Origin of the sequence: Nocardia araoensis NBRC 100135 (genome assembly GCF_000308435.1) — a bacterium.
Lineage (GTDB): Bacteria > Actinomycetota > Actinomycetes > Mycobacteriales > Mycobacteriaceae > Nocardia > Nocardia araoensis.
Genome location: NZ_BAFR01000123.1, coordinates 1 through 42,588 on the forward strand (window position 1 = coordinate 1; position 42,588 = coordinate 42,588).

General features: G+C 67.0%; 43 protein-coding genes and 2 pseudogenes. 20 read left to right on the forward strand and 25 right to left on the reverse strand.

The features are described from left to right. Positions 1-183: pseudogene (locus ON21_RS15865) on the forward strand (hemerythrin domain-containing protein); the annotation flags it as partial. 37 nt (positions 184-220) lie between these two features. On the opposite strand, the gene ON21_RS15870 reads toward ON21_RS15865, so the two are convergent. Beyond that, positions 221-1,087 (reverse strand): MetQ/NlpA family ABC transporter substrate-binding protein, encoded by an 867-nt coding sequence (locus ON21_RS15870; protein ID WP_039798760.1) that lies wholly within the window; start codon positions 1,085-1,087, stop codon positions 221-223. Positions 1,088-1,232: 145 nt separating this feature from the next. Here ON21_RS15870 and ON21_RS15875 point away from each other — a divergent pair, with 145 nt between their 5' ends. The 3 genes from ON21_RS15875 to ON21_RS15885 are packed head-to-tail and all read left to right on the forward strand — an operon-like array spanning position 1,233 to position 3,777. Then, positions 1,233-2,090, forward strand: a complete 858-nt coding sequence (locus ON21_RS15875; RefSeq protein ID WP_373281132.1) for a MetQ/NlpA family ABC transporter substrate-binding protein — start codon at positions 1,233-1,235, stop codon at positions 2,088-2,090. Continuing rightward, positions 2,087-3,103: a methionine ABC transporter ATP-binding protein gene (locus tag ON21_RS15880; RefSeq protein WP_039798764.1), complete on the forward strand. Its 1,017-nt coding sequence runs from the start codon at positions 2,087-2,089 to the stop codon at positions 3,101-3,103. Before ON21_RS15875 ends, ON21_RS15880 begins: the two co-directional genes overlap by 4 nt. 11 nt (positions 3,104-3,114) lie before the next feature. Next, positions 3,115-3,777, forward strand: a complete 663-nt coding sequence (locus ON21_RS15885) for a methionine ABC transporter permease (protein WP_039798766.1) — start codon at positions 3,115-3,117, stop codon at positions 3,775-3,777. A gap of 1 nt (position 3,778) precedes the next feature. On the opposite strand, the gene ON21_RS15890 is transcribed toward ON21_RS15885, so the two are convergent. The 11 genes from ON21_RS15890 to ON21_RS15940 form a co-directional block, all read right to left on the reverse strand. After that, positions 3,779-4,207 carry a DUF4189 domain-containing protein gene (locus ON21_RS15890; protein WP_039798767.1) on the reverse strand — a complete coding sequence of 143 codons (429 nt, stop codon included), beginning with the start codon at positions 4,205-4,207 and terminating at the stop codon, positions 3,779-3,781. 180 nt (positions 4,208-4,387) lie between these two features. Next, positions 4,388-4,771 (reverse strand): metal-sulfur cluster assembly factor, encoded by a 384-nt coding sequence (locus ON21_RS15895; RefSeq protein WP_039798768.1) that lies wholly within the window; start codon positions 4,769-4,771, stop codon positions 4,388-4,390. Between the two features lie 29 nt (positions 4,772-4,800). Then, a complete protein-coding gene (gene sufU, locus ON21_RS15900; protein WP_039798770.1) occupies positions 4,801-5,268 on the reverse strand; it encodes a Fe-S cluster assembly sulfur transfer protein SufU in 468 nt (155 codons plus the stop codon). A gap of 3 nt (positions 5,269-5,271) precedes the next feature. Continuing rightward, complete coding sequence (locus ON21_RS15905; RefSeq protein WP_039798772.1) at positions 5,272-6,525, reverse strand: cysteine desulfurase; 1,254 nt, start codon at positions 6,523-6,525, stop codon at positions 5,272-5,274. Position 6,526: 1 nt separating this feature from the next. Next, on the reverse strand, positions 6,527-7,303 hold the full coding sequence (gene sufC, locus ON21_RS15910; protein ID WP_039798774.1) for a Fe-S cluster assembly ATPase SufC: 777 nt from the start codon (positions 7,301-7,303) through the stop codon (positions 6,527-6,529). A 37-nt stretch (positions 7,304-7,340) separates the two neighbouring features. Continuing rightward, positions 7,341-8,519, reverse strand: a complete 1,179-nt coding sequence (sufD, locus tag ON21_RS15915) for a Fe-S cluster assembly protein SufD (RefSeq protein ID WP_039798775.1) — start codon at positions 8,517-8,519, stop codon at positions 7,341-7,343. Further along, positions 8,519-9,955 (reverse strand): Fe-S cluster assembly protein SufB, encoded by a 1,437-nt coding sequence (gene sufB / locus ON21_RS15920; RefSeq protein WP_039798777.1) that lies wholly within the window; start codon positions 9,953-9,955, stop codon positions 8,519-8,521. Before sufB ends, sufD begins: the two co-directional genes overlap by 1 nt. Continuing rightward, positions 9,952-10,761, reverse strand: coding sequence for a helix-turn-helix transcriptional regulator (locus tag ON21_RS15925; RefSeq protein WP_039798778.1), 810 nt, complete (start codon positions 10,759-10,761; stop codon positions 9,952-9,954). Before ON21_RS15925 ends, sufB begins: the two co-directional genes overlap by 4 nt. A 296-nt stretch (positions 10,762-11,057) precedes the next feature. Further along, the gene (locus ON21_RS15930; RefSeq protein ID WP_039798780.1) at positions 11,058-12,077 is read right to left on the reverse strand and encodes a zinc-dependent alcohol dehydrogenase; all 1,020 of its coding nucleotides are present in this window, start codon (positions 12,075-12,077) and stop codon (positions 11,058-11,060) included. A gap of 42 nt (positions 12,078-12,119) precedes the next feature. After that, positions 12,120-12,782: a TetR/AcrR family transcriptional regulator gene (locus ON21_RS15935; protein WP_083880653.1), complete on the reverse strand. Its 663-nt coding sequence runs from the start codon at positions 12,780-12,782 to the stop codon at positions 12,120-12,122. Between the two features lie 45 nt (positions 12,783-12,827). Continuing rightward, positions 12,828-13,442, reverse strand: a complete 615-nt coding sequence (locus ON21_RS15940) for a hypothetical protein (RefSeq protein WP_157170849.1) — start codon at positions 13,440-13,442, stop codon at positions 12,828-12,830. A gap of 546 nt (positions 13,443-13,988) precedes the next feature. On the opposite strand from ON21_RS15940, the gene ON21_RS15945 reads away from it, so the two are divergent. Next, entirely contained in the window at positions 13,989-14,246 is a 258-nt protein-coding gene (locus ON21_RS15945; RefSeq protein ID WP_039798785.1) for a Clp protease N-terminal domain-containing protein, read from the forward strand. Positions 14,247-14,332: 86 nt separating this feature from the next. On the opposite strand, the gene ON21_RS15950 is transcribed toward ON21_RS15945, so the two are convergent. From ON21_RS15950 to ON21_RS37160, 4 genes are all read right to left on the reverse strand, one after another. After that, complete coding sequence (locus tag ON21_RS15950; protein ID WP_157170851.1) at positions 14,333-14,596, reverse strand: hypothetical protein; 264 nt, start codon at positions 14,594-14,596, stop codon at positions 14,333-14,335. Between the two features lie 92 nt (positions 14,597-14,688). Next, positions 14,689-16,632: an ABC transporter ATP-binding protein gene (locus tag ON21_RS15955; protein ID WP_083880654.1), complete on the reverse strand. Its 1,944-nt coding sequence runs from the start codon at positions 16,630-16,632 to the stop codon at positions 14,689-14,691. A 116-nt stretch (positions 16,633-16,748) separates the two neighbouring features. Then, positions 16,749-16,955: a hypothetical protein gene (locus ON21_RS38435; RefSeq protein WP_157170852.1), complete on the reverse strand. Its 207-nt coding sequence runs from the start codon at positions 16,953-16,955 to the stop codon at positions 16,749-16,751. 2 nt (positions 16,956-16,957) lie between these two features. Next, complete coding sequence (locus tag ON21_RS37160) at positions 16,958-19,489, reverse strand: class III lanthionine synthetase LanKC N-terminal domain-containing protein (RefSeq protein ID WP_083880655.1); 2,532 nt, start codon at positions 19,487-19,489, stop codon at positions 16,958-16,960. Between the two features lie 230 nt (positions 19,490-19,719). On the opposite strand from ON21_RS37160, the gene ON21_RS38440 reads away from it, so the two are divergent. The 9 genes and pseudogenes from ON21_RS38440 to tsaA all read left to right on the forward strand — a co-directional run bounded on the left by ON21_RS38440 (position 19,720) and on the right by tsaA (position 27,254). Next, entirely contained in the window at positions 19,720-19,935 is a 216-nt protein-coding gene (locus tag ON21_RS38440; protein ID WP_157170853.1) for a hypothetical protein, read from the forward strand. Between the two features lie 65 nt (positions 19,936-20,000). Then, a complete protein-coding gene (gene mptB, locus ON21_RS15970; protein WP_245562619.1) occupies positions 20,001-21,728 on the forward strand; it encodes a polyprenol phosphomannose-dependent alpha 1,6 mannosyltransferase MptB in 1,728 nt (575 codons plus the stop codon). Between the two features lie 73 nt (positions 21,729-21,801). Next, positions 21,802-22,734: an ABC transporter ATP-binding protein gene (locus ON21_RS15975; RefSeq protein WP_039798795.1), complete on the forward strand. Its 933-nt coding sequence runs from the start codon at positions 21,802-21,804 to the stop codon at positions 22,732-22,734. Continuing rightward, positions 22,731-23,522: an ABC transporter permease gene (locus ON21_RS15980; RefSeq protein WP_039798796.1), complete on the forward strand. Its 792-nt coding sequence runs from the start codon at positions 22,731-22,733 to the stop codon at positions 23,520-23,522. Before ON21_RS15975 ends, ON21_RS15980 begins: the two co-directional genes overlap by 4 nt. 66 nt (positions 23,523-23,588) lie before the next feature. After that, positions 23,589-24,563, forward strand: coding sequence for a COX15/CtaA family protein (locus tag ON21_RS15985; RefSeq protein WP_039798797.1), 975 nt, complete (start codon positions 23,589-23,591; stop codon positions 24,561-24,563). 145 nt (positions 24,564-24,708) lie between these two features. Beyond that, a complete protein-coding gene (locus ON21_RS15990; RefSeq protein WP_039798798.1) occupies positions 24,709-25,893 on the forward strand; it encodes an NAD(P)/FAD-dependent oxidoreductase in 1,185 nt (394 codons plus the stop codon). After that, positions 25,890-26,054: pseudogene (locus ON21_RS15995) on the forward strand (RNA polymerase subunit sigma-24); the annotation flags it as partial. The gene ON21_RS15990 and the pseudogene ON21_RS15995, both read left to right, overlap by 4 nt. A 129-nt stretch (positions 26,055-26,183) precedes the next feature. Beyond that, positions 26,184-26,726: a YceI family protein gene (locus ON21_RS16000; protein WP_039798800.1), complete on the forward strand. Its 543-nt coding sequence runs from the start codon at positions 26,184-26,186 to the stop codon at positions 26,724-26,726. Positions 26,727-26,849: 123 nt separating this feature from the next. Then, positions 26,850-27,254, forward strand: a complete 405-nt coding sequence (gene tsaA, locus ON21_RS16005; protein WP_039798801.1) for a tRNA (N6-threonylcarbamoyladenosine(37)-N6)-methyltransferase TrmO — start codon at positions 26,850-26,852, stop codon at positions 27,252-27,254. 51 nt (positions 27,255-27,305) lie between these two features. Here tsaA and ON21_RS16010 read toward each other — a convergent pair whose 3' ends face one another. Together ON21_RS16010 and ON21_RS16015 are read right to left on the reverse strand one after the other, a co-directional pair. Beyond that, the gene (locus tag ON21_RS16010) at positions 27,306-28,256 is read right to left on the reverse strand and encodes an alpha/beta fold hydrolase (RefSeq protein WP_157170854.1); all 951 of its coding nucleotides are present in this window, start codon (positions 28,254-28,256) and stop codon (positions 27,306-27,308) included. 231 nt (positions 28,257-28,487) lie between these two features. After that, complete coding sequence (locus tag ON21_RS16015; RefSeq protein ID WP_218004095.1) at positions 28,488-29,318, reverse strand: SDR family NAD(P)-dependent oxidoreductase; 831 nt, start codon at positions 29,316-29,318, stop codon at positions 28,488-28,490. 207 nt (positions 29,319-29,525) lie between these two features. On the opposite strand from ON21_RS16015, the gene pip reads away from it, so the two are divergent. Next, positions 29,526-30,503, forward strand: a complete 978-nt coding sequence (gene pip / locus ON21_RS16020) for a prolyl aminopeptidase (RefSeq protein ID WP_039798823.1) — start codon at positions 29,526-29,528, stop codon at positions 30,501-30,503. 10 nt (positions 30,504-30,513) lie between these two features. On the opposite strand, the gene ON21_RS16025 is transcribed toward pip, so the two are convergent. Beyond that, entirely contained in the window at positions 30,514-32,745 is a 2,232-nt protein-coding gene (locus ON21_RS16025; protein WP_039798825.1) for a serine/threonine-protein kinase, read from the reverse strand. A gap of 248 nt (positions 32,746-32,993) precedes the next feature. On the opposite strand from ON21_RS16025, the gene ON21_RS16030 reads away from it, so the two are divergent. Beyond that, complete coding sequence (locus ON21_RS16030; protein WP_039798805.1) at positions 32,994-33,875, forward strand: universal stress protein; 882 nt, start codon at positions 32,994-32,996, stop codon at positions 33,873-33,875. A 97-nt stretch (positions 33,876-33,972) separates the two neighbouring features. Here the strand turns inward: ON21_RS16030 and ON21_RS38445 are convergent, their stop codons facing one another. Together ON21_RS38445 and ON21_RS16035 are read right to left on the reverse strand one after the other, a co-directional pair. Next, positions 33,973-34,119 carry a hypothetical protein gene (locus ON21_RS38445; protein ID WP_157170855.1) on the reverse strand — a complete coding sequence of 49 codons (147 nt, stop codon included), beginning with the start codon at positions 34,117-34,119 and terminating at the stop codon, positions 33,973-33,975. A 71-nt stretch (positions 34,120-34,190) separates the two neighbouring features. Continuing rightward, on the reverse strand, positions 34,191-34,649 hold the full coding sequence (locus ON21_RS16035; RefSeq protein ID WP_039798806.1) for a hypothetical protein: 459 nt from the start codon (positions 34,647-34,649) through the stop codon (positions 34,191-34,193). 453 nt (positions 34,650-35,102) lie between these two features. On the opposite strand from ON21_RS16035, the gene ON21_RS16040 reads away from it, so the two are divergent. Then, positions 35,103-36,335: a helix-turn-helix domain-containing protein gene (locus ON21_RS16040; RefSeq protein WP_039798808.1), complete on the forward strand. Its 1,233-nt coding sequence runs from the start codon at positions 35,103-35,105 to the stop codon at positions 36,333-36,335. Positions 36,336-36,429: 94 nt separating this feature from the next. Here ON21_RS16040 and ON21_RS16045 read toward each other — a convergent pair whose 3' ends face one another. Continuing rightward, on the reverse strand, positions 36,430-37,269 hold the full coding sequence (locus tag ON21_RS16045) for an alpha/beta fold hydrolase (protein WP_039798810.1): 840 nt from the start codon (positions 37,267-37,269) through the stop codon (positions 36,430-36,432). Between the two features lie 158 nt (positions 37,270-37,427). Between ON21_RS16045 and ON21_RS16050 the strand changes: the two genes are divergently transcribed. Then, on the forward strand, positions 37,428-37,994 hold the full coding sequence (locus ON21_RS16050) for a flavoprotein (protein ID WP_039798812.1): 567 nt from the start codon (positions 37,428-37,430) through the stop codon (positions 37,992-37,994). A 185-nt stretch (positions 37,995-38,179) separates the two neighbouring features. Here the strand turns inward: ON21_RS16050 and ON21_RS16055 are convergent, their stop codons facing one another. Continuing rightward, on the reverse strand, positions 38,180-38,980 hold the full coding sequence (locus tag ON21_RS16055; protein ID WP_157170856.1) for a transporter substrate-binding domain-containing protein: 801 nt from the start codon (positions 38,978-38,980) through the stop codon (positions 38,180-38,182). A gap of 3 nt (positions 38,981-38,983) precedes the next feature. Further along, on the reverse strand, positions 38,984-39,334 hold the full coding sequence (locus ON21_RS16060; protein WP_039798814.1) for a hypothetical protein: 351 nt from the start codon (positions 39,332-39,334) through the stop codon (positions 38,984-38,986). A 61-nt stretch (positions 39,335-39,395) separates the two neighbouring features. Between ON21_RS16060 and ON21_RS16065 the strand changes: the two genes are divergently transcribed. Next, positions 39,396-40,361: a quinone oxidoreductase family protein gene (locus ON21_RS16065; RefSeq protein WP_039798817.1), complete on the forward strand. Its 966-nt coding sequence runs from the start codon at positions 39,396-39,398 to the stop codon at positions 40,359-40,361. Between the two features lie 42 nt (positions 40,362-40,403). Here the strand turns inward: ON21_RS16065 and ON21_RS16070 are convergent, their stop codons facing one another. After that, the gene (locus ON21_RS16070) at positions 40,404-41,006 is read right to left on the reverse strand and encodes a TetR/AcrR family transcriptional regulator (RefSeq protein WP_083880658.1); all 603 of its coding nucleotides are present in this window, start codon (positions 41,004-41,006) and stop codon (positions 40,404-40,406) included. An 84-nt stretch (positions 41,007-41,090) separates the two neighbouring features. On the opposite strand from ON21_RS16070, the gene ON21_RS16075 reads away from it, so the two are divergent. Further along, on the forward strand, positions 41,091-42,506 hold the full coding sequence (locus tag ON21_RS16075; protein ID WP_039798818.1) for an FAD-dependent monooxygenase: 1,416 nt from the start codon (positions 41,091-41,093) through the stop codon (positions 42,504-42,506). Positions 42,507-42,588: the final 82 nt, after the last annotated feature.

Sequence of the window (42,588 nt, forward strand, 5' to 3'; positions counted from 1 at the left end):
AACGAACTAGGGCGGAAGATGGCCACGGCCAAGGCCATGGCGCCGACGAGGCCGCATCCCGGCACGCCGTCGACCCCCGGTTTCCTGAAGACCGTGGGCATGGTGTCCGCGGTCGTGGACAAGATTCGCGACATGCTCACCGGCAGGCGCTCCCACTACCCCCCGACCGCTCCACCGGCCTGACCGTCTTGCGGCGCCCCGGTAGCGAAGCTCCCCGGCGCTATTTCCGGAACCCGGCCTCCAGTTCGGCGAGCGTCGCCTGGAGGTCGGCCGGACTGTTGGTCTTGAAGATACCCTGGTAGCCGGTTTCCGCGCGGACCGCGGCCTCGACCTCCGGATCGTGGTAGAGCTGCGCGAGTTTCAGCAACGTGGGGTTGTCCTTGTCGGCCGCGCGGGCGGCGAAGACGTTGATGTACTGCTTCAGTTCCGGACGCTCGGGGTCGTCGGTGTAGATCACGTCGCCGGAGGTGAGTCCGGCGGGCCGGGCGAAGGTGTCGTCGACGAAGGCGGCGTCGACGCTGCCGAGTGACTGGGCGGTCAGCGTCGGGTCGATCGGCGTGAGCTTCACCCGGGACGCGACCGGGTCGACGTCCTCGATCTTGGAGTCCCAGCTCGCGCCGCCCTTCAGCACGATGAGCCCGGCCGCGGCGAGGCCGAGCAGGGGCCGCACCTGGTTGGCCGGGTTGTTGCTCAGAGTGATCTCGCCGCCCTTCGGGATGTCGGCCACCGAGTTGTGCTTACGCGAGTACAGCGTCAGCGGGAAGATCTCGGTCGCGCCGATCGGCACCAGCGTGTCGCTGTTGCGCACGTTGTAATTGGCCAGGTACCGCACGTGCTGGAACTTGTTGAGATCGATTCGCCCCTGCGCCAGTGCCGGATTCGGCTGGTTGTAGTCGGTGAAATTGGTGAACTCAACCGTGATGCCCAGCTGGGCCGCCCTCTTGCGGTAGACCTCCCAGTGCGGCAGCGACAGATCGTTGACCCCGATGCGGACCGCGTCGGATCGGTCTTCGCCACCGCAGCCGACCGCGGCGACGGCCAACACGGACACGAGCGGGATCAGCAACAGCCGGAGACGCGAGCGCATTATCAGCAAATTAGACGCTCGTTCAGTTCGTGCGGAGGGTTTCGCTCACCACAATCGAAACCGTTGTCGCTCGTTCCGCCTCGTCGCTTGGATTACCGGGTCATATCGCGACGAGCAATCGGGAGCACGAGTGAGATTCCATCGGATACTGGCGATCCCGGTCCTGGTAGCGACCGCGGCCTTGACCCTGACCGGCTGCGGCGGTGACGACGCTTCCTCGGACAAGGTGGTGCGAATCGGCACCACCGACAAGGATCATTCCTGGGACGTCTTCGAGCAGCGCGCCAAAGACAAGGGCATCACGCTGCGGATCACCAACTTCTCCGACTACAAGCAACCGAATCTGGCGCTGTCGCAGAAACAGATCGACATCAATCTCTTCCAGCATCTGCAATTCCTGGGCGCCTACAACGTCGCGAACAACGACACGCTGACGCCGATCGGTTCCACCTACATCGTCCCGCTGGGTCTCTACTCCAAGAAGCACAAGTCGGTGGCCGACATTCCGCAGGGCGCGGAGATCGCGATCCCGAACGACCCCACCAATCAGGCGCGGGCGTTGTTCGTGCTGCGAGCCGCCGGGCTGCTGAAGCTGGCGTCCGACACCAAGGCGCCGACCCCGGCCGACATCGACAAGGGCGCGTCCAAGGTACGGGTGACCCCCGTCGACGCCGCGCAGACCGCGCTGTCGCTGGCCTCGGTCGACGGATCGATCATCAACAACACCTTCTTGGAGCGTTCCGGTATAGACCCGCATTCGGCGCTGTACAAGGACGATCCGAAGGATCCCGCCGCGGAGCCGTACATCAACGCGCTGGTCACTCGCGCCGAGGACAAGGACAACCCGGTCTATCTGGAGCTCGCCGAGCTGTGGCACGACCCGCAGGTGCAGAAGGCGCACGACGAGGTGACCAAGGGCACCGCCGTCGAGGTACGGCGCAGCGGCCGGGAACTCGAACAGATCCTGCAGCGGGTGCAGCAGACCATCCGCGACGGCAAGTGAGCGGCGCGGCCGTACCCGCCGTCGAGTTCCATTCCGTCACCAAGGTTTTCGGCAAAGGCGCGCAGCGCAACGTGGCGCTCGACGATATCGATCTGCGTATCGAGCAGGGGGAGATCTTCGGCGTCATCGGATATTCCGGCGCGGGCAAGAGCACGCTGGTGCGGCTGATCAACGCGCTGGAGAAGCCGACGAGCGGCACGATCGAGATCTCCGGCGCACCCATCACCGGCGTGCCGGAGCGCCAGGTGCGGCGCCTGCGGCGCGATATCGGAATGGTGTTCCAGCAGTTCAATCTCTTTCGCTCGCGCACGGCGGCTGGGAACGTCGAATACCCGCTGAAGGTCGCCGGCTGGAAACGCGCCGAACGCAAGGCGCGGGTCGCCGAACTGCTGGAATTCGTCGGACTGTCCGACAAAGCGCGCAGCTATCCCGATCAGTTGTCGGGCGGCCAGAAGCAGCGGGTGGGCATCGCCAGGGCGCTGGCCACTTCGCCGTCCTTGCTGCTGGCCGACGAGTCCACGTCGGCGCTGGACCCGGAGACGACCGGTGAGGTGCTGCGGCTGCTGCGCAAGATCAATCGCGAACTCGGCGTCACCATCGTGGTCATCACCCACGAGATGGACGTCATCCGCGCCGTGGCCGACCGGGTGGCGGTGCTCGCCGAGGGACGCATCGTGGAACTCGCCGACACTTTCGACGTCTTCGCCGCGCCGCGGGCGGCGCCCACCCGCTCGTTCGTCGAGACCGTCCTGCACAACCGCCCCTCCGAGGAGGAACTGCGCCGCCTCGCCGATCGCCATGGGGGGCGGTTGGTCACCGTGGACGTGGACGACGAACTCGGCATCGGCGCGGCCCTGGCCGCCGCCGCACACGCCGAGGTCCGGTTCGAGGTGGTCTACGGCGGGGTGAGCAGCCTGCAGGAGAAGACCTTCGGCAGCCTCACCCTGGCGCTGCACGGCTCCGCCGACGCCGTCGACAAGGTGGTCGCCGAGCTCGAGCGCCGGTCGGCCTGAAAGGAGTCGCCATGCATACCGATTGGGACAAACTCCGGCCGGTGCTGAACGAAGCGATCGGCACCACGCTCTATCTGGTGGCGATCACGTTCGTGGTCGGCGGCTTCATCGGGTTGCTGCTCGGCACCGCGCTCTACACCACCCGCAAAGGCGGGTTGCTGGCGAACGCGCCGATCAACCTGCTGCTCAACGTACTCGTCAACGTGGTTCGCCCGATCCCGTTCATCATCCTGCTGGCCGCGCTGGGCCCGGTGACGCTGGAGGTGGTCGGCACCACGATCGGCACCGAGGCGGCGGCGTTCGTGATGATCGTCGCGGCCTCGTTCGGTATCGCGCGCATCGTCGAACAGAACCTGGTGACCGTCGATCCCGGCGTGATCGAGGCGGCCCGCGCGGTGGGCGCGGGACCGCTGCGCATCATCCTGACACTGCTCATCCCCGAGGCGCTCGGGCCGCTGATCCTGGGCTACACCTTCGTGGTGATCGCGATCGTGGACATGTCCGCGATGGCGGGCACCGTCGGCGGCGGCGGTCTCGGCGATTTCGCCCTCGTCTACGGCTACCAGCGCTTCGACTGGCAGGTCACGTTCGTCGCGACGCTGATCATCATCGCGGGCGTGCAGGGCATCCAGTTCTTCGGCAACTGGCTGGCCCGTAAGGTTCTGCGGCGCTGACCTATCCGGCGCCCGACGTGCAGGCCGTCAACCGGACCTGTCCCGGCCGGGGAATGGCGCTGCCGAGATCGGGGAACGGCGGTGCGCTGGGACCGAGGACCTCGAGTGCCCGGCGTTCGGCTTCGGCACGGGTGGCGCCCCACGCCCATCCGTGCTTGCCGTCGGCGCCGCGCACGACGGACCCGCAGGCGTTCCAGAACTGCACGACCGTCCGGCAGTCGTCGACGCCGCAGTGGGCGCGAGCCGCGGTGTCCGCGGCGGCGGCGCTCGTGTAGTCCACCGCCGAAGTGACGGCGCCGGTGCTGGACGAGAGCGCGAGCGCGCCATAGTAGGTCGCCGCCTGCGCTTCGCCCGCGGGAGCCCCGACGACGGCGCAGGTGGCGGCCGAGACCGCCGCGAACCCGAGGGCAGCCTTGTGCGGCAACGACATCTGATGATCCTCCCCGTTCCGAACGACGCGAAGCTCAGATCATCGTCCGGCCCGTGCGCTTTGTCGAAGTGCGGACTTCCCATGACCGGTGGGTGCGCCGGATCGACACCCGGCGGATACGACTCAGCCGCCGGGCGCCTTGTTCCAGGCGCTACCGGCGGCTGCTACCAGTTCTGGCGATTACACCGTGAAGCCGAGGGCGCGCAGCTGTTCGCGGCCGTCCTCGGTGATCTTGTCCGGACCCCACGGCGGCATCCAGACCCAGTTGATCTTCAGATCTTCCACCAGGCCGCTGCGCACCAGCGCGTTGCGCGACTGGTCCTCGATGACGTCGGTCAGCGGGCAGGCCGCCGACGTCAGCGTCATGTCGAGGACCGCGATGTTCTCCTCCTCGACGCGCAACCCGTAGACCAGGCCGAGGTCGACGACATTGATGCCCAGTTCCGGGTCGACGACGTCGCGCATCGCCTCTTCGATGTCCTCGAGCAGTTTGATGTCCTCGGCGGACAGCTCGGGCGATTCGGCGGCCTGTTCGATCTGCTCGGTGGCCGGTGTGTCGGTCATGACGCTATCCCCGTTTTCCATCGGACGGTTCAGTTCTCTTCCGCGGCGGGCGCGGGCAACTCGGGGCCGATCCGGAGGACGGCGTCCTTGAACGCCATCCACCCGAGCAGCGCGCACTTCACCCGTGCCGGGTACTTCGAGACTCCCGCCAAGGCGATACCGTCGCCGATCACGTCTTCGTCGCCTTCGATGGTGCCGCGGCTGGAGATCATCTCACTGTAGGAGTCGACCACCTTCAGCGCCTGTTGCACCGGGAGCCCGATCACCTGATCGGTGAGAATCGAGGTTGCGGCCTGGCTGATCGAGCAGCCTTGGCCGTCGTAGGAGACGTCGGTGACGTCACCTTTGTCGTCGAGCTGCACGCGCAGGGTCACTTCGTCGCCGCAGGTCGGGTTCACGTGGTGCACCTCGGCCCCGAACGGCTCGCGCAGCCCCCGGTTGTGCGGGTGCTTGTAGTGATCCAGGATCACTTCCTGGTACATCTGCTCCATGCGCATGACTTATGCAACCCCGAAGAAGCTCTGGGCCTTCCGCACCGCGGCGACCAGCGCGTCCACCTCGGCGAGAGTGTTGTAGACCGCGAAGGAGGCGCGCGCGGTCGCGGCGACGCCGAAACGCCGGTGCAGTGGCCACGCGCAGTGGTGGCCCACCCGGATGGCGACACCCTCGTCGTCCAGGATCTGCCCGACGTCGTGGGCGTGAATGCCGTCCACCACGAACGACACCGCACCGCCGCGATCGACGTTCTCGGTGGGCCCGACGATCCGCACGCCGTCGATCCCCGCCAGTCCTTCCAGCGCCGCGCCGACCAGCGTGTGCTCGTGCGCCGCGACGGCGTCCATGCCGATCTCTTCCAGATACCGCACGGCCGCGCCCAATCCGACCACCTGCGAGGTCATCGGCACACCGGCCTCGAAGCGCTGCGGCGGCGGGGCGTAGGTGCTGTGGTCCATGAAGACCGTCTCGATCATCGACCCGCCGGTGATGAACGGCGGCATCTCCTCCAGCAGCGACCGGCGGCCGAAGAGCACGCCGACGCCGGAGGGACCGAGCATCTTGTGCCCGGAGAACGCGGCGAAATCGACGCCGAGCGAACGGAAGTCGACCGGCATGTGCGGCACCGACTGGCAGGCGTCGAGCACGACCAGCGCGCCGACCGCCTTCGCCCGGCGGACCAGTTCCTCGACCGGAGCAACGGCGCCGGTGACGTTGGACTGATGAGTGAACGCGACCACCTTGGTGGCCGGCGACAGTTCCAGCGAGTCCAGGTCGATCCGGCCGTCGTCGGTCACGCCGTACCACTTCAGCGTGGCGCCGGTGCGACGGGCCAGCTCCTGCCATGGCACCAGATTCGCGTGGTGCTCCAGCTCGGTGATGACGATCTCGTCGCCCGGGCCCACGTGGTGCGGGAACCGGTCGTCGGCGAACGCGTAGGTCACCAGGTTCAGCGACTCGGTGGCGTTCTTGGTGAACACGATCTCGCCCGCATCCACCCCGACGAACCGCGCGATGTCGGCCCGCGCGCCCTCGTAGGCGTCGGTCGCCTCCTCGGCCAGCTGGTGCGCGCCGCGATGCACCGCCGAGTTGCTGGTGATCAGGAAGTCGCGTTCGGCCTCGAGCACCTCGATCGGCCGCTGCGCGGTCGCGCCGGAGTCCAGGTACACCAACGGCTTCCCGTCCCGGACCGTGCGGTTCAGGATCGGGAAGTCGGCCCGGATGCGGGCGATGTCGAGGGTGCGGACCGTAGCGGTCATGTCAGGCTCCAGCGGTAGCGGTCTGGGTGAAGCGGACGTAGCCGTTGGCGTCGAGTTCCTCGGCGAGCTCGGGGCCGCCCTCGGCGACGATGCGGCCGCCGACGAAGACGTGCACGAACTCCGGCTGGATGTAGCGCAGGATGCGGGTGTAGTGCGTGATCAGCAGGACGCCGCCGTTCTCCCGCTCCTTGTAGCGGTTGACGCCCTCGGAGACGATGCGCAGCGCGTCGACGTCCAGGCCGGAGTCGGTCTCGTCCAGGATCGCGATCTTCGGCTTGAGCAGGCCCAGCTGAAGGATCTCGTGGCGCTTCTTCTCACCGCCGGAGAAGCCCTCGTTCACGCTGCGCTCGGCGAAGGCGGCGTCGATCTCCAGTTCGCTCATCGACTCCTTCACCTCCTTGACCCAGTGCCGCAGCTTGGGGGCCTCGCCGCGCACGGCGGTGGCGGCGGTGCGCAGGAAGTTCGACATCGAGACGCCGGGAACCTCGACCGGGTACTGCATGGCGAGGAACAGGCCCGCACGGGCGCGCTCGTCCACCGACATCGCCAGCACGTCCTCGCCGTCCAGCGTGATCGAGCCGGAGGTCACCGTGTACTTGGGGTGACCGGCGATCGCGTAGGACAGCGTCGACTTGCCGGAGCCGTTCGGGCCCATGATGGCGTGCGTCTCACCGGACTTCACCGTGAGGTTCACGCCCTTGAGGATCTTGATGGGCTCGGCGGTCTCGTCGGGATTGGCGACCTCGACGTGCAGGTCCTTGATTTCCAGGGTGGTCATCGAATTCGAATTCCTTTGCCAGGTATGGGGTCGTTGATCAGGCGCCGATGGCGGCGAGTTCGGCCTCGATGGCCGCCTCCAGCCGCTCCCGGACCTCGGGCACCGCGATCTTCTGGATGATTTCGTGGAAGAAACCGCGCACCACCAGACGGCGGGCGGCGTCCTCCGGGATGCCGCGGGCGCGCAGGTAGAACAGCTGCTCGTCGTCGAACCTGCCGGTGGCGGACGCGTGTCCGGCGCCGACGATCTCGCCGGTCTCGATCTCCAGGTTGGGCACCGAGTCCGCCCGCGCGCCGTCGGTGAGCACCAGGTTGCGGTTCACCTCGAAGGTGTCGGTGCCTTCGGCGGCGGCGCGGATGAGCACGTCGCCGACCCACACGGTGCGGGCGTCGCCCTTCGGCGAGTGCGGGTCGCCCTGCAGCGCGCCCTTGTACAGCACGTTCGACTTGCAGTTCGGCACGGCGTGATCGACCAGCAGTCGCTGCTCGAAATGCTGTCCGGCGTCGGCGAAGTAGAGGCCGAGCAGTTCGGCGTCGCCGCCGGGGCCGTCGTAGCGGACGTTGCCGGTCAGGCGCACCAGGTCGCCGCCGAGGGTGACCGAGGTGTGCCGCAAGGTGGCGTCACGACCGAGCCTGGCGTGATGCGCGGTGGCGTGCACCGCGTCGTCGGCCCAGTCCTGCACGGCGACGACGGTCAGCTTGGCCGAATCGCCGAGCACGAATTCCACGTTCTCCGCGTAGGTTCCGCTGCCGCGCTGGTCGATGACCACGGTGGCCTTGGCGAAGCGCTCCAGCCGGATCTGCAGGTGGCCGTAGGCGGTCCTGCCCTCGCCGGGGCCGGTGATCGTGACGGTCACCGGCTCGGCGACCTCGATCTCCGCGCCGACCGTCACGACGGTGGCCTGCTCGAAGCCCGAGTACGCCTGCGCGGCGACGCGATCGGACGGCACGCCGCCCGCACCGAGCCGGGCGTCGGAGCGGTCGACCGTCTCGACCGTGACGCCTTCGGCCGCGCCGACCTCTACGGTCGCACGGCCGTCTCGAACCGCGGTGCCGTCCTGCAGTCCGCGCAGGCGGCGCAGCGGGGTGAACCGCCACGCCTCGTCCTTGGCTGAGGGCACCTCGAAGGCGTTCACGTCGAACGATGTGAAGACCTCGCCCTTGTTGAGCGCAGGGGTACGAGCCTCGGCGGCTTCGGCTACGTTCTCCACGGCCATCAGCCGACGGCTCCTTCCATCTGCAGTTCGATCAGGCGGTTGAGTTCCAGCGCGTATTCCATCGGCAGTTCCTTGGCGATGGGCTCGACGAAGCCGCGCACCACCATGGCCATCGCCTCGTCCTCGGTGAGGCCGCGGCTCATCAGGTAGAACAGCTGGTCCTCGGAGACCTTCGAGACGGTCGCCTCGTGCCCCATGGTCACGTCGTCCTCACGGATGTCGACGTACGGGTAGGTGTCCGAGCGGCTGATCGTGTCGACCAGCAGCGCGTCGCACTTCACCGTGGACTTCGAGCCGTGCGCGCCCTTGTTCACCTGCACCAGGCCGCGGTAGGAGGCCCGGCCGCCGCCGCGCGCCACCGACTTCGACACGATGGTCGAGGAGGTGTGCGGCGCGAGGTGCAGCATCTTCGCGCCGGTGTCCTGGTGCTGGCCCTCGCCGGCGAACGCCACCGACAGCACCTCGCCCTTGGCGTACTCGCCGGTCATCCAGACCGCCGGGTACTTCATGGTGACCTTGGAACCGATGTTGCCGTCGATCCACTCCATGGTCGCGCCCGCCTCGGCCTTGGCCCGCTTGGTGACCAGGTTGTAGACGTTGTTCGACCAGTTCTGGATGGTGGTGTAGCGGCAGCGGCCGCCCTTCTTCACGATGATCTCCACCACCGCGGAGTGCAGCGAGTCGGACTTGTAGATCGGCGCGGTGCAGCCCTCGACGTAGTGCACGTAGGCGCCCTCGTCGACGATGATCAGGGTCCGCTCGAACTGGCCCATGTTCTCGGTGTTGATCCGGAAGTAGGCCTGCAGCGGGATGTCGACGTGCACGCCCGGCGGCACGTAGATGAACGAGCCGCCCGACCACACGGCCGTGTTCAGCGCGGAGAACTTGTTGTCGCCTGCGGGGATCACCGAGCCGAAGTACTGCTGGAAGATCTCCGGGTGCTCACGCAGGCCGGTGTCGGTGTCCAGGAAGATCACGCCCTGGGCCTCCAGATCCTCGCGGATCTGGTGGTAGACGACCTCGGACTCGTACTGCGCGGCGACACCGGCGACCAGCCGCTGCTTCTCCGCCTCGGGGATGCCCAGCTTGTCGTAGGTGTTCTTGATGTCCTCGGGCAGCTCGTCCCAGGACGCGGCCTGCTTCTCGGTCGAGCGCACGAAGTACTTGATGTTGTCGAAGTCGATGCCGTCGAGGTTGGAGCCCCAGATCGGCATGGGCTTGCGATCGAAGATGCGCAGGGCCTTGAGCCGCTGTTCGAGCATCCATTCCGGCTCGTTCTTCTTCGCCGAGATGTCGCGGACAACCGCCTCGGACAGACCTCGTTGCGCACTGGCGCCGGCCACATCCGAATCGGCCCAGCCGTAACCGTAGTTGCCCAAGGAGGCGATGGCCTCTTCCTGGGTGAGCGGTTGCACCTGGTCGGTGGTCGTCGTCATTCGGCACTCCTTCCGGAGTCGTTCGTTCGTACCGCTGCGGGCTGTGCAGCGGTTGGTGCTGAAGTTTCGGTCCGGCCCGCGGGCAGGACGAGCAGCGGCACGTGCGTGGTGCACGCGCAGTCGCCGTTGGCGATCGTGGCCAGCCGCTGCACATGGGTGCCCAGCAGCTCACGGAACGCCTCCAGTTCCGCCGCGCACAGCTGCGGGAACTCCTCGGCGACGTGCGCCACGGGGCAGTGGTGCTGGCAGATCTGCACGCCCGCGCCCACCTTGCGGGTGGTGGCGGCGAACCCGGCGTCGGTGAACGCCTCGGCGATCTCCTCGGCCTTCGCCGTGGTCTGTTCCGTGGTGTGCTCGCCGACCGGTTCGATCCCGGCCACGATAGTGCGTGCCCGTTTGCGGGCGAACTCGGTGATGGCCTGTTCGCCGCCGATCTCCCCGAGCTGCCGGATGGCAGCTCCGGCCAGATCGTCGTAGGCGTGGCCGAGCTTGCCGCGTCCGGCCGCGGTGAGCTGGTACTGCTTGGCCGGGCGGCCCCGGCCCTTCTGCTGCCAGGGCGCCGATCGGCTGGCGCGCGCCTGACCGGAGTCGATCAGGGCGTCCAAGTGCCTGCGCACGCCCGCCGGGGCCAGGCCGAGCCGGTTCCCGATGGCGGTGGCGGTGATCGGTCCTTCTTCCAGCAGCAGCTGGACGATGGCCGCTCGGGTATGCCCTTCGCCGCCGACCGTCGCGGGCGCAGCAACCGACCCGGCGTCGGCCTTGCGACCGGCTCCTTCGTCGTTCCTCCGCAAACCCACGGTTTTCACAACATCAGTGTGGCGGAATTCGTTCCCGAAAGCTAATAAGGGTGCCCTGAGTCGGCGACCCGGTCGACCTGCGGCGATTCCGGCACGACGGAGGATCGCATGCCGCCGTTCCGGACAAGTGTCCACCCGACGCGTTGCCGGGTCGCAGCGCGACTTTCCCGGCTGACCTGCGCAGAGGAAACGCCGAGCGGAAGCGGGCGAGCCGCGTCCGCACAACTGCGAGCGTCGAGCGTCGAGCGGACGGTCCTCCCGCCGCGGCCCGGGACAAGGCGCGCAGTGCGATTCGTCACAGGAGCTCAGCGCACGGCGACCAGTTTCATCGGCGTCTCCAGCAGCGCGTCCACCGCCTCGTCCCACGCGGCCGTCGCGGTGGTGACCAGCGACGGGTCGAAGCGCCCCGCGGCGACGAGATCGAGCACCTCGGGAATGACCGGGCGGACGTGCGCGCGACCGGTGTGGAAGGTGCAGCAGCGGGTGTACATGTCCAGGATCGGCAGGGCGACGTCCTGCGACTGCACGCTGACGCTCGTGCACCAGCCGTCGTAGGCCGCCGCATCGATCGCCGCGCGCAACGCCTTCGCCCCGCCCGCCGCCTCCACCACGATCGGGAACCGTCCGACCCGCGCGTCGCGTGGACCCTCGGTCGCGTCCGCGCCGAGCGATTTCGCGATCTCGAGCCGCTGGACCGAGTCGTCGAGATAGACCACACGGGCGGAGCCGAGCGCGACCGCGAGCCCGGCGGCGTACAGACCGATCGACGGCGCGGCGGGGCCGCCGATCACCAGGACTTCGGCGGCGGGATCGGCGGCCAGCTGCGGGCCGACCGAGCGGTAGGCGTCCGGGATGTTGTCGCTGGCGCTGGCCACCGCGGCCGGGTCGACGCCGGAGGGCAGCCGGACCAGCATGGCGTCGGCATGCGGCACGAGCGCGAGGTCGGCCCACAACCCGCCCCAGTCCAGCCCGCCCATGGGCCCGAGGCCGAAACTGGACAGCCGCGGATGGCTGGTGCAGTTCCCGGTCCGTCCCCGCGCGCACGCGCGGCAGGTGCCGCACGAGATCTGGAAAGGCACCACTACCAGGTCGCCGACCGCGATATCGCGCACATCCGGCCCCACCTCGACCACTTCCGCGACTCCCTCGTGCCCGAAGGGATAGGGCCCTGGTAGCGGGAACGCGCCGCGCAGGACGGCCGGATCGATGTCGCAGGTGGCCAGCGCGACCGGCCGCACGAGCGCCTGATCAGGCCCGCTCAGTACGGGTTCGGGGTGGTCTTCCCAGCGCATCGCACCGGGACCGGTCAGCAGCAGACGCTTCATCGTCCGAGTGTCGCTAGAACGTTCTTTCTAGTCAACCGAATCTTACTGTTCGGCAGGCATCTCCGGAAAACTTCCGGGCGAGGCGTCTGCTCCGGGTTCGGTTTCGGCCGAATCTTCCGGCGCTGCGCCCCCGATTCCCGCCGCCGCGAAGGTTGCCCGGATCAGCCGCTCCATCGACTTCGCCACGGTGCGCAGCGGTGCGTCCGTCTGGCGGATCCGGGCCAGGATGGTGGCGCCCTCGTAGGCGGCGACCACCGTGGCGGCCAGCTCGGCCGCGTCCTCCCCGCCGAGGCCGAGTTCGGCGAGCAGCCCGGCGAACGCCTGCTCCATGGTGTCGAAGGCGCGCACACAGGCCGAGCGCACCGCCGCCACGTCACTGCCGCCGTCCAGCGCGGGCGTCCCGATCGGGCACCCGTCGGTCCATTCCGAGTCCGCGAGCTTGGCCACCATGAATTCGAATAGTGTGGCCAAGGTGGCGAACACATCGGTCGGCGCCTGCCGGATCATGCGACCGGTCAACACGCCGGTCCCGGTGATCGCCGCGACCGCGATCTCCTCCTTGCCCCCCGGAAAGTGGTGGTAGATCGAGCCGTACGGCAGTTCGGCCGCCTCGCTCAACGCCTTCAGACCGAACCCGTGATACCCGTGCCGCGCCAGCAGCCCGGAGGCGGCCACCTCGATCCGCCGCCTGGACTCCGAAACCATGCGTCGATTGTGCCGCCTCAACGGCGCCGGTCCGGGCGGAACGATCTACAGCTGCTTCACGATTGCGCCTTGTTCATCGAGGATTGCGATCGATGGCGTGCCGTCCATGGCCACGCGCAACTGAATTCGCGGCCGTCCCTGCGGATCGCACAGTGTCAGTCCCGTTCCGTTCTCGGTGTCAGCGAACAGCCGCAGACCCATCGCGTGAGTCGCTTCCTCGAGCGGCGTGTCGGGATCACCAATGTGCTTCATGGTCAGTGCAGCACCGGCAGGCGCGTCCTCCCAATTGGCCCCCAAGTGGATGGCATCCCCGTTGGGGTAGTCCAGCGCGATCTGCGCCCCGACGCTGGAGGCGGTGATGCCACCCTTCTCGTCGCCATTTTCGTCGTTGAACAGCAGATACGTGGCATCGGGCCCTTGCCGCATCTGCGGCGGATACGTCTTACTTCCGAGGATGATGGGGGGCTTGGTCGTCGCCAGCAAGAACCTTTGCTTACCGCGATTGTCGACCACAGTGAACGAATCTTTGGCGGCCATGTCGTCCGTATCGCCCACCTTCGCCGCTGCGGCCCCGATTCCGACGCCTGCGGCGGCCACCGCGGATCCGATCACGACCGACCGCCGACTGACCATGTGCTTCTGGTTCGTCTCATCTGTCACCGTCCGATCGTATTTACCCAGTGCCTATCCGAGCGCGCTCTACCGACGACCTCGACATGCTCTCCCGCGAGGTGTCACCTCGAGATGAGCTCCGATGTGATGACACAGATCGCGGCCGGCTGCGTCAGTTCGAGTGACGACACAGCCTCACATCTGAGATACGGGACAGAGGCGGGCCGGTCCGAGACTGGTGACGAGCCGACGACTGCACCGATCACATCCTCGCCCCCAGCACCAGCGGCATGCTCCTGAAGTAAAAAGCCTGCGACATCGACATTCAACTGATCACAGACCCATTGCGGGCACGATCGATGTCACGAAGCCCCCGATCTGCTCATTCGACCGAACCCACCGGCACCGAATCCGAGGACGATGTCGGACCGAATTCTCCCGACACCTCCAGATTATCGGGATTTCTACCGGCGAACACTCGCTTCGAGCCGATAACCTCACCTTCTGCAACAACGCGCATGCCGCGCGGGGAGTGCGCTTGCGGCGGTCGGATATGCCCGCTGTCCAAGACGGCCGGAGATCGGTACAAGTAGTATGGAACTGCAACGCCCACACACGAAGGGATTCTCGATGGCCGCGCTGACACCCACTCCCCGATACAATCGCGTAATCTCCTCTGCCGCCAAGATCGCCGACGATATGGGCCACGACCATCTAGGGGTAGAACATCTTTTCCTGGCGATTATCCGGGAGCGAAACTCCCTTCCAGGGCAGATTCTCGGTGAAGAGGTCGACTTGGCCGGCCTGGACCAGCGAATTATAGAGCAGATGGCAGCAACATATACACAGTAGTCCCTCGACGACACTGCAGGGCCTACCACCGTTGCGGTGGTAGGCCCTGCAGTCTCTCATTGCGCGCCTAGTCGAATCGCATGGGTTCAATCAACCTGGATCCAGTGGAAGTAGCCCCCCTCAAACGAGCATTCCCAGATCGAACCATCCGAACCTACTGTGGTCTGGCCGTCGTTGCGCTGGTTGCACGGCGTCTTCGGCGGGCCGGGATTCAGCAGTTGCTTCGAAACGTCGGCAGTAATCGGAGCGCTCACGGGAACGGCACCGGCGGCTGCGGCGCCGATGGCTTCGATCGAACTGAATGCAGCCAGTACGGCGATTGCGACAGAAATCGACTTGGTTCTCATCATGATAAATCCCTTCGGATAGAGGTGCGTAAGGACTTCTAATACTTCAATGGAATCAGCTTGTCGACGAGTTCTACATCCCCCCTTGTGGTCGGTCAAAAGTCCGACGGCAGAGCAACCGACGATGATTGCAGCTCGTACATTTTGCGATACCGCCCATCCGGATGCTGCATCAGTTCGGCATGGCTACCCATCTCCGCAATACGACCTCGGTCCATCACCACGATGCGGTCCGCTCGCCGCGCGTTCAGGATCCGGTGGGTGACGAACACGACCGTGGCAGCAGGAGGCACTTTCCTGTTGTCGGTCAAGTAGCTCAGCACGCGGTTTTCGGTTCGCGGATCGAGAGCTGACGTAGCCTCGTCAGCGATCAGCAGCGAGCCGCGCCGCAGCAGTGCTCTGGCGATAGCAAGGCGCTGCCACTGCCCCACGGATAAGTCGCGCCCACCGACGAACCGGGCAGACAATAACGCATTCATCTTCAGTGGCAGTTCATCGATCACAGCATCGGCGCCGGACACCTGCAAAGCCACGTCCCAGTCGGCCGAATGGTCCCCCCGTGTAGAGTCTCGCCCGATGGCGATATTGTTACCAGCGGTGGTCGGCCACTGCGCTGGATTCTGCGCGATGAAGGAAACCCTTTGTCGAATATCCTGCTCGCGGATCGTCGCGATATCGACACCATCCCACAACACGGCTCCCTTCGATGGCGGATACAACCCTGCGAGTAGCTTCACCAGCGTGGACTTTCCCGATCCATTGCTACCTACGACGGCAACAACCTCACCCTCGTGGAACGTCACATCGATCTCCGACAGCGATTCGCTCCCGCCACTCGGATAACTGAAACAAACCCCGCGAAACTCGACGACCTTCGGGCCCGGGCCTTTCAATGGGACAGTCGCCTCGGGACGGCACCGACTCTTCGCCTTCCTTATCAGTTCACCATATAGTTCGATTCCCAGCCCTAGCTCCAAGAACTGATAAATCGTGCCGGCCGCCGCCGCGACAGAGCTGACGGACATTCGCATTGCAACGATCGCGGCCCCAGCTGCCGCCATGCCCATACGCTCGAAGTAGACGAGTACGAGAAGAAGCCCGAAAACGCACCCCGCGGATACGGCCGAGAGTATCCGGCCGATCAGCTGGACTCGCGCACGAGAAATCGTGGATCGAATTTCCTTGCTGCACAACTGCGCAGAGACAGCGTGCAGCTCGTCCAGCAATCCCGCACGCAGCGCGAACACAGTCCTCTCCAGAGAGAATCCTCGATCAGTGCATACTTCACTGAGAATCGATTTCTTCAGGTGACCGGACACAGATTGGAGTAGATAGGAATTACCCAGGCGACTGCTTTTCGCCGCCGCCCACGCCGACGGGATGCATGCGATAAATATCCCCAGGGCCATGGCGGGGTGAAAGAAGGAGGACGTTGCGGTCGATACAGCAACGGTCACCAAAGCCGATACTGTACCGAGCAGCGGCGCCACGCCGTTCGCAAGTGCTCGAGTCCCGAGCTCGCCTCCTTGTACCGCAAGCTCACGGAAGCTTGCGTCTTCGAAGGAAATCAGGTCTGTGCAGGAGATCGTACGTGCGATCTGATTTTCGGCCGCATGGGCGATACGCGGCCGTAAGCACGCCTCGACCACTTTGTGCAGACTGTCTACAGCTGCTCGGGCAGCGTAGATCAGGACGACCACAGCGATCTCGTCAGCCGAATCGACCAGGTGGGCGGGCGTGATCGCGGACTTCATCACCACGCTCAAGGCGTCTGCAGTGGCCAGCAGCCCAAATGCGGTGAGAAATCCCCCGGTCACGCTGATCAGGGCGGCTGCTACCACCAACAGGGGTGCGGTTCGCCATCCCGCAGAAACTGTTGCGCTGATCAGTACCGGCAACTTTCGGAGATTGTCTATCGTGCTTGCTTCGGCGACTCCGCGGCGATCCCTGACCCAATCCGGTTCGGCCAGGTCATCGAGCGCGACCAGTAACCGGGCATCCTGCCGCGAATATTCACCAGTGGATCGAGCCGAGTCCATGTCGATATCTCAGTATTTGCATTACGCGCTTTCCGAATATTATGACGCGCCTTAGCAGGCGCCGCCGCTCCCGAGAGTCGGCGGCGCACTGCTACGGCTGCTGCTTCGACGGCGGATCAGTCCCAACCACACTTGTTGTGGCTCAGCGCACTGACACCGCCGCAGCGGGACCAGCTGATCGAACTCGTGATCGTCTGGTATTCACCACCGGTCTGAGCACTGACTTTTTGCAGGGAGAGCACATCGAGGTGCGACATTACCATTCCTTCTTTCTTTGTTTTCCTACCTCGCACGGCGAGGCTTATGACGCGTTCCAGCGCCACGTCTACAACGGACGGAGCAACCCGTAGTAATCTCGAGCAACCATATTCGCGGTATGAATTATCCCGCTCATGCCGGTGGCGAGATCGGTCGTTATACGAAGATTTTCATCACCAGGTACCGCCCACGTACCGAAGGAGGTCGGAACTGCAAAACCTCGCACGACAGCTTCCAGCTCGGATAATGGTTTACGACTTTCACCGACGAACTTGCGCAGACCATTGGCCCCATAGAACAACCCAGTATATCCATTGAAGAGGCCGCAACCAGTAGACATGCTCGGCGAACTCGCTCGTAGCAAATCATCGATGACAGCGACAACCGCCGGGTCTATGAGATCGCTGTCCAGGTCATGCAGCACGACACCGAAGCCGGCTGACCCGGTAGCCAGGTACGGCAGCAGGCGACCATTGTCCCTGTACTGCAGGCCTCCTTTTTCATCCAGCTGATAGCCACCGAGTTCCGCCAGCAGCGCCCGATTCAAGGCGTCGAGGAACATACTGTTCCCGTATCTCTTGTATGCCTCGGCGAACAGCCATCCCATACCGAGATCGCCGTACATGAGCCCGGAGGACTGCTCCACGAATCTGTTGGTCTTGATTCCAGCCTCGGACCTGGGTGGTTCGGGTGAACCTAGATACCGCCGAGCGAGGTCGGCAACACTGTTCTCGATATCGGCGCTGATTTGCCCGACGAGCGTCGGATAGGATTCCATCTTCAACGCTGCGAGGAGGATACCCCCGACACCGTCGAAGATGCGGAGACTATTCGTGCGGCCGACTATATCGTGGTTGCGCAACAATGCCTGCGCCTCTTTCTCGGCGCCAATCGACAGGAGAGCATAAATCGACCCACACAGCCCATCGAACAATCCGGTACGAGGATTCCTTTCCGCTTCCTCGACCAGGACTCGAGTGGACACCTCGTCCGGGTGATCGGCACACGCCAGCACCTGTCCCGCAGATCCCAGGCCGAGACCACTGAGGTTGTCCTCGAGCGCCTCGTAGTGCGCCGGCAGATGACCGCAGCGCTCGCGTGCGGTAGCGGTCACCATGGGCAGATCTTCTCGTAACCGACCGAGGAACTCCGATGGCGGCGGCTGGTCGGAAGGAATCGACCAGCCCATACCTCGCAACATCTGGTGTCGACGCGAGGCGAGACGGAGCAAGGGCCCTGGAACGAAACCGTCATTGCGTTCGATCCGTTCCAGCAATACCGGTAGTGCCCAGTTGTACCGCGTCTCGGTGATATCTTCGTGCTCCACCCGACCGGTCAGCAAATCTGTCACAACCGTCGTAACAGCGAAGCGGTCGATGTCACCCGGGCCGATGGATTCCGGCGTCGCGTAGCCCGGGGCATTGATGCTGCGGGTCAAGCTTCCCGAAATGGGTACTGCGGTTTCGAAATCGACCAGACCAACGTCCATGGTATCGGGGTCGACCAATATGTTTTGTGGGTGCAGATCGGCATGAACAATCCCTGCCGCAGCCAGCTCCGACACTGCTTTGATCAAATTCTCGACAATCAGTTCACTGCTGGCCGCATATTCTTCCCATGCCTGCCCACTGTCGTCATATACCGGCATATTGCTGGCCAACCAGAGCTGCAGCGTAATACCTGGATGCTTGCTGATCGCCATGAAGTAATGGCCCGACAAATCACCTTCCCAGATCAGGCGCGGGCTGGCACCTGCTCCGTCGAGTTCGCGCAGTATCCGTGCCTCACCAGCTACGCGATCATATCCGTCGGCGCCATCGGTTGTGTATCCCGCATAACGGCGCCCCTCCTTCACCAGGATCTCTCGACCGGTGTCGAGCCACTCGGCCAGATAGATTCCGCCGGCATTCGAGTGCTTTATCGCTGATTTTACGGAAAAAGGAACCTCGTGAGTGACTTTTCGATCGACAGCTGTCCTCAGAAAAGAGGGGACATCTACCCACTGCGGGCATACGAACCATGGCTCGCGCCGGTCTTCTTCCCACGTACCATCGGGACGTCGGATGCAGAGCATGTTTTCGTGCTTCATTTCCTTGAAAGCGCCGTATCGAAGGAACACAGGCCCGGATTTCCAGCGCACGTCCGTCAGTATGTGCGGTCCCGGAATTCCCTGCAGAGCTTCTTCGAGGCGGTCCAGCGCCTCTCGCAGTACAGTGCGCGGAGGATAGATGGTGACAAGCTTGCCCGCACTCGTCCGATTGGCGTTCTTGGAGTTGGCCAGCCGATAGACACGAACCGAAGAGACGTGTTTGAACGGCAATGCGAGTTCACGGCATATCTTTGCCGCCGCATGAACCACTTCCAGTTCGGTTCCGATCGCGGCACTCAAGTGAATCTTCCAACCCTGGGCGTCCATTCGACAGCCCGATTTCGGCACCCGGTGCGTCCAATAGCCATCGTTCTCGACGAAGTATTCCGGCAATTCCAGCACCGAAAGTACCGACTCCGGATGAGAGGAGGGCGCAGATTCGGCGAAGAACTCGCGATCGCGAAGGCAGTATCGTTCGAATCTCAATTGACCCCCCTGGCTCGCATTCATCGATGCTGTTTACCGCGGCAGTGACCAGGTTTGCACCGTTCCGCAGCTGACGTCAACATTCCGGAATGACATCCGCCTGACTGCCTGCGGCATGACAGAAACGCACAAAGCGCGGCAGACTGCCATATCACTGACAGAAACCTGGCATGTTTCCGTAAGCCGTAGTGCTCGTATCGTAAGGTGCTGGCCGATGGTCAGAACATTGCGATAAGTCCCGGGAGTGAACACCGATGCGGAATTACTTCACGCTGACAGCCATGGCGTGGCTCGTCGCGCTCGCGGCCGTTCTCGCCGCCGGCACCGACGACAAAGAAGTTACCGAATCCATGTGCCGAGCCGGCGGTGGCCATGCGGTTGCCGGAGCGGTGGGCACTCCTGGATATTGTTCTGGCGGCATATACAATGGCAAACCCATCACCGGTCGAATTATGGGTGCCAGCGCGTAGCGCCGAGGGAATTGGGGCACGCGACGAGGTGGTGCGCGAACGCCGATTGTCGCTTCGCTCCCCGGATGACCTCGGACGAGGTCGCGGGCACACCCACTAGGCTTCGTTGCGTGGCGGTACTGGACGGCGCGCGGCGCAGGACACTGGCGTTCGGGCGCCGGGCACTCGGATTGGACGTGCCCGCGGCCGATCACACGATCGCGGTGTTGCACCGCGACGAGTCGGAGGTGCCCGGTCTCGATCGCAAGGAGCTGGCGCAGCTCGACCGGATCCGCCTGATGGGTGCGACCGGCACGGTGCTGATGGCGATCAGCGCGCTGGGCATCGGCGCGCAGCCGGTGCACCAGAACCCCACGTCCGGCGTCCGCGTGCTCGGCATCTTCGCCCGCGCCCACACCGGTTCGCTGGCCATGTGCATGACCGGCACCGTCGTCGTGGTGCTGGCCTGGCTGCTGCTGGGCCGGTTCGCGGTGGGCGGTATCGGCGGCTCCCCGCTGCACCGGCTGACCCGCTCGCAGCTTGATCGCACGCTCTTGCTGTGGCTGATCCCGCTCAGCGTCGCTCCCCCGCTGTTCAGCAACGACGTCTACTCCTATCTGGCGCAGAGCGAGATCGCCGCGCGCGGCATCGATCCTTATGAAGAAGGCCCGGTCGCGGGACTGGGGATCGACAATGTCCTCACCAACAACGTCCCGACCATCTGGCGTGACACCCCAGCGCCCTACGGTCCGCTGTTCCTCTGGATCGGCCGCGGCATCGCCGAGCTCACCGGCGACAACATCATCGCGGGCGTGTGGGTGCACCGGATCCTCGCGCTCGGCGGCGTCGCGCTGATCGTCTGGGCGCTGCCCCGGTTGTCGGTGCGCTGCGGCGTCGCGCCGGTGAGCGCGCTGTGGCTCGGCGCGGCCAACCCGCTGGTGCTGTTCCACCTGGTCGGCGGCGTGCACAACGACGCCCTCATGCTCGGCCTGATGCTGGCGGGTATGGAGTTCTGCCTGCGCGCCATCGAGGACACCCATCCGTTCGACGGCCGCGCCTACGCCTGGCTGATCAGCGGCGCGATCATCATCACGCTGTCGTCGTCGATCAAGTTCACCTCGATCATCGCGCTCGGTTTCGTCGGCATGGCGCTGGCTCGAAGATGGGGCGCCTCGCTGCGCACGGTCGCCATCGCGGCCGCCATGCTCGGCGCCATCGCCATCGGCACAACGCTTTTCATCAGTTCGGTGAGCGGTCTCGGCTTCGGCTGGATCTACACCCTGAACACCGCGAGCGTGGTGCGCAGCTGGATGTCGCTGCCCACGGTGCTGGGCATCATCACCGGATTCGGCGGGGTGCTGCTGGGGCTGGGTGATCACACCACCGCGCTGCTGAGCATCACCCGGCCGATCGCGGCGCTGGTCGCGGCCTTCTTCACGGTGCGCATGCTGGTCGCCACCGGCACCGGGCGGCTGCATCCGGTCGGCGCGCTGGGGGTAGCGCTCGGCGCGATCGTGCTGCTGTTCCCGGTGGTGCAACCCTGGTACCTGCTGTGGGCGATCGTCCCGATGGCCGCGTGGGCGACCCGGCCGGTGTTCCGTGTTCCCGCGGTGGCGTTCTCGGCGATCGTGAGCGTGATCCTGATGCCGCGCGGCGCCGATCTCGAGGTGTTCCAGATCGTGGGCGCGGCGATCGCCACCGTGATCGTCGGGGTGCTGTTCATCGTGATCACGCGCAACTCGCTACCCTGGCGCGGGCAGACGGGGGTGTCGGCTCCGTCACAGGTGCCCACCTCTTACGGTGTGACATCGTGACCGAGCGTGGCGAGGGAGCCATCTACACAGCATCACCGGGAGCGCCGGAATCGAGCGCCGGCGAGGCGGCGTCGTGACCACAACTTCCGGGCCTGCTGTCAGCGTGGACGGCGTCGTCAAGCGGTACGACCAGATCACCGCGGTGGACGGCCTGACGTTCGAGGTGGAACCGGCGCGGGTGCTCGCGCTGCTCGGCCCGAACGGCGCGGGCAAGACCACGACCGTGGAGATGTGCGAGGGATTCGCCGCGCCGGACGCGGGCACCGTGCGCGTGCTCGGCCTCGACCCCGTCGCCGATTCCGAACGGCTGCGCCCTCGCATCGGCGTCATGCTGCAAGGCGGCGGCGCGTATCCCGGTGCGCGGGCGGGGGAAATGCTCGACCTCGTGGCCGCCTACTCCGCGGACCCGCTCGACCCCGACTGGCTGCTGCGCACGCTCGGCCTCCAGGACAACCGCCGCACCCCGTACCGCCGTCTCTCCGGCGGCCAGCAGCAGCGGCTCGCCCTCGCCTGCGCGCTGGTCGGCAAGCCGGAGATCGTGTTCCTCGACGAGCCAACCGCGGGACTGGACGCCCAGGCCCGGTTGATCGTGTGGGAGCTGATCGACGCCCTGCGCCGCGACGGGGTGACCGTCGTGCTGACCACGCACATGATGGACGAGGCCGAGCAGCTCGCCGACCAGCTGGTGATCATCGACCACGGCCGCATCGTCGCCTCCGGCACCCCGGCGGAGGTCACCGCGCACGGCGCGGCCGGACAGCTGCGCTTCTGCGCGCCACCGAAACTGAACCTCGAACTGCTGGCCAACGCCCTGCCCGAAGGCTTCGCTCCCCGGGAGACCACGCCCGGCACCTATCTGGTGGAGGGCGAGATCAATCCGCAGGTGCTCGCCACCGTGACCGCGTGGTGCGCGCGGATGAACGTGCTGGCCACCGACATCCGGATCGACCAGCGCCGCCTCGAGGACGTCTTCCTCGAACTGACCGGACGGGACCTGCGCGGATGAGCGAGCACGACCGGACGGCCAACCGCTTCGCGCCGGGCACCTTCACTCCCGCCCCGCGTCCGAGCGGCCGCGCCGCGATGCTAGTGGCCCAGACCAGGCTCGAGCTGATCCTGTTGCTGCGCAACGGCGAACAGCTGCTGCTGACCATGTTCATCCCGATCACCCTGCTGGTCGGTCTGAGCCTGCTGCCGTTCGGCGACCTGGGCGCGCACCGGGTGGACAAGATCGTGCCCGCGGTGATGATGGTGGCCGTCATGTCCACCGCGTTCACCGGTCAGGCCATCGCGGTCGGCTTCGACCGGCGCTACGGCGCCCTCAAGCGGCTCGGCGCGACGGCACTGCCGCGCTGGGGCGTCATCGCGGGCAAGTGCGCGGCCGTGCTCATCGTGGTGGTGCTGCAAGCCGTGCTGCTCGGCCTCATCGGCTTCGCGCTGGGCTGGCGGCCGGAACCGCTCGGGCTGCTGCTGGGCGCGGCGGTGATCGCACTCGGCACCGCCACGTTCGCGGCGATGGGCCTGCTGCTGGGCGGCACCCTCAAAGCCGAGGTGGTGCTCGCCCTGGCGAACATCCTGTGGTTCGTCATGCTCGGCGTCGCCAGCATCGTGTTCGCCTCCGAGGACCTGCCCACGGTGGTGAGCGTGCTCGCCCGGCTGGTGCCGTCCGGGGCGCTGGCGGAAGCGCTGGAGAGTGCGATGCACACCAGCGTCGACTGGTTCGGGATCATCGTGCTCGCGGTGTGGGGCGCGGTGTCGGGTGTCGCGGCGACCCGCCTGTTCCGTTTCCACTGAGCCTCAACGACGAAATGTAGTAGACCGGTTGAAACCGCCGGATCCGGCCCGGCTACCATTTTCGACGTGCTGTATCGCGCGTTCTTGCGACTCGTCGACAAGCTGCCGCTGCCCTCCTCACGGGTGCAGCGCCTGATCGCGCTCGCGGTCATCCTCTCCCAGGCGGGCATCTCGGTGACCGGGGCCGTCGTGCGGGTCACCGCGTCCGGTCTGGGCTGCCCCACCTGGCCGCAGTGCTTCCCCGGCAGCTTCACGCCGGTCGCGGTGTCGGAGGTACCGGCCCTCCACCAGGCGGTCGAGTTCTCCAACCGGCTGCTCACCTTCGTGGTCACGCTGTGCGCGGCGGCGATCGTGCTGGCCGTGACCCGTGCACGCCGCAGGCGCGAGGTGCTGGTGTACGCGTGGCTGATGCCCGGCGGCACGGTCGTGCAGGCGATCATCGGCGGCATCACGGTGCGCACCGGACTGCTGTGGTGGACCGTCTCGACGCACCTGCTCGCGTCCATGGTGATGGTGTGGCTCGCGGTGGTGCTGTACGCGAAGATCGGCGAACCCGACGACGGCATCGACACCGTGCAGGCTCCCGCGCCGCTGCGCTGGCTCACCGCGCTGGCCGGGGTCGCGCTGGCGGCGGTTCTGATCGCGGGCACCTTGGTGACCGCCGCCGGTCCGCACGCGGGCGACAAGAGCATCGAACGTCCGGTCGAGCGGTTGCAGGTGGAGATCGTCACCCTGGTGCATCTGCACTCGCAGCTGCTGGTCGGTTACCTCGCGCTGCTGATCGGTCTGGCGTTCGGTCTGTTCGCGGTCGGCATCACACCCGCCGTGCGCACCCGTCTGTTCGTACTGCTCGGGCTGGTGTGCGCGCAGGGACTGGTCGGCGTCGTGCAGTACTTCACCGACGTCCCCGCGGCACTGGTCGTCGTGCACGTGGGCGGGGCCGCGGCATGCACCGCCGCCACCGCCGCGCTGTGGGCTTCGCTGCGCACCCGGGAACGGGTCGCCGCCCCCCAGCCGGACCCCGCGCCCCAGGCTGCCTGATCCGGCGCTGCGCTGCTGCTGACGACCGACGGCTACCGGCACAACGGCAAGATCGTTGCTCGCCGGGCCCCTGCGGATCCCCCGCAGCGGAGTGATCTGCCTCACCAGTTGTTATATCCGGGTGGTTCCCCGGCGTCTCGTGGGCATGACCGAGCACAACAGCACCAGCATCAAGGTCGTGGTCATCGGCGGCGGCTATGCGGGCACCGTGGCAGCCAATCGACTGCGGCAGCGCGACGACGTCGAGATCACCGTGGTCAACTCTCGTCCGACGTTCGTCGAACGACTGCGACTGCATCAATTCGTGGCCGGTACCGGACAGGCCGAGGCGGACTACGGCCCGCTGCTCGGCAACGGTGTGCGCCTGATCGTCGATGACGCCACCCGCATCGATACCGCCTCGCGGACCGTGGAGCTGGCATCGGGCCGCGCATTGGACTACGACTATGTCGTCTACGCGGTCGGCAGCACCGCGGCCCCGCCCACGTCGGTGCCGGGAGCCGTCGAATTCGCCTACCCCATAGCGGAGTTGGAGCACGCTCAACGCCTGCGGGCCGTCATCGAACAGCTGCCGTCGCAGGCACCGATCACCGTGGTCGGCGCCGGGCTCACCGGGATCGAGACGGCGGCCGAGCTGGCCGAACAGGGGCGCGCCGTCACCCTGATATGCGGCGAGAGATTGGCTCCGACTTTCTCGAAGCGGGCGCGACGGGTGGTGGCCCGGTGGATGGCCCGCCACAGTGTCGAGATACTCGAAAATGTGCGGGTGGCCGAGGTGCTGCAGGAGTCGATCGTCTTGTCCGACGGCTGCGTGGTGCCGAGCGCGGTCACCATCTGGACCGCCGGGTTCGGTGTGCCCGAGCTGGCCGCACGCAGCGGCCTGCATACCGACGCTCTCGGTCGGCTCATCACCGACGAAACCCTGACCAGCGTCGATGACCACCGTATCGTCGCGGCCGGGGACGCCGCCGCCCCGTCGAACCAGCCGCTGCGAATGAGCTGCCAAGCCGCCGGGCCGCTCGGCGCTCACGCCGCCGACACGGTGCTGGCCCGCATCGCGGGCGCCGCGCCCGCCATGCTGGACATGGCGTTCCTCGGATCCAATGTCAGCCTCGGTCGTCGCGCGGGCATCGTGCAGCTCGCGCACAAGGACGACACGCCCATGAACGCCCACATCTGCGGCCGCATCGGCGCGCCGATCAAGGAGACGGCTACCAAGTGGACGCTGTGGGGAATTCGGTGGGAAGCCCGCAGGCCCGGCTCGCTGTTCTGGGTCAAGGGCGGCAGGCGGCTCGCGGTGTCCGATTCGGAGCTGGTGGCCAACCCGTGAGTACCACCGACGAACATGCCGAGCGGTTCACCCTTCTGCGGCCGTTGCTGTTCACGATCGCCTACGAAATCCTCGGCTCGGCCACCGAATCCGACGACGTGCTGCAGGACAGCTACCTGCGGTGGGCCCAGGTGGACCTTGCGACGGTGCAGCAAACTCGCCGCCCTCGCCATCGCCCGCACCATCACGCGTGACCCCGGCCCGGCGTGAGGTCCGCGTTCACCACACGCTGCGAGCGGCCGGCTCGTCGTCTCGCCCTACACCCCCGACCTCGCCAGGAGTGACCGACCATGTCAACCACCATCCAACTCGATGACCTCAACGGCGACTTCGTCATCGATACCGCCCGCACCCGGATCGGCTTCGTCGCCCGGCACACCATGGCCACCCGGGTGCGTGGGAGGTTCGGCAAATTCGAAGGCAGCGCGCACCTGCACTTCGGCGAACCCTCGAGATCCAGCGGCCGGCTCCGGATCCAGGCCACGAGCATCGACACCCGCAACCGGCGGCGTGACGATCTGCTGGGCAGAAAGTTCCTCGGTGCCGACGACCACCCGGCCATCACCTTCGTCCTGACCGAGGTAGCTCGGGCCGACGAGAGCAAAGCCGAGGTCACCGGCGACCTGACCATTCGCGGTGTCACCAAGCCGGTCACCGTCGATTTGGAACTGACCAGCGTGCAGAACGACCCGCGGGGCGCCCTCCGAGTCGGTTTCACCGGCGCCACCACGATCAACCGCAAGGACTGGGGGGTGCGCTGGAAGGCGGCCGCGGGCATGGTCGCTGCGAGGGTGACCCTGGAGTTCGACCTCGCGATGATCCGGCAGTCCTGATCTCGCAGCAAACAGCAGTGTCCTTTTGCTCGGCTACATTCTGAAAGCGGAACCCGTCGTTCCTGGGTGATTCGACGCCCGAGCCAACGGGCTCGAACTCCCTGCGAGAACGGTAAGGACCTCATGACCGATTACACGTTGCGGCCGATCGGGCACGTCGAATCCGCGCTGACCGACCCCGCCACCGCTCCCCGGCAACCCGATGAAGGTGCCCCGCCGGCCTGGCTGGTGATCGCTGACCGATACGCCCGCGCCCTCGACGGTCTCACCGCGGGCACCGACATCCTGGTATTGACCTGGCTCGATCGCGCCGACCGCGAAATCCAGACCATCCACCCGCGAGGTGACACGACCCGCGCGACAACCGGCGTCTTCGCCACCCGCGCCCCACACCGGCCCAATCCGATCGGCCTGCACAGCGTCCACATCCTGTCGGTCAGCGGCACCCGCATACGCGTCCGCCACCTCGAAGCTGTGCACGGCACACCGATTCTCGATCTCAAGCCCCTTCTGACCCAGGACCGTTGACCGCTGCGGAAGAACCGTGCCGGGCAGCAACGGGCCCGGCACGGCTATGAGCTAGCGGGGTCCGAGGAATCCGGTCAGCTCGAGCGCGACCGCGGCGGGATCGTCCTCATGGACGTTGTGTCCGGCGCCCGGGATGATCCGCAGTGTCGAGTGGGGAATCAGCTGAGCGAGTGGCCGAGCCTGTGCCGGGTCGACGACATGGTCGTCCTCGCCCCACAGGATCAGCGTGTCGGCTTCGATCGCGCTCGATTCTCGCTCTGCCGCAACCAGATCGAGGTTGCGCGGCTGCTTCCACATCGCGGTCCGGTTCTCCGCGCGGCTGAGCGGAGTCCAATATGTGTCCGCCAGCTCATCAGTGAGAATCTCGGGGTGCGCGTAGGCCCCGCGCAGGCCCGCCACATAGATCTCCTCGGTCATCGCGGAGGCGGCGAACTCCCCCGCACCCGGTTGACGCATCAGCCGCAAGTTCATGTTGAGGTCGGTGTCCAGCACGAGCGGCGCGATGAGGACCAGGCGATCGATCTGTTCGGGATGCCGTGCGGCGAAATCCCCTGCGACCGAACCGTTCAGCGAGTGCGCGACGACGGACGCGCGGGTGATCCCGACCGCGGACATGAACTGCCGCAATGCGTCCGACATGGCCCCCATGTCGTATCCGAAGTTGGGATCGTGCAACGTGGTGTACCCGCTGCCGGGCAGATCGACGGCGTACACGGTGTGCGCGGTCGCGAGAGCCGGAATGATCTCGCGATACGTGTAGGACCACAGGGAGCCGCCGGGCAGGAGAATGAGCGGCGGACCTTCCCCCGCCTTCCGGTAATGGAAACGCGCCATTGCGGTGTCGACGTACTGCCCCTCCGCGAGAAACGCCGAATCGACAACTCGAGCTCCACTCGGTTCGGCCCCGGCCGGCACCGCCGTGCACATCACCAGCAGGGCCGGCACGGTGAGCAGCACCCGCCGCCATCGCAACCGCCGACGGGGAGACCTGACGACCGACATTTGCTCTCCTTCGCTGCCATGCTCCCGCGGTTTTCGCGAGACGCACCGGATGAGGACCCGCGCGGGCCCCGGTTGTTTCACCCACCAGACGTAGGAGTCCGCCGTTTCGTGACGCCGAATCGATATGGCGTGCATCACCCGATCGTGCTGCCGGAAAGCTCGACGCGCCAGAGGCCCCCACCCGAAACGTGTGTGCGGATGGGGGCCCAGCAGTTGCGCGAGCCGATCGAGTCAGGCTGCGGACGTGTGACCTCGAGCCGCCACCGCGAGATCCTTCCACTCGGCCCAGGTCTCGAGCCGGTCGGCGTAGACCTGCGGAACCATCTCATGTCCCCCGGAACCGAAGAAGACGCGCAGGGGCGGGTTTGCGGAGTCGGCGATCTCGAGCAGCGCGCGGCCCGCGGCGGACGGGTCGCCGGGATCGAGGCTCTGCGCGTAGGCGGCGAACGCCGCGCGGAGGCCGTCGTAGCGCGGGTCGGCCTGGGCGTGGACCGCTCCGGCAGCGCCGTCGGTTGCGTAGGAGCCGGGTTCCACCAAGGTCACCTTGACACCGAAGCCGGCGACTTCCTGCGCGAGGGACTCGCTCAGGCCTTCCAGTGCCCACTTGGAAGCGTGGTAGGCACCACCGAGCGGCCAAGCGGCGAGACCGCCCACCGAGGAGATCTGGATGATGTGCCCCCTCCCCTGCTCGCGCAGGTATGGCAGCGCGGCCTGGACGACCCACACCGTACCGAAGAAATTGGTTTCCAACTGCTCCCGCAGTTGCTGCTCTGTCAACTCCTCGACCGCGCCGAGCAGTCCGTAGCCCGCGTTGTTCACGATGACGTCCAAGCGGCCGAAATGCGCGTTCGCGCGTCGCACGGTCTCGAAGACTCCTGCCCTGTCGGTCACATCCAGCTCGAGCGGAAGCACCGCGTCGCCGTAGGCGGTGACCAGTTCCGCGAGGTGTTCGGTACTACGGGCGGTCGCGGCCACCTTGTCGCCGCGAGACAACGCGGCCGTGACGAAGTTTCGGCCCAGGCCGCGAGAGGAACCGGTGACGAACCAGACCTTGCTCATGATGTCCTTCCGTTCTTTCTGCAGTGGCGAGCGCAGCGAGGATGCCGCCTCACCGCCGATGTCCCGTGCTGCCGCACGGAACGAACACAAGATGTCGCCGACCCGCTCTCCGTAACGAAACCTCGCGGTGACGTGTGTCACCGCTGTCTCGCGGCGCCCCAATTGCCGAACACCAGGTCACCCGGTTGTCCGACGGTAGTGTGGTCCATCGTGTCCACGCCGCAATCCGATGCGCCGCAGCCTTTTCCCGATATCGAGCCGTACGCCCACGGGCTGCTCGACGTCGGAGACGGACAGCGGATCTACTGGGAGACCAGCGGTAACCCGGACGGGAAACCGGCGCTGGTGGTGCACGGCGGACCGGGCGGCGGCGGACGGCGCGGCTCACGGAAGGGTTTCGACCCGGCGGCCTACCGGATCGTCCTGTTCGATCAGCGTGGCTGCGGCGAAAGTCTGCCGCATGCCGCCGACCCATCGGTCGAGCTCACCCACAACACCACCCGTCACCTGATCGCGGACATGGAACGGCTGCGCGAGCACCTCGGGATCGACCGGTGGTTGCTCTTCGGCGGTTCGTGGGGCTCGACGCTGATCCTCGCCTACGCCCAGCGCTATCCGGAGCGGGTCAGCGAGATCGTGCTCGTGGGGGTGACGATGACCCGCCAGGAGGAGATCGACTGGCTCTATCGCGACGTAGCGCGGCTGCTGCCCGAGCAGTGGGAGGCCTTCCGCACCGGCGTTCCGCTCGCCGACCGCCACGGCGATCTCGTCGACGCCTACCGCAGGTTGATGGAAAGCCCGGACGCGCCGACCCGCGAGACCGCGGCGCTGCGGTGGTGTGCCTGGGAGGACGCGGTGATCGCGCACGAAAACCTCGGCAACCCAGGGCAGTACAGCGCGAAGCCGGACGCCGCGCGGCTGGCCTTCGTGCGGATCTGCACGCATTACTTCGCCAACGCGGCGTGGCTCGAGGACGGGCAGTTGCTGCGCGACGTGCACCGGCTGACGGGCATTCCCGGCGTGCTGATCCACGGCAGACTCGACCTGAGCGCTCCGCTGTACACCGCCTGGCAGCTGGCCCAGGCGTGGACCGACGCGGAACTACAGGTCATCGATGACTCCGGGCATACGGGCAGCCCCGCGATGGGTGCCGCCGTCCGGCGGGCGCTCGCGCGGTTCGCCGGCTAGGTTCGGCCGCTCAGCTCACGCTCTCCGTAGGTTTCCCGACCACCCGCTGCAGCGCACGCAAGTCGGCGTCGAGCGTCCGGTACAACCAATAGACGGCGACGAACGCGAGCCCGCCGACCGCGCACAGGCCCAGCACCGAGTCACGCACCAGCGGAAGTTCGTAGGGTTCGAGCAGGCTGAATCCGGCCAGCACCCCGACCAGCGGTACGGAGGCCGTCACCGCGAGATAGACCGTGGTTCTGCGGCGCAGCGTGCGGATGTCGCCGAAGTCGTGTGCCGTCGCGCGGCTGTAGCGCAGATAGACCGGATAGACACAGCGGACGATGTAGAACGTCGACAGGAAGAACGTGTAGGCGACGGAGATGACGGCCGCCATGAACACGGTCATCGCCGCATGGACCACCAGCCGTGCCGAGAGGTCGGTCAACCAGAGGCACAGGAACACCCCGGTCACGGTCGCCGTGATCCCGGTCTGGAAGGTGTTCAAAGCACACATGTCACCCCAGAACAGTGTTCGTGAGCGCATTCGCGCGAGCAGTGCCTCGTCGTAACGTCTGCCCGCGCGCAAGCCGCGCGGAACCGCGAGCAGATCACGCGACATGTACGCGTAGATGAGGACCGACAGCGGGCCCGCGATCAGGACGAAGACGTACACGCCCATGTTGAGCTGCGCATTGGTGGCATCGGGCAGATGCTCTCTGATCAGTTGCTGGACGTGCACGGCCATATAGATCGTCGCCAGGCCGACACCGACGAGCGAGGACAGCCACAAGATGGGAGTCGGCCGGCGCGAGAGTCGCGCGCGCCAACTGTCCGGGGGTGGATAGACGAGATCGCGGGCCCGCTGCTCCAGACACAGGTCGAGCTGTTGGGCCAATTCCCAGCCGGACGAATAGCGGTCCGCAGGGTCGGACGACAGACACTTCAGCAGCACTCGGCGCAGGGCCATCGGGCAGTCCGGGGGAAGCTCCGACAGAAACGCGGGCGCGATCGGTCTGCGCCGTAGTTCGAGCATGCGAGCCAGCGACGTCTGCGACTCGCCCGCGCCCGTTTCGTCCGCGAACGGCCTGCGCCCGGTGAGCAGTTCCCACAGCATGACGGCGAGCGCGAAGAGGTCGCTGCGGGTGTCGAGATCGGCGGCGTTGCCCGGCAGGTCGGGGTGACAGGCTTCCAGCTGTTCCGGCGACATGTACGCCAGCGATCCCCCGAAGTACGCCAGCGGGCTGGTCCCCTTCACCCGGTCGCTGAAGCTGACGTTGAAGTCGGCCAGCTTGGGAACTCCCTCCGCGCTCAACAGCACGTTCGCCGGTTTGATGTCGCGATGCAGCACTCCCCGCTCGGAGGCGTGCTGCAATGCGTCCGCGAGCCGCCTGCCCAGCCAGGCCACGGTCTCGGGCCAGGTCAGCGCCGCGATCCGGGTCCGGATGGCGGACTCGGTGGGCCGGACTTCTCCTTTGTCGGCGAGTACTTTGTCGACGGCATCGAGCAACAGTTGCCCACCACGCTGCTCCGGAGGCGTCGCGCGGGACAGGCGCAGCAGGTCGAGCAGTGTTCCTCCGGGCAGGTACTGCATGTAGAGCAGCTTCAGCTCACGGTCGGCGATGAGACGCTGGTCGAAGATGCGCACGATGTATTCGTGGTCCAGCTGGGCGAGCGTCTGCGGTTCGTTGCCGTGGTTGTGCGAGATCTTGACCGCGACCAGTCGTTGCATGGATTGCTGCCGAGCCAGGTACACATGCGCGAACGCGCCGGCCCCGATCCGCATGAGCAGGTCGAAATCGTCGACGTGGTCGCCGACGTCGATGGAGTCGAGCGCGACTTGGGCGCTCGGGCGAGCGATCATCGTGCTGCGGTAATCGCCGGTGAACTCGTCGGCGTCCGGACCGGCCGCCGCGGTGACCGTGGCGGCCACATCGGCCGCGGCGGTGTGGTCGCTTCGGCGCATGGCGTGGAATTCCTCGTAGACGAGATCCCGGGGCAGCGGGCCGTTGCGCAGCTCTGGGAATTCCGCACGATAGTCGATCAGCCGCTTGGGGCAGTGATGGCGAAGCCAGCGGTACTCGAGGTCGACCTTGATCAGCTCGATCAGTGCTGTGCGCCGCTGAGCCTGCTCACCGGGCAAGTAGGCGGACAGGTCGGGCGGAGACCCGGACGCCCACGCCTCGGAGAACCGCCCCACGACGGCGGCAAGCTCCGCACGGGTCCGCTCGGCTGAATCGACCGGATCGGCCCACTCGCGCATCGGTAGCTCGGAATCAGCCGTGATCACTCACGCGGCGACTACCCGCGAGGCGACCCAGTGGCGTACCTGTCCCACATCGCCTCCTCCCAACCGGAACTCCCAGCTCAAGCGTATCGCTCCGAGGCGGCGACAGGACCCCGTGCGAAGGTCTTAGGTCCTCACCATCGGGGGCCACCGGCTCCGGTGCGGGCGGCCGGTCGGCTGGGACTGTGAAAACCGACACCGCCGAAGCGAGAATCGGAGTAGAGATGAGCGCACCAGCCGACCGTCAGTCGATCGTCGTCGGAATCGACGGCAGCCCGACCGCAGTGGGTGCGGCACGCTGGGCCGGAGCCATCGCGCATCGGCAGCACGCCACGTTGGTGCTGCTCGGCGTCGTGCCCACGATCGACTACCCCATGACGTCCTTCGCGCTGGCCGAGGTCGACCTGCTCCCCGAACTCCGATCGGCGGCGGAGCAGAAGGTCGAGCAGGCGTTCGAGGCCGTGCGAGCCGAGCAACCGGGCGTGGAGATCCGCCGGATCGTCGAGAACGGCGTGCCCGCGCGCGAGCTGATCGAGCACAGCAAACGGGCGCGCATGGTGGTCGTCGCGGCGAAATCCCAGGACCGGCTGTCCACGCTGCTGCTCGGCTCCACCGCGCTCACCGTCGCCAACAAGGCGGCCTGTCCGGTGACCGTGTGGCGGGGCAGGCTCGACCGGCCACAGCCGGATGACCGGCCGGTCCTCGTCGGCGTGGACGGGAGTCCGGGTTGTTCCGCGGCGATCGGCGAAGCGTTCGAACTGGCGTCCGCGCTCGGCGTCGGCGTGATCGCCCTGCACGCGTGGAACGACCCGGATCTGCTGCAATGGACCCCCGTCCCCGACGCGTGGGAAACCCTGGCCCAGCAGGAGGAGGAACTGCTGTCCGAGCGTATGGCCGGATGGTGCGAGAAATACCCGGACATCGCCGTCACCAAGGTGGTCCGGAAGGCCACGCCCGCGGAGGCCTTGCTCGGGGACGAGGAAGCGCAGCTGGTGCTGACCGGCAATCGCGGGCACAACCGGCTCACCGGGCTCCTGCTCGGATCGACGAGCCAGAACCTGCTGCACCACGCCCAGCGCCCGGTGGTGATCTGCCGTGAGCGGTAGGACGATGGGCGGTCATCTCGCCGTGGCGACCGGGCTGGTGCGCTGGGGAGTCGGCCGTCGGCACGAGCCTCCCCGCGACACCTGACTGCGCGACCGGTCACGGTGGCAGGAACAGTCGCTCGTTGGGCAGACGCGGCAAGCCGGTCGGGTCATCGGGCAGCACGGTGACCGCGTGGTGGTAGTGGCGGGCGCGCCATTCCCGCACGAACAGCTCCGCCGCGGTCCGGCAGGCCGCGAATTCCATTCGGACATCGTGGAATTGAATCGACAAGTGGACGTCGGGTTCCTCCGGGCGCGGCGATTGCCCTCGCACGGTCACCTCCCCCGCCGCGCGCAGACGCGAACCGCAGCGACCACGACCGAGCCGGAGGGCCGGAAGGTGTCGCGCGGCGGTTCCACCCATACCCGGAAGCACGGCGACCGGTCGGCGGGCGACGGCAGCGCGATCTGCGCGCCGCAGCGGGCCACCGACACGTCCAGCCGGAACATTTCGGCGAACAGCCCGATCTCGTCGGGCAGGTCCGGCCGCACCAGATACGTCCACCGTCCGGAACGAGGATGCGAGATGATCGGCCCGAGCGCGGCCCGCCGGACCTGCATCAGCGCCTTCACCTCCTGACCGAGCCGAGCGGGCATGGTGATCGCGCCGACGCGCCCGGCGGGCACGATGATGCGCCCGAGTTCCGGTTGCACCGCCGCCGCGAGCCCGCACTGCCGATAGAAGCGGCACCGGCTGGCCGGGGTGTCGGCCGCCGGAAGACATGGTTCGCTCACCGTGCGCTTTCCTCCGGGTTCGCTACGGAGGGATGCTCGGCTCGCGAAGCACCAACCGGTTCCGCCGTGAACCGGTCCGGCAGCACCTGCGGCGCGCTCGCTCCCCGGCGCGCGAAACGCTCGGCGATCCCTGCCGCGAGGCGCCTCGCGGGCGCGCGATCGGGTAGCCGTAGCGCCGGAGCCGCCCCGACCTCTACCCCGCCGTCCGGTGCCCCGGACGTGCCGTACCGCGTGGACTCGAGCGTTTCTCCCCGCATCACGTTTGCCTTCCCCTGCTCATTACGTGTGAGCACCCACCGATCGACTCCGCGCCTGACCTGCCGCGCGCGTGACCGTCCCCGCTGAGTGCCGGAACAGCTTGGCGGGCCGCGAATCTCGCGCTGTCCCGGTGCGGGACACCTGGCAGCGCGTCTAGCATGGGGTTTTCGATCAGCGTCCGGCGAGGGAGAGCCGATGAGCGAAGATCCGGGGAAGGACGAGGGCCGGTACATCGGCCGACAGGTGCGTGCCGTTCGCGCGCGGCGCGGGATCTCTCAGCAAGTGCTGGCGGACCGGGTCGGCGTCAGCCGGGGTGCGATCGCCAAATACGAGAACGGTGAGCGTCCGATCGATTCCCGCCGGACCCTGCACGCACTCGCCCAGGCGCTCGGTGTATCGGTCGGTGATCTGACCGGCGACCGGGAAGACCGATTCGATCCGTCATCCGCCGGATTCCACGCCGCGATATCCGACATCGAGACCGCGCTGTGGACGCGTGGAAACACCACGGTGGTCGGCCCGCCGCGAAGCCTGGACGAGCTGACGGCTACGACGAAGCACGCGGCCGAACTGCGGCGGGCATGCGATTACGCGCAGCTCGGGCCGCTGCTGGCCCCACTGCTGACCGACTGCTATCGCCACACGCGCGACGCGACCGGTATCGAGAGGGACCGCGCCTGGGACGCCTTGGCAGCCGTCGCCTACCTCACCGCACAGTCGGCGTCGCGTCGCGGATATCCGGCGCTGGCGTGGACGGCTGCGCAGGAGATCGAACGCGCCACCGCACACATCGGTGGCACATCGGGTGCGGCGACGGCCGCCTACACCCGAAGTCAGATTCTCCTCGCTCGCGCCGGGACTCTGCCCGCCGCCCTCGAGGACGCCGAAACCACCGCTGAGCGACTGGCACCGGAGGTCCGCTCGCTGGGCGAAGTCGAAACCTACGGCATGCTGCACCTGCAAGCCGCCCTCGTCACCGCAGCACTCGGCGGCGACCCAACCGACCACTTGAACGAAGCCGACGAGCAAGTCTCTCGACTCCGGCACGCCGACCTGGACAACGCCCTCCTGCGCAACCCGACATTCGATGCGGCCAACGTGACTCTGTGGCGCATGTCCGCGGCCATGGAACAACGCGAACCAGGCCAAGTCCTCCAACTCGCCCCCACCCTCGACCCCCACACCATCCCCGCCGAAGGCCGCCGAGCCCAATACTTCGTCGAAATCGGCCGCGCCCACGCCCTGCGCCGCGACTACCACAACTCCCTGCACGCCTTACTGCGCGCCGAACACATCGCCCCTCAACAAGTCCGCGGCATGACCCACGTCCGCGAACTCGTCGGCCACATGATGCGCACCGCCCACCGCAACCTCACCACCGGCGACCTCGGCCGCCTCGCCAAGCGCATCGGAGCCGTCCCCGCCTGAATCCTCGGCTCGGCATCTCTGGTCCCCACCGCGCCGCGCTGCCTCCGGCCGACGCGCTGGTCGGTGCCGAAGCCGGTGGAGGACAGTAGATCCGCTACGACAGGAAGAAATCGCTGAGGGCGCGGGCAACCCGGCCCGGGGCGTTCTCGGTGGGGATGTGCCGTGCTGCCGAAATGCGTATGAGCGTGGTTTGCGGAATCTCCTCGGCGAACTTCTCGGCGTACTCGATCTTCTCGAAGCCGTCGTCTTCGCCCCAGACCAGCAACTTGGGTGTCGTGGACCGCCGCAGCAGGGGGACGAGATCGAGGGTATAGCGACTTTCGGCCGCGCCCGCCATGGCCAGCCAGGAGCGGCGCACCCGCGGATCGGTCCAGGGATCCAGGTACTCGGCGATTCGCTGCTCGGTGGCGGCGCCGGCCAGATCCGTTGTCACGGCCTGCTTCCGGGCGGCGAGAAATTCTTCGGCGGTGATCGCCGCGGCGACCTCGGGGTCCCGCAACCGGGCCACGTGCGGCGCGGGCCAGGAGTCGTAGGCGACGGAGTTGACCAAGGCCAGCCGGGACACCTCCAGCTGATCGTGGGCGAGGAGATGCTGGGCGACGGCGCCGCCGATATCGTGACCCGCCACCGCGATCGGCCCCGAGATCCCCAGCGCCGAAACGAATCGCGTCACCCAGTCGGCGAGCGCTGGGACCGTGGCCGTTTCCAGGGTGAGTTCGCCTCCCGAGCGTCCCATTCCGGGGAAATCGACCGCGAGGGGCCGCAACCCCGCCTCCCCGAGACGGCCGAGCACCGGAAGCCACACCCGGCTCCAATATGTCCCGTGCAGCAGCAACACGACCGGGCCGTCCCGCTGCGCGGTCAGGTAGTCGGCCGTTTCGCCGTCGACCTGAACCGCGGTCGCCAGCACACCCGCTTCGGTGGATTCCCTCATGGGACCACTGTGACCGGCGGCCTACCTGCCGACCGGAGTCCATGAAGACATCGTTGGGTACATTCCTGCCATACACCGGCGACCGGACCGCCCCGGTCGAGCCGAGGTGCTCGGTCGCGGCGCCGACCGGACATGCTCGAGCGTGGCACCATGAACCCGTGGACGCCAACGGAAACCCGGTGCTGTACGCCCTCGTGACCGGTTCCCCCGCCGCCCGCGATGTCGGCAAGTTGATCGCTCTGGCCCAGGCGGACGGCTGGGAGGTGTGCGTGATCTCCTCCCCGTCCGGCACCGGCTTCATCGATGCCGATGCGATCAGGGCGCAGACCGGTTATCCCGTGCGCAGCCAGTACAAGGAACCCGGCACGCCCGATGTGCTGCCGCCCGCCGATGGCATCATCGCCGCGCCACTCACCGGCAATTCGATAGCGAAATGGGCTGCGGGCATCTCGGATACGCTTCTGCTCGGGCTATTGGTCGAAGGGCTCGGCAAGGGGCTGCCGATCGTGGGCGTGCCTTACTCGAACCGGGCACAGATCAGTTTTCCGGCGATCCAGGAGGGGATCCGCAAGCTGTCCGAGTGGGGCGTCACCATCGTGATCGGCGAGGGAGAGCCGCACGAGCGGGGCACCGGTGAGGCGCGTCTTCCTCTCTTCCCTTGGCAGGCAGCCTGGAAAGCGCTCCTCGATCATCCGCGCAGCGATGGACGTTCCGCGCCGAACTGACCGCCGACCTACCGGCTCGCCGTCACCCTGATGTTCGTCGCCGGGCATCGCGTGTGGCCGAAAACGGCTGGTTGGGGTCGCTTTCATCGCACGACGCACAGTGTCGCATTCTGAGCTTCGGCCTGAAGTCGGCGGCCGCCTGACCGTCAGCACTGTGCACCGAGTCGCCGAGACGGTGGACGGATTCAGCCGACCGGGGCGTTCGGCCCGATCCACTCATCGAACAACCGGTCCACCCCGCCCGTCGCGAGCTGGGTGGTCAAGTAGGCGTCCAGCAAGGCCGCCAGCACCGGGTCGTTCTTCCGCACCAGCAGGACTTTCCCGAACGAGTCGAACCGCGCTTCGGGATGCAGCACTTGCAGATCCGGGTGCTGACGGACGCGGTAGCGGCCCTCGACCGAATCGGTGACGAACACGTCGGCACGGCCCTGCTCGAGCTCACCGAAGATCGTCAGATTGTCCGGCCACAAAGTGAGCTGCGCGTCGGGAAAGTTCTTCCGCGCGAAGTCCTCGTTCGTGCCACCGCGATTGGCGATCACGCGGACGTCGGGACGGTTGATCTCCGCGATCGTCGAGTACGCCGCGCCGTTCGCGCGATGGGTGATCGGGGCCTTGCCGTCGGTCCCGTAAGTGATCGAGAATTCCGCGAACGCGCGCCGCGACGGCAGGTCGGAGATGCCTCCGACCGCGAGGTCGCAGTTCCGTTCGGCGAAGTCGGTCTTCAGCGTCGCCCAGGTCACGGGCACGAACTCGATCGGACGGCCGAGCAGCGCCGCGAAACCGCGCGCGAGATCGACGTCCACACCACGGTGGCCGCCCGCGTCGTCCCTGATCGAGTACGGCGGATAGTCGCCGGGCGTGCAGGCGCGCAGCGCGTTCGAAGTCTCCGGCGCCTGCGCAATCGCCGGGATCGCCACGGCGACAAGAGCGGTCCACCCGGCGATCAGCATCGCGCCGATGCGGCCGGGCCTCACTCGGCTACGCAACGATCACTTCTCGTTGCGCGCCTTGGGGAAACGGGCCTGCTTGGCGACCCAGCCCGCCATCTTGGCCCAGTGACCCTTGCGCGGGGTGACGATCGAGGTGAGCTCACGATCCCACTCGTCGGCCTCGGTGAGACCGTCGATCGTGGCGACCAACTCCTTGGCCGTCTCCAGGTCCGGCACCACCCGGTCACCGAGCACACCGTCGGAACCGACCAGGGTGACCCGCACGCCTGCGCGGCCGATCGGCTGGATCACGGCCGTGGCGGAACGTCCGTGATCGGCGACGAACCCCTTGACGGACTCGACGAGGGCGCCCGACAGCTTCTGCGGCGCCGTGGCGGTTTCAGAACTCATGGCACGCAGTTTACCGACCGGTAGGCAGCGCGCCCGCCGCTCGGGTGTAGAACTGGATCTCATGCACGCCATTCAGGTTTCCGAACACGGTGGTCCCGAGGTCCTGAAGTACGTGGAGGTGCCCGATCCCCGGATCGGGCCGGACCAGCTGCTGGTCGACACGCAGGCGATCGGCATCAACTTCATCGATACCTACATCCGCACCGGACGCTATCCCCAGGACGTGCCCTACATCCCCGGCGCGGAGGGCACCGGCGTCGTCGCCGAGGTCGGCTCGGACGTCACCGAGTTCGCGGTCGGCGACCGGGTGGCCTGGGCCGCCGCGCCGGGCAGCTACGCCCCGAAGGTCGCGGTGCCCGCCGCCGTCGCGATCCGGGTACCGGACGAAGTCGAGGCGCCCGTGGCCGCGTCGGCGCTGTTGCAGGGCATGACCGCGCACTATCTCATCGAGTCCATCTATCGTCCAGAGCCCGGGGAGACGGTGCTCGTGCACGCGGGCGCGGGCGGTGTCGGGCTGATCCTGACCCAGCTCCTCACCGCGCGCGGCGTCCGGGTGATCACGACGGTGTCCTCCGACGAGAAGGCGACGCTGTCCAGCGCGGCGGGAGCCGACGAGGTGCTGCGTTACGGCGACGACCTCGCCGACCGGGTGCGCGAACTCACCGATGGCGTCGGCGTGGCCGCGGTCTACGACGGCGTCGGCGCGGCGACCTTCGAGTCGAGCCTCGCCGCACTGCGCGTGCGCGGCACGCTGGCCCTCTTCGGCGGCGCGAGCGGTCCGGTGCCGCCGTTCGACCTGCAACGGCTGGGCGGGGCCGGTTCGCTGTTCGTCACCCGTCCCACGTTGGCGCACTACATCCGGGACCGCGCCGAACTCACTTGGCGCGCTGGTGACATCTTCGACGCCATCGCGCGCGGCACGCTGAACATCCGGATCGGCGCGACCTACCCGCTCGCCGACGCCGAGCGGGCCCACCGCGACCTCGAAGGCCGCAAGACCACCGGTTCGATCGTCCTGCTCCCGTGATCCACGGGCGGTGGGCGATCCGATGGGTAGTCCACCGCCCGCTCAGTAGTCGCGGCCGGTGAGACCGCGATAGATGAACCGGGTCAGGCCTTCCACGGCCTGTTCGTCGGTCAGCTCGACGCTCCCCTCCTCCACCGCGGCCAGCAGGCTCTGGGTGAGCATGAACATCATCGCCAGGCTGGCGTCGGCCGTGCTCGGCAGCCGCAGCCCCTTGTCCGCGAACCCCTCCACATGGTCGGCGATGTCCGCGCGCTGCTGACTGCCGAAGCGCGCGATCATCTGCGCGAATTCCTCGTTGACCAGCGCCGCTTGATTCACCGCTCGCAGCACGGGACCGTGCTCCCGCGCGAAGGTCCAATACCCCGCGACGTGATAGCGCACCGCCTCCGGATCGCTGAAATCCGGGTTGTGGTCGGGTCCTTCCGCGCGCTCGTCCCCCGCCGCGGCCAGATCGTTCAGCAACGCTTGGAGCAGTTCTTCCTTGCTGGCGAAGTGGTTGTAGAACGACCCGGCCGCCCGCCCGGCGGCCGTCGTGATGTCGGTGATCTTGGTGTTCAAGTAGCCGCGCTCGGCGAACAACCGCAGCGCCGCGGCCTTCAAGGCCTGCTCGGTCTCGGCCGACTTCTCCTTGCGACTCAGCGACATCCACCTCACCTCCTTGACAACGCAACGTACCAAGCATGACACTGAATTAGCATTCAGTGAATATTGATTCATCGGGAGTACGTCATGACACAGCTCGTTCTCATCGCGGGCGCCGGACCCACCGGCCTCACCCTCGCCATCGATCTCGCTCGCCGGGACATCCCGGTCCGGATCGTCGACAAGGCGGCCGGTTTCTTCGCGGGCTCCCGTGGCGACGGCATCCAGCCGCGCACCCTGGAAGTCTTCGACGATCTGGGGGTTCTGGACGCGGTGCTCGCGGCCGGAGCGCCGACACCTGTGATGCGGGTGCATCTGGGCGGAGAGTTCGTCACCGAACGCCGGATGAGCGAGCCGGTCGAGCCGACGCCCACCATCCCCTACCCGAACCTGTGGGTGCTCGGGCAGTCCAGCACCGAGGCAATCCTGCGCGAGCGGCTCGCCGAGTTCGGCGTGCACGTGGAACTCGGCACCGCGCTGATCGGATTCACGCAGGACGACGACGGCGTCACCGCGACGCTGGAACGCGACGGCACCCGCGAGACCGTCCGCGCCGCCCACCTGATCGGCGCGGACGGCGGCAAGAGCACCGTGCGCAAGACGCTCGGCATCCCGTTCGAAGGCAGCACCGACGAATCACTGCGCATGCTGCTCGGCGACGTGCGCGCCGACGCGCTCGACCACGAGTTCGGCTACTGGTTCGCCGCCGCCGACGACCCCATGCAGGGCATCGCGTTGTCGCCGCTGCCCGGCGGGCGTCAGTTCCAGTTCGCCGCCCCCGCGATCGGAGACGCGGAGCCGAGCCTCGAACTGCTCCAGGAGTACGTGGATCGCTACTCCGGACGCGACGACGTCACCCTCACCGACCTGACCTGGGTGACCGTGTGGCGCCCGAACATCCGCCTGGCGCGGCGTTTCCGCGAGGGCCGGGTGTTCCTGGCCGGCGACGCCGCGCACGCGCATCCGCCCACCGGCGGCCAGGGCATGAACACCGGCATCCAGGACGCCTACAACCTCGGCTGGAAGCTGGCCGCCGCGCTCGCCGGTGACGCCACGCTCCTGGACAGCTACGAGGCCGAGCGCAGGACCGTCGCCGCCAAGGTGCTCGGGCTCAGCTCGGAGCTGCTGGACAAATTGGTCGACGGCGCCGAGGACGCGATGGAGCGGGGAGCGGAGACCCGGCAGCTCGACATCAGCTACCGCGACCCGGCCGAGCGCGACTCGGTGGCAGTGGGCGACCGGGCGCCGGACGCTCCGGTGAAAGACGAGCAAGGACGGCACGTCCGGTTGTTCGACCTGTTCCGCGGGCCCCATGCGACGGTACTGTCCTTCGGTGCGCAAGCGGAGGCAGGGCCGCACGCGTATGCGGTGGTGCGCCCCGGCGAGCAGGTGTCCGGTCCGCACGTGGTGGACATCGACGGGCACGCCTACGCGGCCTACGCCGCGATCGAGGGCACCCGGGTGCTCGTCCGGCCGGACGGCTACCTCGGCGCGCTCAGCTGAAGAAGCTGCCGATGGTGTCCCAGCCGAGCACCGAGTCCACCGCGAGGCCGCAGAACACCACGGCCAGGTAGTTGTTCGACTG

What these genes read in the sequence shown, in the direction of transcription:
- ON21_RS15870 (WP_039798760.1), bottom strand. Translation starts at nt 1,087, where the DNA reads ATGCGCTCGCGTCTCCGGCTGTTGCTGATCCCGCTCGTGTCCGTGTTG.
- ON21_RS15885 (WP_039798766.1), top strand. Translation starts at nt 3,115, where the DNA reads ATGCATACCGATTGGGACAAACTCCGGCCGGTGCTGAACGAAGCGATC.
- ON21_RS15890 (WP_039798767.1), bottom strand. Translation starts at nt 4,207, where the DNA reads ATGTCGTTGCCGCACAAGGCTGCCCTCGGGTTCGCGGCGGTCTCGGCC.
- ON21_RS15895 (WP_039798768.1), bottom strand. Translation starts at nt 4,771, where the DNA reads ATGACCGACACACCGGCCACCGAGCAGATCGAACAGGCCGCCGAATCG.
- sufU (WP_039798770.1), bottom strand. Translation starts at nt 5,268, where the DNA reads ATGCGCATGGAGCAGATGTACCAGGAAGTGATCCTGGATCACTACAAG.
- ON21_RS15905 (WP_039798772.1), bottom strand. Translation starts at nt 6,525, where the DNA reads ATGACCGCTACGGTCCGCACCCTCGACATCGCCCGCATCCGGGCCGAC.
- sufC (WP_039798774.1), bottom strand. Translation starts at nt 7,303, where the DNA reads ATGACCACCCTGGAAATCAAGGACCTGCACGTCGAGGTCGCCAATCCC.
- sufD (WP_039798775.1), bottom strand. Translation starts at nt 8,519, where the DNA reads ATGGCCGTGGAGAACGTAGCCGAAGCCGCCGAGGCTCGTACCCCTGCG.
- sufB (WP_039798777.1), bottom strand. Translation starts at nt 9,955, where the DNA reads ATGACGACGACCACCGACCAGGTGCAACCGCTCACCCAGGAAGAGGCC.
- ON21_RS15930 (WP_039798780.1), bottom strand. Translation starts at nt 12,077, where the DNA reads ATGAAGCGTCTGCTGCTGACCGGTCCCGGTGCGATGCGCTGGGAAGAC.
- ON21_RS15935 (WP_083880653.1), bottom strand. Translation starts at nt 12,782, where the DNA reads ATGGTTTCGGAGTCCAGGCGGCGGATCGAGGTGGCCGCCTCCGGGCTG.
- ON21_RS15945 (WP_039798785.1), top strand. Translation starts at nt 13,989, where the DNA reads ATGGAACTGCAACGCCCACACACGAAGGGATTCTCGATGGCCGCGCTG.
- ON21_RS15950 (WP_157170851.1), bottom strand. Translation starts at nt 14,596, where the DNA reads ATGATGAGAACCAAGTCGATTTCTGTCGCAATCGCCGTACTGGCTGCA.
- ON21_RS15955 (WP_083880654.1), bottom strand. Translation starts at nt 16,632, where the DNA reads ATGGACTCGGCTCGATCCACTGGTGAATATTCGCGGCAGGATGCCCGG.
- ON21_RS37160 (WP_083880655.1), bottom strand. Translation starts at nt 19,489, where the DNA reads ATGAATGCGAGCCAGGGGGGTCAATTGAGATTCGAACGATACTGCCTT.
- ON21_RS38440 (WP_157170853.1), top strand. Translation starts at nt 19,720, where the DNA reads ATGCGGAATTACTTCACGCTGACAGCCATGGCGTGGCTCGTCGCGCTC.
- mptB (WP_245562619.1), top strand. Translation starts at nt 20,001, where the DNA reads ATGACCTCGGACGAGGTCGCGGGCACACCCACTAGGCTTCGTTGCGTG.
- ON21_RS15980 (WP_039798796.1), top strand. Translation starts at nt 22,731, where the DNA reads ATGAGCGAGCACGACCGGACGGCCAACCGCTTCGCGCCGGGCACCTTC.
- ON21_RS15990 (WP_039798798.1), top strand. Translation starts at nt 24,709, where the DNA reads ATGACCGAGCACAACAGCACCAGCATCAAGGTCGTGGTCATCGGCGGC.
- ON21_RS16000 (WP_039798800.1), top strand. Translation starts at nt 26,184, where the DNA reads ATGTCAACCACCATCCAACTCGATGACCTCAACGGCGACTTCGTCATC.
- tsaA (WP_039798801.1), top strand. Translation starts at nt 26,850, where the DNA reads ATGACCGATTACACGTTGCGGCCGATCGGGCACGTCGAATCCGCGCTG.
- ON21_RS16010 (WP_157170854.1), bottom strand. Translation starts at nt 28,256, where the DNA reads ATGTCGGTCGTCAGGTCTCCCCGTCGGCGGTTGCGATGGCGGCGGGTG.
- ON21_RS16025 (WP_039798825.1), bottom strand. Translation starts at nt 32,745, where the DNA reads ATGCGCGAGTGGGCCGATCCGGTCGATTCAGCCGAGCGGACCCGTGCG.
- ON21_RS16030 (WP_039798805.1), top strand. Translation starts at nt 32,994, where the DNA reads ATGAGCGCACCAGCCGACCGTCAGTCGATCGTCGTCGGAATCGACGGC.
- ON21_RS38445 (WP_157170855.1), bottom strand. Translation starts at nt 34,119, where the DNA reads ATGGAATTCGCGGCCTGCCGGACCGCGGCGGAGCTGTTCGTGCGGGAA.
- ON21_RS16040 (WP_039798808.1), top strand. Translation starts at nt 35,103, where the DNA reads ATGAGCGAAGATCCGGGGAAGGACGAGGGCCGGTACATCGGCCGACAG.
- ON21_RS16045 (WP_039798810.1), bottom strand. Translation starts at nt 37,269, where the DNA reads ATGAGGGAATCCACCGAAGCGGGTGTGCTGGCGACCGCGGTTCAGGTC.
- ON21_RS16060 (WP_039798814.1), bottom strand. Translation starts at nt 39,334, where the DNA reads ATGAGTTCTGAAACCGCCACGGCGCCGCAGAAGCTGTCGGGCGCCCTC.
- ON21_RS16065 (WP_039798817.1), top strand. Translation starts at nt 39,396, where the DNA reads ATGCACGCCATTCAGGTTTCCGAACACGGTGGTCCCGAGGTCCTGAAG.
- ON21_RS16070 (WP_083880658.1), bottom strand. Translation starts at nt 41,006, where the DNA reads ATGTCGCTGAGTCGCAAGGAGAAGTCGGCCGAGACCGAGCAGGCCTTG.
- ON21_RS16075 (WP_039798818.1), top strand. Translation starts at nt 41,091, where the DNA reads ATGACACAGCTCGTTCTCATCGCGGGCGCCGGACCCACCGGCCTCACC.